Below are 57,261 nucleotides of genomic sequence, written 5' to 3' on the forward strand. Positions count from 1 at the left end.
CGGAAGACAGGGCGGATGCCCTGTTCCATGCACTGTCCGACCGGACCCGACGCGACATCATGCGTCGTATCCTCGCCGGAGAGCATTCGGTCTCGGCACTCGCGGCCAAGTACGAGATGAGTTTCGCCGCAGTGCAAAAGCACGTCGCCGTACTCGAACGGGCGGGGTTGCTGACGAAGCGACGCAACGGTCGTGAGCAGCTCGCCACCGGTGACGTGACCGCGGTCCGTGCGGTGTCGACGATGCTGACCGAGCTCGAACAGGTCTGGCGCGGTCGCATCGCCCGCATCGACGAACTGCTCTCAACCGAATCGCCAAAGGAGAACTGATCATGCCCGTCACCAATGTCGTCCAGGACATCGACTCACGCACACTGACGATCACCGCCGAGTTCGCGGCTCCGGCGTCTCGAGTCTGGCAGGTTTACGCCGACCCCCGCCAACTCGAGCAGATCTGGGGTCCGCCCACGTATCCCGCCACCGTTGTCGAGCACGACTTCGCTCCCGGCGGGCGCGTCACCTACTACATGACCGGACCCGACGGAGAGAAGTTCGCCGGCTACTGGGAGATCAAGGACATCGACGAACCGCGCACCTTCCGGTTCGACGACGGCTTCGCCGATGAGAACTTCGCCCCGATCGACTCCATGCCGGTGTCGTCCAACGTCTACACGTTCGACGAGACCGACGGCCGCACCGTGGTGACCTATGCCAGCACCTTCGCGACCGCGGAAGGCCTGCAGAAGGTGCTGGACATGGGCGTGATCGAAGGAGCTTCCGGGGCGATCAACCAGATCGACGGTCTGCTGGCGGGCTGACTACGCCAACGCCTCGGCGAGCCGACGCCACTGCTCACGTGGGATCGCCCGCTGATCGGCCTGGAGCACCTGCACGCAGACATGGTCGGCACCCGCCGCGCGGTGGTCGTCGATGCGCGCGAGCACCGCGGACTCGTCGCCCCACGCGATGATCGCGTCGAAGAGCCGGTCACTCACCGAGTCCAGGTCGTCCTCGGAGAAGCCGAGTCGACGAAGATTGTTGGCGTAGTTGGGCATCGAGAGATAGCCACGCAGCCATTTCGTGCCGATCGCCCGGGCCTCCTCGCGGTCTCCGGTGAGGATGACGGTCTGTTCCGGTGCGAGCAGCGGCCCATCGCCGAGCGCGGACCGAGCGATCGCGGTGTGCTCAGGTGTCACCAGATACGGATGTGCGCCGCGGCTGCGTTCAGCGGCCAGGGCGAGCATCTTCGGGCCGAGCGCGGCCAGGACCCGGGCATCGGTCGGGACCGGCTGTGCAGCGCCATCAAGGCCGTCGAGAAAGGCCTTCGTGGTCGCCAGCGGCTTGCGGTAGCGGCCCGGTTCGTTTGCGTCGATCAGCGGCGCGTGGCTGATGCCCAGTCCGAGCAGGAACCGCGGTCCGTATTCCTCGGTGAGGCGGGCATGCGCGGCGGCGACGTCGTCCGGCTCGTGCATCCACATGTTGAGAATCCCGGTCGCGATGACCGCTTGACGCGTTGCGCCGAGCAGATTCTCCACGGCATCGAGGACCGGTCCGCCGACGTCGGGAATCCACAACGCGGTGAAACCGAGTTGATCGAGTTCCGACGCGGCCTCCGCGGCCTCGCCGGGATCTCCATAGCGCAGCGGCGAACTCCAGATTCCTACCCCGTTGAGTTTCATGATCCCGACGGTACCGGCCGTGTCGACTGTCCGGGTACAGCACATCGCCGTCAGCTCCGGCGTGGTGATCCCGAACGCACTGATCGTGCAGGACAAACGGGGGACCCATGGTGATTCAGGGTCCTAGTCCTCTGTCGGACCGAGGATCGACGGGGCACCGTGGTGGGTGGCGGTCGTGGACCGTCCAGCGGCTCGGAGGAGGGATCGTCGTGAAGGTTCTCGTGGCGGTGGCCAGCAAGCATGGAGCAACTCGCGAGATCGGCGAACAGCTCGGAGCGGAGCTCTCCACCGGTCTCCGGACACGGGGTGTCGACGCCGCCGTGAGCGTCCTCGACGCCCGGGACGTGCGTGACATCTCGGACTACGACGCGGTGGTTCTGGGTAGCGCGATCTATCTGGGACGGTGGCTCAAGGACGCGACGAAGCTCGTGGATCGGGAGCTGCCCCACCTACGGGATCGCCCCGTGTGGTTGTTCTCCAGCGGCCCGGTCACCCCGGGCGACAATGCCGACAATCTGTCGTGGATCACCACTCCGTGGGCGGTCGAGCATCACATGTTCGGCGGCAAGGTCGATCGATCGGTGCTGTCTTTCCCGGAGCGCCTGGCGGTTTCGGCAGCCCACGCGTCGGACGCCGACTACCGCGACACCGACGAGATCATCGAATGGGCCCAACGCATCTGTGCCCACCTCGCCGCGAGCTGACCGGACCGGCACCGCGCGGACCGACGCGCGCCGCGACATGTCCCGGGATCGACGGTGCCCGGAGCGCTCGCCTGTCAGAATTCTCCGGAGATTCTGCGAGCCGGTGTCGGATCCGGGCAACGGCGTTCGTAGCAGGGGTGAGGGCCGCTCACCGGAGCGCCCCGAAGCACAGGAGATGATGAGCGATGCAGTATCTGGTTTCCGTGATCACCGACTCGATCGACCGTGCCGACCCGGACGAACAGGCGGCCATCGATGTCTTCAACGAGCAACTCCAGAAGGACGGCCATTGGGTCTTCGCCGGGGGCCTCGGCGCACCGAGCACCGCGACGGTGATCGACAACCGCGGGGGACAGGGACTGATGACCGACGGGCCGTTCACGGAATCGAAGGAGTTCTTCATCGGCTTCTGGATCATCGAGGCTCCCGACCTCGACGTCGCGGTGAAGCTGGCGACCGAGGGTTCGAAGGCGTGCAATCGCAAGGTCGAGGTGCGGCCGTTCCTGTGAACGGCACCGATACCCGGGAAGTGATCGCCCGTGCCCACCACGAGGAGTGGGCACGGGTGGTCGCCGCCCTCACCCGGCGTTTCGGCGACCTCGACATCGCCGAAGAAGGGGCGGCCGAAGCGTTCGCCACGGCTGTCGAACGGTGGCCGACCGACGGCATTCCACCCAACCCCGGCGCATGGCTGACCACCACCGCCAACCGCAAGGCCATCGACCGGATCCGCCGCGAGAACAAGCGCGACGACAAGCACAAGGAGGCGGGGGTGTTGTCCGACATCGAGCCACCTGCGCCGCTCGGCGCGATCGACGACGATCGGCTTCGGCTGATCTTCATCTGCTGTCACCCGGCATTGGCGATGGAGACGCGCGTGGCACTGACGCTGCGCATGGTCGGCGGCCTCTCGGTGTCCGAGATCGCCCGGGCCTTTCTCGTGCAGGAGAGCGCCATGAGCCGGCGGATCACTCGCGCGAAGGCCAAGATCAAGGCCGCGCGCATTCCGTATCGGGTGCCATCCGAGGAGGATCTGCCGTTGCGCGTCACCGGCGTGCTGGCCGTTCTCTATCTCGTGTTCAACGAGGGCTACCTCGCGAGCGGCCCCGACACCGATCCCGTCCGCGACGACCTGACCGCCGAGGCGATCCGACTTGCCCGCCTGGTGCGCGCCCTTCTGCCGGTCGACGGTGAGGTCGCCGGCCTGCTGGCCCTGATGCTGTTGATCGAGGCCCGTCGCACCGCACGGGTATCGGCCGTCGGCGAACTGATCGCCCTGGACGAGCAGAATCGTGGAGCGTGGGACGCGGAGATGATCGCCGAAGGCCATGCGCTGGTGCGAGAGCGTCTTGCCACCGGTATGGCTCCCGGTAGATTCCAGATCCTCGCAGCGATCAATGCCCTGCACACCTCGGCACGCGACGTCCGCGACACCGACTGGTCCCAGATCGTCGCACTCTACGACCAACTCGTCCGTGTCGAGCCTTCGCCCGTCGTCGCGCTCAACCGGGCGATCGCAGTCTCGGAACTCGACGGTCCGGAGGTGGCCCTGGCGGCTGTCGACAGACTGCAGGACCAGTTGGTGGAGTACCACCCGTATCACGCGACACGCGCCGAACTACTCCGTCGACTCGGATACGGTCCCGCGGCACGCGCCGCCTACGACGCGGCCATCGAGCGAGCGGGCAACCCTGGCGAGATCGCGTACCTGACTCGGCGACGCGATCAACTCGGCTGACTATCCGCCGCCTGTGGGGTGGAAGTCATACGCGGATTCGGCGTGCTGGCCATCGTCGATTCCGTCGATCTCGTGTTCGCGGTCCGCGCGGAGCCCGATCGTGTACTTGAGTGCCAGGCCGATGACACCGGTGACCACGAGTGCGTATGCCAGAACGGCGACCACGGCCACGATCTGCCGCCACAGTTGATCGACGCCGCCGCCGTAGAACAGTCCGTCGACCCCGGCAGGCGCCGAAGCGGAGGCGACCAACCCGATCATCAGCATGCCGACCACACCGCTGACGAAATGCACGCCGACGACGTCGAGCGAGTCGTCGTAACGCCAGCGGAACTTCAGTTCGATCGCGTAGGAGCTGACCGCTCCCGCCACCGCGCCGACCGCCAGCGCCCCCAGGGGAGTCACCGCGGAGCACGACGGTGTGATCGCGACGAGGCCGGCGATCACACCGGAGGCCGCACCGAATGATGTCGGACGTCCGTGACGGACCTGCTCGACGACGAGCCACGCGACCATCGATGCGGCGCCGGCGCCGAGCGTGTTGACCGCGATGAGTGCGGCCGACCCGCTGGCCTCGAGTGCCGAACCCGCGTTGAATCCAAACCACCCGAACCACAGCAGACCCGCGCCGAGCATGACGAACGGCAGATTGTGCGGCCGCATCGGATCCTTGGGCCACCCCCGACGGCGGCCCAGCAGCAGTGCGAGCACCAGCGCCGAGGCGCCCGAGTTGATCTCCACCGCGGTGCCACCGGCGAAGTCGATCGCCTTGAGATGCGAGACGATCCAGCCACCATGAGCTTCGGTGAGGCCGGGGGCGCTGAACACCCAATGGGCGATCGGGATGTAGACGAGCAGCGACCACACCGCGGCAAAGACCACCCACGAGACGAACCGCATGCGGTCGGCGACGGCGCCCGCGATCAGGGCGACCGTCACCATGGCGAATCCGGCCTGGAATGCGACGAAGAGTATCGCCGGAATCGTGCCGACCAGCGGTATGCCGGTGGGGTTTGCCGGGTCGTGACCATACGTATGGTGCAGCCCGGGAAACGAGCCGAGGCTGCCGATCAGACCGGCACGGTCGTCCCCGAACGCCAACGAGTAGCCGACCACCAGCCAGATGATCCACACGATCGGGATCGCCGACAGACACATCATCATCATGTTGAGAACGCTCTTGGAGCGAACCATGCCGCCATAGAACAGCCCGAGCGCGGGAGTCATGAGCAGGACGAGTGCGAACGCCACGAGCATCCATGCCGTGTTGGCGCTGTCCGGAACACCGTACTTCGGGAACATGGCTGCCTTCCGTCGCGTGCGAGCGTCGGAAGTCTATCGGCTCGATGATGTTGCGCGACACAGGGTTCAATTGCAAAGAAGGGGCATTTCGGACGAATCGGTCAGCCGCTGTGCCGCGCGTGGGCGACGTCCGCGCCCCGATCGAGGAGTATCGGTGGAGGGTGCACCGGAGTAAACTCCGTGAGGGAAGCCCGTCCTCGCCTGTCACCAGAGTGTGACGGTCCGTCGAGGAGTCCGCCATGTCCACCGCCGTTCCCGGGTCCGCCACCTCGTTCGCCGATGTCTCCGATTACGTCTCCGGCCCCTACGCGCCGGTCGCCGACGAGATCACCGCCGTCGACCTTCCTGTCGAGGGAGAGCTGCCGGCCGAGTTGAACGGACGCTACGTGCGTAACGGACCGAACCCCGCCGACGTCGGATCACTCGATCTGCGCGCACACCATTGGTTCGTCGGGGACGGCATGGTGCATGGAGTCCGACTGCGCGACGGCCGTGCGGAGTGGTACCGCAATCGTTTCGTCGGGTCGGCGAAGATGTCCGCCGCGCGTGGTCTACCGGATATTCCCGGCCCCAATTGGAGCGGAAACCAGGTCGGACCCAACACGAGTGTCGCCGGGTTCGCGGGCACGACGTGGGCGGTGGTGGAGGCCGGTGGCTGCCCCGTCGAACTCGACTACGAGTTGGAAACGTTGGGCCGCAACGACTTCTACGGAACCCTGCCCGGAGCGTTCACCGCGCACCCGAAGCGAGACCCGAGCACAGGCGAGTTGCACGCGATGGTCTACGCGTGGGCGCAGTGGATGGATCACGTCCAGTACATCGTCGTCGGTGTCGACGGCAGAGTGCGGCACGCACTCGACATCCCGCTGTCCGGGATGACGATGCTCCACGACATGTCGCTGACCCCCAACTGGGCGATCATCTACGATCAACCCTGCACCGCGGACATCGACGTCGCCATGACCGGACAGTTTCCCTTCCGGTGGAATCCCGACTACGGCAACCGAATCGGTCTGCTGCCGCGTACCGGGGAGGGCGGCACCGGGGCCAGTGCCGCCGACATCATCTGGATCGATGTTCCGCTCGGCTACGTCTTCCACCCATTGAACGCGTTCGAACGCGACGACGGCACCGTGGTGATCGACGTCTGCAACTACCAGAAGATGTTCGCAGCAGACGTTTTCGGACCGTTCCGAGACGGGCTCAGCCGGTTGGAGCGGTGGGACATCGATCCCGGGCGACGGTCCTGCTCCGTCACCGTCGTCGATGAGACACCGAACGAGTTTCCGGTGCACCGCGGATCGGTCGGCCTTCAGGAACATCGGTACGGCTACTGCTCAGCACCGTCACTCGACCGTTCACAGGGCTGGCCTACGCTCAAGCACGACCTGCTGACGGGCGAACGCCGCATCTTCGATCACGGACCGGGCCGGGCCGCCGGGGAGCCCGCCTTCGTGGGGCGGACCGGCGGCGACGGCGCCGAGGACGATGGCTGGCTCGTCACCTTCGTCCACGACATGGTCGACGGCACGGCCGAGTTCGTCGTCATGGACGCACAAGAGTTCGACCGCCGTGGCTACGTCGCGCGAGTCTCACTGCCACAACGCGTTCCGTTCGGATTCCACGGAAACTGGATCAGCGACGAGTCGGTTCCACCGCCGAACTGACGCGCACAGTTCTCCGCCTACCGACCGCTATTCAGGATCCGCGAAGCGTGCGTCTCGACGCTCCATTCCGGCGAACACCGCTTCGAGTTGATTGGCCGACCCCATCAGGCCGACCTGCAACTCACTCTCCAGCATGAGGGCCGTCGCGCTGTCCGCCCCGCTCCACGTCTCGTCGTAGAGTCGCTTGGCCGCTCGGATCGCATGCGGTGACTTGCCGGCGATCTCGTGCGCCAGATCGAGGGCTGCCGCGAGTGGGTCGTCGAGGACGCGGGTGGCCAGGCCCAACGAGTGCGCTTCGGTGCCTGAGATGATGCGCCCGGTGAAGGTGAGTTCCTTGGCCACGTCGGCGGCGACCAGGCGGGGGAGCGTCTGACTGATGCCCATGTCGGGCACCAGCCCCCACTTGACCTCCATGATCGACAGCCGAGCGTCGGGCGTCACGTATCGGATGTCTGCACCCAGAGCGATCTGCAGTCCACCACCGAAGCAGTTACCGGTGATCGCCGCGATGACCGGCGCCGGCACCCGCGCCCAGTCCGTCGCGACACGCTGCGCGTGGTTCGCGAGATGGCCGTCCTCGCGGGTCAACAGAGCTGGTGCACCACCGGAGTCACCGAGCGCCGAGATGTCCAGTCCGGAGCAGAAGCTCTTGCCCGCTCCGTGGAGCACGACGGCGCGGACGCGACGATCGGCGGCCAGTGATTCGGTGGTCGCCAGGATCGCGTCGAACATCGCGGGGTCCAGCGCATTGTGTTTCTCGCCGCGATCCAGTGTCACCGTCGCAACGCCGTCATCACTGACGTCGAGTCGAATTCTGTGTTCGCCCATCGATGTATCTCTCCTTCTGTTGATGCTTCTCGACCTGGCGTCCAGCGAGCATCGCCACGCCCACCCATCCTAGGGAGCTGCCGAGCGAATCCGTCCGGAAACGCATCAGCACCGACCGACGGTCGGCACGGCAACGGTTGATCACAGCCCGGTTGTCTGTGACGATCGCGAGATGAGCACGCCGGAGAACACGCGCGCATCGGCCAACAGCTCGCGATCACGATGGGTACTCCGCCAGATCGCCCGTCTCTGGCTGGGGGTGACCTTGATGTTCGCCGGTGTCAGCCACCTCAGCTTCGCCCGCGAAGAGTTTCGTGCGCAGGTGCCGTCCTGGGTTCCACTCGACGAGGATGTCGTGGTGATCGCCTCCGGAGTGGTCGAGATCGGGTTGGGTGCTGCACTCCTGCTCGCACCGCTGCGGCTGCGACCCGTCGTCGGTGTGGTGGTCGCGGGCTTCTTCGTCGCCGTGTTCCCCGGCAACGTCGGCCAGTGGGTGGAAGGAGTCGATGCGTTCGGACTCGATACCGCCACCGCACGATTCGTCAGACTGTTCTTCCAGCCCGTCCTGATCGCGCTCGCGCTGTGGTCCACAGGAGGGTGGCGCTGGCTGCGCGACCGTGTGCACGGGCGACAGCATGACCCGGAGGCCCCGTCGTTTCGACTACGACACAACGGAAGGCCCTGAAGGTGAACACATCACGGGTCTGGACCCAGCACGAACTCGACCAGATCGGGGCGACGTCCGAACTGCAGATCTCAGCCCCGAAGGCCGGCGGATCCTGGCGGCGCCCAGTGCCGATCTGGGTGGTCTGTGTGGACGGTTGCGTCTACGTCCGCACGTGGTACCGGCGAGACAACGGGTGGTTCGGAGACGCCGTGCGGTCACAGCACGCCCGAGTCAGCGTTCCCGGACTGTCGACGGATGTGGCGGTGACCGACCTCGGTGACTCGGATTCGCGTCTGCGTATCGCCGTCGATGACGCCTACCGCGCGAAGTACGCCGAGCATGGCAGCGGATCGGTGGGCGGCATGGTCACCGATGATGCGGCGGCGTCCACCCTGCAACTGACGCCCTGGGCTGGGTCGTGAGTGCCTCGGCCTAGTGGGCCTCGCCATGTTCGCACATGTGTGCGAACATGGTCAGCGTGAATTCGCGCAGACCGATCGGGTTGACTCCCGACGACCTCGAATCCCTGTCCGCGGGACTCGCTGCCGGCAAGCGGGTCACGGTTTACCTACGTGATCCGATGCCGTCGCTGAACCTTGACGCCGGAGCGTCGGCACGTGTCGTGTCCATCGACGGGTCGACGATCACGGTGAGCCCGAAAGGGGTCGATGATCAACTACCCTTCGAGCCCGACGAACTGCTGAAGTCACGGGCCGCAGCTGTCCCGGCCACCCCGGCACGAAGACGACCGGCCAAGGCGGCACCCACACCGGGAGGGCCGCCCAGGTCATCGAGAGACGTTGCAACAGAATCAACGCCGCCCGTACCAGTCCCGCGCACCGAACCTGCGGAGCCGAAGAACGTGAGGTCCAACCCGGCCCCCGCGAAAGCGGCGCGACGGTCGAAGACTCCGAGTGCGGCGGTCAGCGTGACCGTCACGGCAGTGGGGGAGAGCACATGGACGGTCTCTGTATCGCATGGCACCAAGAGGCAGGGTAAACCGACCGAGGTGACACCTGATCGGGTGGCGCGAGCGATGCGCGAACTCGGCGACGACGCCGCGATCACCGCAGTGGACACGGCGATCGAGTCCGCGCGCGCGGCAGCCCAGAAGAGAATCGACGAATTGAGCCACGAGCTCGAAACCGCGCGCGCCGCGCTGGCGCATCTCGAGGGGCAGGTCACTGACGACTGACGGGGTGTCAGCAATCCGGGTCAGACCGCGAGATCCTGCCCGAGGTGCATCGCCCGCAGCATCGTCAACATCTCCGAGCGGGTGTCGGCGCCGATCCGACGTCGGATGCGGGCCGCGTGATGTTCGACGGTCTTCGCCGAGATGAACAGACGTGCGCCGATGTCACGGTAGGTGATCCCCGACAGCAACAGCCGCGCGACCTCTCGTTCGCGTTCACTGAGTACTGCCACAGCGGCCGTCACCTCCGCCGGCGCGGTCGAGGTGGAGGTGACGTGGACGCGGAGCGATCGCGCCAGCTGGAGCATCGCACCACTTGTCCTGGTATCCCTCGCGCACAGGGCCGCCTGCCCGGCCAGACGTGCGGCGTCCCAGGTGTGTCCGTGTGCGTCGAGTTCCCTTGTCGCGCAAGCCACCCGCTCAGGATTGACGTCCCCGGCGAGAACCTCGATCCACACCCGGCCGGCGCGGGCGAGGACCGCCGCATACGGATTGGACCTCCCGGACTCGGCCAAGGCGTGCGCCGCCGGAACAACTTCCGCGGGCGCGGTTGCATTGATGGCGGCGTGAACGCCGTGCCAGTGCGCGATCACCGACCATTGCGACGAGGTCCCCAGTTTGCCGATCAAGCGTGAGATGTCACCGACCACGGTCGAGATCCGCGCCGACCAGCCCACCTGCGCTGCCGCCACGCGGATCTCGCCGACGAACATCAGTCCGAACACGTCCACACTGTATTCCCCCAGCACATCTATCGCCTCCGGCAGAACCGCGAGGATCTCGGCCTCGTCACCGCGTCGGCGGGCGATCGCCACCCGAAGTGCGCTCAGCGCCAGAGCATCACGGGACGGGACGCCCGCAGGCCCGGTCATCTCGGTGAGCGCGTCTATCTCGGCGGCCGCGCCTTCCACGTCACCTTCGAACAGTGACACCCACGTCAACAGCACCCTGCGCCGCTGCCTATGCGACGCCGGGAGAGCATCGACCGGGGTGCGAGAGAGAACTGTTCGCGCCGCCTTCAGATTCCCGGTGTGCAGGGCGAGAAGTGCAGCGGTAGCCGCCGCGGTATCGGCGCAGACGCGCGTGGCGACGCATTCGCGGTCGATGCCGGCGGCGCGGATCAGTGTGTGCAGCGCGTCGAAGGACGATCCGAACATCGACGATGCCAACCCCTGCGCGATCATCACCTCCACTGCCACCGAGGTCTCCGGCCCGATCGCTGCCCGCCCCGGGTCCGCGAACTCCGCCAGTCCATCGAGACCCCCACCGGCGGCCGCGATCACCGCCCAACGCGCACGGACAGCGATACCGATTGCATCGGTGCATGTGTGGGCAGCTGCCCATGCAGCGAGGCACGCGGCGCGCGGGGTGTCGCCGCGTAGTTGTGCCGTCACCGCCGCAAGATCGGTGGCGCGCAAACGTTGTTCGTCATCGACAAGCGGCCATAGCGCGTCGAGGAGTCCGCCGACGCCGGTGAGTGTGCCCGCCCGGATGAGCTCGGCCACCTCGTCCAGGCGTGCATCGACGGACCGTTCCACCCCGTCGGCACACAGTGTCTCTGACAGGCGAGTCGACACGGTGCCGCTGCGACGAAACAATTCGTCGAGTGAACGCTCGATCTGGGCAATGCGCCGGTACCCCAGAGTGGCGGCGCACTGGCGGTGTACCTCGGCGGTGAGTACGTCACCGCCGTCCAGGAATCCGGAGCATCGCACCATGTCGAGGACCTCGGCGACGCATTCGAAGTCGAGCCCCAATACCTCGGAAAGGTCAGTGGTACCCACGTCGACGCCGAGTGTGATCAGCGCCATCACCATGAGCTCGGTCTCGGTGCACGTACCCAGCCGCTCGCGTATCTCGCGTGCCACGGCCACATCCAGGAGCGCGCCGTCTGGACAGGTCGTCAGCGACCCGACGGCTGCGTCGACGAGGCAGGGCATGCCGGCGCTGAGCTCGTGCACACGCGGTGCGAGTCCGGGATCGGCGTACCGGGCCACCGCATCTCCGACGTCGGCGCAGGACAGCGTGCCGAGTCGAATCGCGGCGACATCCCGGGTGAGTGCTGCGACCGTCGATCGCAGCATGGTGCGACGCCGGCGTGGCCGGGTCGCGGCGATCACGATGTGAGTCCCGCGGTCCACCAGGTCGGTGAGGGCAGCGAGGTCGGCGTCGTCGAGGCGGTCGATGTCGTCGATCAGTAGGACGTCGGAGCCCGAAGCCGCGTCAGGGAACCCGCTTGCAACGGTGAGGTCGTTATCGCGCAGAAGGTTTCGAACATGATGCAGCAGATGGGTCTTGCCGTAACCGGACAACCCGACGATAAGGCGTGCCGTGGGTCGCCGGGGTTCGCAGATCAGCGACGACACGATCGACCGGCCGAGCACCTCGCGTGAGGAGGTGCCTGCGGCCGCGGACGGATCAGCCTGCAGCATCGGTTCCACCGTCTGGTCCCGTGTCCGGGTCAGTGCCTGCGGCCCTGCCGCTGTCGCTGCCCGGAGCAATCGCTTCGCCGCCGTCGATACCCACCTCCGGTGTATCGATCACGGGTGGGATGACCTCCGGCGCGCTGATATCGGGTGTACTGATCTCCGGCGTGCTGATCTCGGGTGTACTGATCTCCGGCGTGCTGATCTCGGGATCCGACGCCTCCGGGGTGGTCTGCTGTGTCGTCTCCTCGAGTTCGGTGACGACCGGTGCGTCGTTCTGGACCTGGGGCTCACCCGCGGGAACCGGCGCGGGAGCCTCTGTCGCCCTGACCGAAGACGGCACATCGACAGGTGTCGGAGTCGTCGGTTGTTCGTCACTCGACATCGCAAGCGCCGTCCCACCGACCGTCACCACCAGGGCGACGGCTGCCCCGACGATGATGCCGACGCGGCGCCGCGACTTCGGTGGCGTGGCGTTCTTGTCACTTTCCGTCGGCGACGCATCGTCGGCGAAGCGCAGCACCGGATGAGGGCCGCTCGGGGAGCCATTCGGCTCGATCTCGAGGTCTCGGGTCCGGAGTCCGGCATCACCGAGCGATCGGGCGGATGACGAATCCTCCGGCGGTCTGGTAACCCGGGTGGAGCCGACCGGCCTCGCGCGGGCTCCCGTGGACGACGTGCGCGCGGGCGCCGGCTCGTCGGAGGCCGTGAACGGGGACGCCACTCGGGCACGTGGGCTCGCCTCTCCGACAGTGGTGAACTCACCGGCGAGGATCGCGGCACCTCGCGCGGCCGTGCTCGCCGGGTCAGCGTCGACGAGTATCGGCAGGTGGAACTCACCTGACAGGTGCTGGGTCGTCAATCCGACCGATGCTCCGCCGCCGATCGCGACGAGTGCGGCGAGTTCGGAGGTGGACCGTCCCGCACGTGCCAGGATGTCTCGGATCGTCGAAGACGGACGTCCGAGAAGGGGCGCCACAAGGTCTTCGAGTTCGGTGCGGGTGACCCTGACATCGCCGCGGTAGATCGGCAGGTCGACGTCGACAACGGCGACTGTCGACCGCGCGAGCTCCTCTTTGGCGGCGGTGCAACGTCGGCGGAGAATCGTCAGCGCCGACGCGAGGTTCGGATCGGCCGCGACCACGGTTGCCGGATCTTCGAGTGCTTCGCCGAGGACGTACCGCATCAACGCGTGATCGAGATCGTTGCCACCGGGTTCCTCGATGCGGACAGGATCACCGACCCTCGTGTGGTCGATGACGTCGACCACGGCCACTGTTGTGCCCGATGCTCCGAAATCGGTGATCGCGAGCAACCCGGCCGCCGGGTAGTCGGCGAGTTCGCGGAGTCGTGCCAACGCGCAGATCATGTCTGTTGCCATGCGCAGGTCCGTGGGAAGTCCGACATCCCGCAGCGCCGAACCAAGGACAGCCACCTGGTGCGATGTCCACGTGGCCGGGTGGCCGACCACCATCGGCGGTGCGGACGGAAACCGGTCCGATGTCGCCGCGGCGATGCTCTTGATCGCGGCGGCAGTCAGCTCTTCGGCCAGACGGCCCACGCCGTCCGGTCCCGCGATCGGCACCGGATCACCCACCCGATCAACGAATCCCGTCATGGTCACCCCACCAGGGGAGACTCGGGAGTTCTCCTCTGCCGTGCCGCACTCCGTCGATCGAGTGGAGTGGCACGCGCCGACGGTGACCATCGCCGAGCGCTGGACGCAGGGTTCGCCCGCTGGGAAGGTTGCCGCGTGCAGGAAGCGGCTGCCGAGCGTGATTCCGAGTGCAGTCGCCATCGGAGCCCCCTTGGGGTGTGAGTCATCGGATAAGAGTGGTCGTCGTCCGTGCGTTTCACCTATGGGCACCATCGAAATACTGACGGAGCCGGGGGGCGCGAGTAGTGCGCTACTCAAATCAGACAGGCCGGGTTGGGGGATCCGTCACGACCTACTCGGGTTCCACGCGGACGGCGCGTGGAACTTCCCCTAATATCGCGCGACATCTCGCCGAATCACCCCCGGTGGCCCCTAGGCGCGTACGGGTCGAACCCCGTACGGATCAGGACATCCGGCGGATAGGATCTGAAACCAGCAGCCGACGAACGCGACTTGCCGGCCACCGGGTCGAGGAGGAGGTACGGATGCCCCGACCTACCCTCCTCGAGTTCGTGACCGCGCTCGCGCACGATCCCGCATTCGCAGCCGCCTACTGGGCCGATCCCGCAGAGACGCTGCGGGATGCGAACCTCCACGATGTATCGGCCGCCGACATCTCCGCGCTGATGCCGATGGCAGGCGGGGCGGATGCAGGTGGACTCTCCACGGTCGGGGACAACGTGTGGCGTGGCAGCGAGGCGCTGCTCGCATTCGATGTCGTGAGTGACGACGCAGTTCCGATCGCTACGGGTCAGTTCTCCGATCCGGCCGGACTCGACTTTGCGCACTCCGCACCCGAACCACTCGATACATGCGAATTCGACTGTGTACAAACACTATCCGATCTTTACTCCGCGATCGAAGTTGATGCGGCAGTGCACGTGGATACGGATCTGACGGCACAGATCGACGCGGTGGACGATGTGCGGCAACACCCTTGCGCGGGCTGGTCGACAGCGGACCCTGGCGACCAGGCCGGCGATCTGTACTGATCCGTCGGAGCCGACTCGACAGAGCTGTCATCGATCGACGGCCGCCGTCCACCGATCGCATCCCCCAATGCGGTCACCCACCCCCGAACGGACACCCCATACGCGCACAGCAACGACGGGGCCGCTCCCCGTTTGGCCAGAGCGCTGATCGCCCTAGCGTTACCGGCATGTCTTCGCACCAGGAGACCGGCCCCGAGGGAGATGCGAGATGCCACAACACGACACGACCGCCGACGATCACAACGCACTCGTCCAGTTCATCCTCGGACTCTTCGGCGATCAGGCCAGAGCGGAGGCATTCAACGAGAACTCGATGAGATGCCTGGCCGACGCGGGGCTGAAAGACGTCACTCCGCAGGATGTGCGGCACGCGGTAGCCGAGGTGGCACAAACGATTCCAGCCCCCGCAGGAAATGCCGCCGGAAGCGCCGGTGGCGGAATTGGCCACTGGGAACCGCAGATTCCGAGTCACGGCAGCGCCGTCGGCATCATTCAGAACATCACGAACAACTACCACCAGCAGTTCAACACCATCATCGGCGACAACAACCATCTCGACGCTCGTCAGACCAACGCCACCGGCGAAGGGTCGGTCGCGGTCGGAGGAGACAACCACGGTGACATCGCGACGACCGAAGGGACCGCAGGTGACAACAACAAGACGCACAACACCGAGGACAAGGAAACCACCAACGTCGACAGGTCAGTGCACGGTGACAACAGCGGTAACAGTTCCGCCGGCGAGGTCGTGGACAATTCCGACAACGACAGCCACGACACGCTGGAAGTGACGACAACCGGCAACGGAGGGCAGTCCGGCACGACCACCGGATCCACACCGGCCGGCGCGGCGGTGACGACACCCCCGGCCACACCGTCCGGACCCGGCCCATTTCATCCGACGCCGATCGGAATCGATCCGATGCCTGCGACTCTCGCGGTCGCAGCGGGCGGGGACCTCGATGCGTTCCAGCAACTGGAGGCGTTCAGCCCCGTGCCCCAGACGTTGGTGAGCGACGCCGCACCAATCGCCGACGCTGCGCGTCCGGTGACGATGACCAGCGAGGATCTGATATCGGAGCACGGCGACGCACCCGGGCCGGGTGGCGGAGCGGAGGGCACCGCCGACGCCACACCCGAGTTCGATCCGGCCGCGCCGATCACACTCGGCGACGCCCTCGCTGATCCGACGATCGATCACGCCGGGATCGGCGGCGGGCCTTTTGTCGACAGTTCCGCACCCGACTCGGTGGCCGACATCTCCTACGTCGGCGACACCGCAGATGACGGAACCACCTACGACGCAGGTGGCACCGGATATGTCCCAGATTCCGGCGTCACCGCGGCAGCGCCGCTGACAGATGCCACCGTCGGTGGCGATTTCACCGACGGTCCCTGACTCCCCGGGGGTGGCCCCGCCACCCCCCACCGTCCCCGAACACGAGAGGGGGTGAACCCCGTTTCTGCGCCACGCTGCGACGCCTAGCGTCGAAGACACCCGAGAAGCACTCTCGAATCCCACTGCGGAGAACTCAGCACCCCCGGGATCTGGAACTCCCGAAAAAACAACGCTCGCAAAACAACCCGATCAGACAAGGACAAGACGATGACGAACCAATGGACCGCAGGCGCCCAGACCACCAATGTCGACAGCTCGACCACCTCCTCGGGTACGGGATCGGTGGCGATCGGCGGGGATTCGACCGGCGACATCGCAACCACCGGGGGAGTCGCCGGAGACGGAAACGTCGTCGGCAACACCTTCGACAACGACACCACCAACGTCGACCAGTCCGTGCACGGCAACAACAGCGGCAACACCCAGAACACTCACATCGAGGACAACAGCACGAACGACAGTCACAACACTCTCAACGTCGGCGAGGCCGGCGACGGCGGTGCCGGCGGAGCCGCTGGTGGACAGGGTTTCTGGGCCGGTGGGGGAGACGGCGGCGACGGCGGAGGTATCTCGCTCGACAACATCAACATGGGCTATGAGCGTGGAGGGATCATCAGTGACAACAGCAACAGCTACACCGAAACCCATGATCGCCACGACATCCATGATTCGTTCAACGATGAGCGCAGCTACGACTCGCACGACGACAACTCCACCAACGACTCGTACAACCGCGATTCACACGATGTATCGAACAGCACCAGCGAATCCGGTCTGCAACTGCCGGATCCGGGCGACCTGATCGGCGGTGTCGCCGGCGGGATCGGTGCCGCGTACGGAGGTGCCGCCAATGCCGTCGGCGGCGCGGTCGGCGACGTCGCAGGCGCGATCGGTGACGCCTTCGACGACATCTTCTGACCACCCGCGACCATCATCTCCTCGCGGCTATTCCTGTCCGGTGCTCCCGGGATCGAGTAGCCGCGAGGACGATGCGACCGCTCGGCAATTCATATTCCACACCCGCAGGTACGAGAGATCACCATGGACGCCAACACCACCAAGGTCTGTCAGATCATCGATCGCCTTTGCCAACTCGCACGCGATGCCGGACGCGAGGACCTGAGTCGCCGGATGTCCGCGACCCGCCTGCGCGTCGTGGATCCCAGCGCACGGGTGGTGGTGGTCGGCCAACTCAAGCAGGGTAAGAGCCAGCTCATCAATGCACTGCTGAATGTACCGGTGTGTCGGATGGGCGACGGGGAGACGACATCGACGATCACCACGATCGGGTACGCCGAGGAACCGCACGCCCGCCTGATCGTCAGCGACTCGGCACAGGACGTGATCGATTCGGACGCACGGCCCGGCCCCGTGCAGACCGAAGGGGAGCGTGCGATTCCCATCCCGATGGACGACATCTCCCGTGATCTCGCGCGTGCCCCGGAGGCGGGCGGCGCACAGGTTCTACGGCTCGAGGTCCACGTGCCCAGCCCGTTGCTGCAACGTGGCATCGTCCTGGTGGACACGCCGGGATCGGGCGGTGTCGGATCACCACATGCCGCAGCGACTCTGGGCCTGCTTGCTGCGTCTGACGCCATCATCGTGGCCTCCGACGTCAGTCAGGAGTACACGGCACCGGAGATGTCATTCATCCGGCAGGTCACCGAACTATGCGATAACGCACTGTGCGTCGCCACCAAGACCGACCTCTACCCGATGTGGCGCGACGTCGTCGCCGCAGACGTGGCGCATCTGCGGCGACAGTCCAATGACGTCGATCCATTGCCCGTCTCGTCGCTCCTGCGCTCGCACGCCATCCGGCTCGACGACCGCGATCTCAACGAGGAGTCCGGGTTCCCGGGCATTCTCGAGTTTCTGGAGACGCGGGTGCTGGCGCAGGCGAGTACCACCATGCGACGGCTGGTGATGAACGAGATCCGCTCGGTCACCGATCATCTGTCGCTGGCGGTTCGGCCGGAGCTGGAGACACTCAAGGACCCGGGCGCGCGCGAGGCCATTGTCGCCGAACTGGAACGCGCTCGCACTGAAGCGAGAGAACTGTCATCGCGCACTGCGCTCTGGCAGCAAGTACTCGGCGACGGCATCGCCGATCTGTCCGCCGAATCCGACCATGACCTCCGGAATCGAACACGTAGATTGCTCAAGGACTACGAATCCAGGATCGATGCGGGTGACCCGGCCAAATTCTGGACACAACTGGGCGAGGATCTCAAGAACGACATCGCCGAAGCCGTCGGTGACAACTTCATCTGGACCCACGACCAATCACTGGCCGTGGCCGAGAGGGTTGCCGACTCCTTCTCCGATACCGGGGATGTCGCCATACCTCGCCTGGACCTGGCGGCGATCGGTCACGAGATCTCGCCTCAGACCGGGCTCACCGACCTCGAGCAACAGCCGACCGGTGTGGTGCACAAGGTGGTCACCGGGATGCGCGGTTCGTACGGCGGCATGATGATGTTCGGAATGATGTCGACGATGGTCGGCATGACGATGCTCAACCCGTTCTCGGTGGCGGCAGGTGTTCTGTTGGGGCGCAAGTCCTACAAAGAGGACGCCGAGATGCGCCTGACCAGGCGCCGGTCCGAGGCCAAGATGGCAGTTCGCACATTTGTCGACGATGTCCTTTTCGAGGTCGGCAGGGAATCACGCTATCGCCTGCGCACGATCCAGCGGGTACTGCGGGATCATTTCCGGGAGATCGCCGAGCAGACAACGCGGTCACTGACCGAATCGATCAAGGCCGCCGAAGACGGTGCGCGCACGCAGGTCGCCGACCGCGACGCCAGAAGTCGGAGGTTGGAAGCAAGTCTCGGCTTCTTGGATGAGGTATCGGCGTGGGCCGCAGGAGGTTGTCGTGAACACGTCGGATGAGGTACGCCGCCTGCTGGAGGAGGCCATCGCCGTATACCGGTCGGACGGACCGCGTGCCGCCGGGCCGGCGGCTGATCTCGAGCAGTGCGCGCAACGTCTGTCCGAGCCGCTGCGAATCGCGTTGGCGGGCCAGCTGAAAGCAGGCAAGTCGACGCTGTTGAACGCTTTGATCGGCGAAGAACTCGCGCCTACCGATGCCACCGAGTGCACCAAGATCGTCACGTGGTTTCATCACGGATCGTCACCGTCCGTGCGGGCGCATCACGTCAACGGCCTGAGCGCCGCGGTCCCGATCGAACGGCACGACGGGTGTCTCAACTTCGACATCGACGCGCTCGAGCCCTCTGCCATCGATCGACTCGAAGTGTGCTGGCCGACAACCGAATTGTCGAGACGTACCATCATCGACACCCCGGGCACCGCATCGCTGAACGCGGATGTCTCCGCTCGGACGATGCGTTTGCTCGCGCCCGCGGACGGCGTATCAGGCGCCGACGCGGTGGTATATCTGATGCGGACTTCCACCGCGTCGGATGTTTCGACGTTGGCCGAGCTGAATCGACAGGTCAGTGGGCGGGGTGGCCCCCTCGGTGTGGTGGGCGTGTTGTCGCGGGCCGATGAGATCGGCTCCGGCCGGTTCGATGCGATGCTGTCGGCCAAGGAGATCGCCGCGCAGTATGCGACCGACCTTGCGTCCTCGGGGCTCTGTCAGGCGGTCGTACCGGTCGCAGGCCTGCTCGCGCTGACCGCGCGAACCTTGCGACAACGAGAGTTCGCGGCACTATCAGCTCTGGCTTCGGCATCGCCAGAAGATCTGCAATTGGCGATGCTGTCTGCGGACCGATTCGTCCGCGAGGAGAGTCCGCTGTCGCTCGATCGCGAGACCCGGACGGCGCTGGTTCGACGCTTCGGATTGTTCGGCATCCGCATCGCCGTCGTCCTCATCCAAGGTGGCGTGCGCGATGCGACGTCCCTTGCCGATCAGCTTCTGGAGCGGAGTGGGCTCACCGAGTTGCAGTCCATCGTCGATGTACAGTTCGGCCAGCGTGCCGAACAGTTGAAGGCCCACACCGCACTGACGGATTTGTCGCGAGTCCTCGGGGCATATCCGACTCCGCACGTCCGGCATCTCCGGAGCGCCGCGCAACGGCTGATGGGGGATGTGCACGGGTTCGAAGAAGTGCGACTGTTGGGTTTGTTGCGTTCGCGCAGGACGACTCTCACAGAGAGTGAGGCGGTCGAAGCGACCCGGCTCATCGGGGGATATGGAACAGCCGCCGACGATCGTCTGGGTCTGGACCCCTTCGAGACCATGACGTCGGGCCCGTCGCGCGCTCTGGGCACAGTCCAACGATGGCGGTCGCGGGCCGATCATCCACTCAACGACGCATTCACAACACGGGTCTGCCGGGCAGCCGCCCGCAGCGCTGAGAGCATCGTGGCAGAGATGGTTACCGCGACACGCCGGGAGCAATCGACATCACCCGCCCGCAGGTTCACGCCAACGCAGTGAGCGCATGGACTACGAGCGCTAGATGCGCAGCGCGCGCAGGGTCACCTCGGCCAACTGTCGCTCTCCGAGAGCGTTGGGGTGCACGGGAACAGTCTGGACATCGGTGATCAGCGGCTCGATCCACCGCACGCCCTGCGGTTTACAGCTGTCGTGGCCGACCGATGCGGTCGCGGCGTCGACGTAGGTGATTCCGGTCAATCGAGCCGCTCGGCGGATGGCATCGTTGAGGGTCGTCTGGATGCCGTGGGTGTACGGGATGTCGCCGGGTGCGATCGGGAATCCCGGGCATGACTGCGCCCTGTCCGGCAAGATCCACGGGTAGGCGACCACGGCGGCGCGGGCCAACGGCGCCCGGGAGCGGACTGCGGTGAAGGCGCGCAGCAGCTTCGGGAATGTCTGCCGACGGATCTCGGCGGCAATGGAGTCTCCGTACATGGCGCGACACGGTGATCCCTGCCCATTTGTGGTAGCCGCTGCGGCAACGCATTTGGCGACAGTGGCGCCGAACACGTCGCCGTCATTGCCGCCGATCATGAAGGTGACCAGACCAGTTCGCAGGTTCAGCGCATCGAGTTGCGGGTGTAGTCCGGGGTATTGCGTCTGGAAGAAATCGGTGGTCTTCGCCCCTCCACAACTCACGTCGGTCAGACGCGCGCCGGTACGGTCGGCGATGAGATGGGCGTAATTGATGCTCGACTGCGCGCAGAGCGGGAGCGTGCCCGGCGCGGTGGGCAGGACACCGGAGCCGGCCGAATAGCTGTCTCCGAGATTGACGTCTCGTGTGCGCGCCCGATCATCGGGCGAAGTCGGACCGCCGGATGCGCGCATGGACGCCTTTGACCACATCGACGACCTGAGAGATGTCGAAATCTGTTGCAGCACTGAGGTAGGCGAGCGCCTGGGCCGGCTGCATCCCGTACCGGGCGCCCAACACCGAGATGGCTGCGCGCACACAGTTCTGGACAGCGACATCGAGATCGACGTCGAGGCCGGTCGGAACGAGATAGTCCTGCGTTTCCGCGATCGGCGCGACCAGCGCACCGAATCGCTCGTTCACCTCGACTGCCGGAATGACGTCGAAGCGGATGGTCGCGCGCAGCGAGGCCTCGAGCGCGGTCAACGCGACCTCGCCATTGCCTTGTGCGAAATGCGGATCGCCCACATAGGCGAGTGCGCCGGGGACCTGCACCGGCACATACAGAGTCGAGCCTTCGGTCATCACGGTGAGGTCGATGTTGCCGCCATGCGGACCGGGTGGCACGGAATGAGCGCGGTCGGGACCGGCCACCGCGACACCCATGATGCCCAGAAACGGCGCGAGCGGAAAGCGCGCGGTGGCTTCGGGATTCCCGACATCCAAGGGCATCACGCCGAATGCCGAGCCGTCAGGGATGGCGTCGACAGACACGAACGCGCTGTAGTTCGCTTCGCCTGCCGGGAATTCTCCGGGCAGAGCGCCCTTGTGATGCCGATTGGACACCACGCCGTAGGGCACCCGCCGCAGCGTCTCGATCACCGTCATCGCCACCAGGTCACCCGGTTGTGCGCCGGCGATCTCGATGGGTCCCGTTGTCACGTGCGGACCGTCGATGCCGAATCTGTGCGGTCGATCTGAGGCACACAGCTCGATCGCCTCGTCCAACACCATCTCCGGGGCCACGCCGTGGCCACCGAAGAATGCTCGCGGGTCGCGCCCTTGGTCGGCCAGGATGCCTTCGTGGCTGAGCGTGTCGATGGTGACCGAGGTTCCCGGCTCCACCGTCATCGCAGGAGTGTCCGCAGCGCACGGTAGGTCACCCCAGAAGACGTCGTCCGGCCGGCACGGAAGGTATTCGTCTCCGGTGATCGGACCCGAACCGGTGGCCAGAATCTGTGTTGCGTCACTGATCTCGACGGTCATCGGTGTCTCCGTTCAACAAGTCGTGCCACATCGTCGAGATGGGCTGTCATCGCGGCCGTGGCCGCATCGTGGTCATGGTTTCGGACAGCACGCAGGATCTCCTGATGCCCGATGAACGAGGTGCGGCGTCCGTCGCGGGTGGCGTGGGATCGGGCCCGTACGGTCTGTACCCACCCGCTGCTGAGCTGACACAACGACACCAAGAGGGGATTGCGGGCCGCCCGGGCGATCTGCATGTGAAACGCGACGTCCTGTGCCAGTGACTCCGCCGGGTTGAGACCCGCGTGGGTCGACGCCAGGATCTCCTCGAGCTGCAGCAGATCCGACGATGTGGCACGGTCCGCAGCCAGCCCCGCAACCTGCGGCTCGACGAGCATGCGCAGTTCTGCCACATGAGATTCCTCGGCGTCGTCGCCCATGGTCTCGAGAAGCTGTGTGGCCTTGGCCGATCGGGGTAGTACCACCGTGCCGCGCCCCGGGGTGCGTGTGACCAGACGTCGTTGTTCCAGGTCACGCAACGCTTCGCGGATCGTCGTCCGCGACACCTCGAGATTCTCCGCCAGGACACGTTCGGGTGGCAGCTTGTCGCCGGGTACGAGGTCGTTGAGCACCATGCCCTCCAGATACGCCGACGCCGTCGCACTGAGCGTGTGTCCTCGTTGCAGCATGCCATCAACTCCCGGCTTGGTCTCTTGGTATGACCAACTTTAACCCCGGCTTTACGACTCGTGCAGCGCAAGGAAACACGGCGCAACGATTGTGGAATGCGTAAGCGAGCCGGGAGGAAGTGTATTCATGGACCTGCTGCTGCAGTCGGCACGGATTGCCGATGACGCACCATTGGTCGACATCGGCGTCGACGACGGGCTCATCGTCGAGATCTCCGATCGCGCCTCGCCGCGGGCGGCAACGACGATCGATTGCGCTGGTCGGGTCGTCATTCCCGGCCTGATCGAGGCTCATCTGCATCTGGACAAAGCGCTGCTCGACAAGGAGCAGCCGAACCGGGACGGCACGCTTGCCGGCGCGATCGAGGTGACCGGCGCACTCAAGCGACAGTTCACGGCGGAGTCGGTGCGGCAGCGCGCTCGGCAGGTGATCGAGCAGTCGATCATCAACGGCACCACGCTCATCCGTGCACATCCCGACGTCGATCCCATCGTCGGCCTGCTGGGTGTCGATGTCCTCGTCGACCTGCGGGAGGAATACCGCGGGCAGGTTGACCTGCAGATCGTTGCCTTTCCGCAAGAGGGGATCCTCAAAGCCCCCGGCACACAGGAACTCCTGGCCGAGGCGTTGCGGCGCGGCGCCGACGTGATCGGCGGATGCACCTACAACGAGGCGAATCTCGCGGATTGCCACCGACATGTCGATGTGGTGTTCGGACTCGCCGAGGAGTTCGGCGTGCCGATCGACATGCACGCCGATTTCGCCGATGATGCGTCCGACCCACGCTTCGCCCTCGCCGAGCAGATCGCCGAGGTGACCGTGCGGCGTGGCATGTCGGGCCGGGTCACCCTGGGGCACATGACGTCTCTCGCTGGTCGCGACGCAGACGATCGCAAGTCCGCACTCGCCGATCTCGCTGCCGCGGGTGTGGCAGTGGTTCCCTTGCCGGCTACCGACATGCATCTCGGGGGACGAGACGATACCCACAACGTCCGTCGCGGAGTGGTGCCGGTGGCGGACATGTGGGCCGCGGGCGTGCGATGCGCATACTCGTCGAACAACATCCGCAATGCCTTCACGCCGTATGGCAACGCCGACATGCTCGACGTCGGCTTGCTGTTGGCGCAGGTCAGCCATGTGTCGGGGGCTCCAGGACTTGCTCGGGTCCTGGACATGGCCACGTACTCGGCGGCCGCGGTGGTCGGCGTGGACGATCGCTATGGCCTGGCACCCGGTTGCCGCGCCGACCTCGTGGTCCTGTCGACCGATTGTGTCGCAGATGTGCTTCTCGATCGTCCGGATCGCTGTTTTGTCATCAAGGGTGGGCGGGTGGTCGCCCACACCACCCGTACATCCCAACTCACGGAGGTTATCCATGCGTGACCGCATTCCGCACGAATTCGTGGCGTCGTTCTTGGCTGGTCTGACCGCCTTCATCGGTGGCACCGCCCTGCATCTTCCGCCCTGGGCCATCTTCATCGGCTGGGCCGGTACCTTCCTGCTCGGCGGACCCTCGTTGACCAATGCGCGGCGGCTGTGGATGACGATGCCGCTGGGCTCGACCTTCGCGCTGGTCATCGTGCTGATCGACCAGCAGATCGGCACCATCGCGGGCACTGGGCAATTCGCGCAGAACCTGGTTCTCGCCGCGATCATCTTCGTGGTCAACTCTGCGCTGATGTTCACCGGGCGACTCAAGGCCTTCGCGCTGATCCCCGGCATGTTCCTCGGCTTTGCCTCGTACTTCGCGACCTTCTTCGGCGGCTTCGGTTTCGATCCGCAGAATCCCTGGGCCGCATGGGTGTCGGTGGTCGCGATGAACTTCCTCGGTCCGGTGTTCGCCTATCTCTCGATGCGCCTGGCATTTCCGCGGCCGACCCAGGGCGTCGAGGCGTCGCGAACCACCGATATCGCGGTCGCGGAGGATTCGGCAGCCGGGGAGCGGGATTCGGGTCCGCGTGCTGAGGATCGAGTACTGGCCGAACCCACCTCGACACGAGGGCACGACCGTTGATCGTCGCCGATCTGGACGATGCGCGGGCTGAAGTCCGCGAGGCGTTCGATCGCTACGATGCGGCTCTGGTCTCCAACGACATCGGTGTCCTCGACGAACTGTTCGCCGACGATCCACGCACCATCCGTTTCGGAGCCGGCGAGGAGTTGTTCGGCTACGACGAGATCCGGGAGTTCCGAAGCCGGCGGTCAGGACAGGGCCTTGCCCGGACACTCGAGCGTGTCGAGATCACCCCGCTGAGTCCCGAGGTGGTGCTGGCCAACGCCGTCTTCCGGCGTGACGAGCGCGTCGTCCGACAAAGCCAGGTCTGGATGCGCCTGGAACCGGGTTGGCGGGTGGTCTCCGCTCACGTGTCGACGCGGTGAGCGCCCGCCGGATGCGCGCCGACCACTTACGAATCATGGACAAGGAAACGGACGACGACATGCAGGATCTGACACGACGGGGATTTCTCGGTGCGGCGGGGGTATCGGTGGCCGGCGCGCTGGGCTTGGCCACCACCGGTTCGACCACCGCGGCACCACGTCCTGGCAACGTCTCACCGGCAATCGATCCGACGGTGTGGCGTGAACACGGCACGCCGCTGGTGGCGCCCACCGGACACGGGCTGTTGGCAGGAAAGACCGTGGCCGTCAAAGATCTCTATTCGATCCGAGGCCATCGGGTCGGCGCGGGTAACACTGTATGGCTGAGTCAATCTCAGCCGTCCGCGGTGACAGCACCATCGGTCGCGGCGCTGCTCGCGGCGGGCGCATCGATCGCAGGCATCAGTCGCACAGACGAATTCGCCTACAGCCTCGCCGGGACGAATGGACACTACGGAACTCCGCCGAACCCGCAGGCACCCGACCGGATACCGGGCGGGTCGTCGTCGGGTTCGGCGAGCGCGGTGTCCCTGCATGAGGCGACGATCGGGCTGGGTACCGACACCGGCGGATCCATCCGGATCCCGTCGTCCTACCAGGGGCTCTACGGCATCCGCACGACCCATGGCGCCATCTCCACCGATGGTCTGCTGCCACTGGCCCCCTCGTTCGACACCGTCGGCTGGATGACCCGCACGCGCGCCGATCTCGTCGCGACGACGGCAGCGCTGGCGCCGGGCCTACCCGCGAGCCTCGACGTGTCACTGGTCTACTCCGACGACATCATCAACGTCGCCGGACCCGACGTGGCACCCGCAGTGCGCGCCGGAATCAAGCGGCTACGAACACGCATCCCGGTGCGCTCTATTGCCTTCGATATCAGCGTCTTACCGCAGTGGGTCAAGGCGTTCCAGACTCGCCAGGGATGGGAGGCGTGGCAGGCGCACGGACGGTGGATCTCACGGCATTGGGATTCGCTCAATCCCGATGTCCGATCCCGGTTCGAGACCGCGTCGAAGGTCACCACTTCCGATCTCGCCGCGGCCGACCGCGTCCTCGCGACTGCGCGGGATCGCATCAACCGAGCACTGGGCGATGCGGTCTTGCTGCTGCCGTCGGCGTCGTCGACCGCACCCACCCGTGCAAGCGCAGCCATCGGCGGTGGAGTCATCGAAGACACCCGCGCACGAACCTTCCAATTGACCTGCCTGGCCGGGATCGTCGGCCGACCCGCGGTGAGCAACCCGCTCCCGAGCGCAGGTCCGCCGGTGGGACTGTGCGCAGTCGGGCCACGCGGATCCGACCTCGCGCTGGCAGCTCTGCCGGTGGTCTGAGCCAGCGTGAGGATGCACCGGCGTGAACGCGGGTAATCTTGACCTCCCGCGAAACTCGAGGAGCATCCGATGAGCACAGTGGTCCTGTACGGCTCGGTGTCGGTCGACGGTTTCATCGCCGACGAGAACGACCAGCCCGGACCGCTGTTCGAGTGGTTGTCCAGCGGCGACGTTCCCCTCGACGACAGCGGCATGGTGAACGTGTCGCAGACGTCCTACGACTACATCCGGCCGTACTGGGATCAGATCGGGGTCACCATCGTCGGCCGCCACGTCTTTGACATCACCGATGGCTGGAACGGGGTGCCGCCGAGCGGTGTCGACCACGTGGTCGTCGTGACGCATCGGCCGGAACCTGACGACTGGAAAATGAAGGCGCCGTTTCATTTCGCCGACGGCGTCGACACGGCCGTGGCGACAGCGCAGGAGCTCGCGGGTGACCGTGTCGTCGAGGTCGCCGCAGGCGACGTCGGCGGCCAGGTGTTTGCCGCCGGCCTCGTCGACGAGGTGCGCATGGACGTGGTGCCCGTCGTTCTCGGGGCCGGCAAGCGGTTCTTCGGATCGGTCAGCGCACCGCATCTGCTCGAGAATCCCGAGGCGGTGGTCCAGGGTGACCGGGTGCTACACCTGCGCTATCGGGTGCGCCGCTGACGCGGTCTAGTCGACATCGTTGGCGGACGTTCGGCAGTCCGGTTCACGGAATGATCAATGGGGCCGAACCGTCGCCGAGACGGAGGACAGTGAAGTGGCGATGATCGAGGGTCGCAACCGTCCTGGTCCGATAGGCGTCGGCCAAGACGATGTTCGACGCGTCGGCCACACCGACGGGCACGTCGGAATACTGTCGAACGATCTCCGCAGCGGTCGCCAACCGCTCACGCGACATGGTGGCGAGTTCCCAAGCGCCCGAAGTCAGTTCATCGAGCACGAGGCGCTCGATGTGCGAGCCATGGCGAGTCAGCACGAGATAGTCGAGTTCGGCCACGATGTACGGTGATACGACCAAGGGCTCATCTGCTGCGTCGATCAACACCGCGACAGCTTCATGCTGCGGTTCAGCAGCGTCGAAATACGCCAGCAGTGCGCTGGTGTCGACGATCACTCGCCGAAGCCGTCAAGTAGCACGTCAACACGATCAGCGATGGGTTCGTTGCCCGAGAACAATGCGCCCCGAGGTCGGGGCGTATTGCCGCTCAGAGCTTTACGCAAAGCCTGCCGGACAATCTCGGCCTCCGGAAGCGATCGCCGGCGCGCTTCGAGTTCGATGGCCCGCTTCAAGTCATCCGGGAGGTAAAGCGTAGTTTTGGCCATGCCATATATGGTACCACCGGTGGCGTCAGCAGACGCTGCGCGCAAATCCATCTGCGAGGACATCCCCATCCGTCCGGGTCGACGCGCAGCCTCTGTTGACGGAACTCGTCCCAACGAGCCTCACGTTCCGCAGAACGTCTGGAAAGTGTTGGTGAATGATTCGGGTGCGGGGGCTGCGAAGGTGTCCCACTCGCCCCGATGCTCGAAGGGGTGGGTCACCGCCGCCAAGAGTTGCTCGAACGCGGATATGTCGCCGTGTGTGGCCGAGCGCAACGCCTCGTCGAGATGGTGGTTGCGAGGAATGTAGAGCGGGTTGATGCGGTCCATCGCGGCCGCGGTCTCATCAGGGTCGCGACCGAGGCCATCGAGCGCGACGCGCCACCGGTGCAGCCAGGGGTCGATGTGCTCACTCGGGATCAGCGTCGCCAACGGTGCGTGGTCACCGCGGAGTTCGTTGGCGAGCGCACGGAACGTGCCGGTCCAATCGGCACGCTGATCGCTCATCAAGGTCAGGAGGTCGTCGATCAGGTCGCTCTCACCAACGGTGCCGATCAGTCCGATCTTCGCACGCATGCCCTCGATCAGGTATCGGTTGTAGCGATCGTCGAAAGAGGCGAGAACTGCGGTCGCGGCGTCGATCGCCTTGTCCGGCTCTGCCGCCATGAGGGTCAGCAGCGTCTCGGCGAAGCGGGCGAGATTCCATTTCAGGACGGCAGGCTGATTGCCGAAGGCGTAGCGGCCGCCGTGATCGATCGAACTGAACACCGCCGAGGGGTCGAAGGCGTCGATGAAGGCGCACGGGCCGTAGTCGATGGTCTCGCCGGAGATCGTGGTGTTGTCGGTGTTCATGACGCCGTGGACGAAGCCGACCAGCATCCACTGCGCGACCAGCGCCGCCTGTCGATCGATCACCGCCTCCAGGAACGCCAGGTACCGATTCCCATCCTCGGGGAGGTCGACGAGCTCGGGATAGTGACGGGCGATCGCATAGTCGGTGAGCGGCCCCAGCAGCTCGGGCCGGCGGGCCGCGAACTCGAAGGTCCCGACGCGCAGATGGCTGGCTGCGACCCGGGTGAGCACCGCGCCTGGTTCGATCCCCGTGCGGTGGACACCGCGTCCGGTGGCGACGACTGCCAGGGAACGCGTCGTCGGAACTCCCAGCGCGTGCATGGCCTCGCTCACCAGGTACTCCCGCAGCATCGGAGCGACCACCGCGAAGCCATCCCCGCCCCGGGAGAACGGCGTCGGTCCGGAACCCTTGAGCTGCAAGTCAACTCGATGTCCGCCAGTGTCAATCAGTTCACCCAGCAGCAGGGCCCGCCCGTCGCCGAGCAGCGGCGCGTAACCACCGAACTGATGTCCGGCGTACGCGGTGGCGACCGGTGTCGCGTCGGCTGGCGCCGCGGCACCAGACAGGATCGCCATGCCGTCGGCGGACCGCAGGGCCGCCACATCGAGACCCAACGCGGCCGCGAGTTCCTCATTGACGACGAGGAGCGTCGGCTCCGGCGCGTCGGCGCCGCGCCAGGGCACGCTCAGTGGCGGCAACCGGTCGGCAAAAGTGCGCTCGAGGCCGGTGATAGCCGAGCTTGTGCGGGTGGGGGAGTCGGACGGTGCTGGCACAAGTTCGAGGGTAACCCTGCGCAGGCGAGGTCTACCCGTCTCGGATCCCATCCGCGGGAACAGTGGCGAATGTTGTGGCCCCGGCTTGCGGAATGATCAGTGGCGCCGAACAGTGACCGAGACGGAGGACGGTGTAGTGGCGATGATCGAGAGTGGCGACCGTCTTGGTCGGATATGTGTCGGCCAAGACGTTGCTCAACGCGTCGGCGACTGCGACATGACGGTGAGTTACCAAGTGTGCGAGGTTAGTTCATCGACCGCAATGCGCTCGAGGTGAGGGCCACGGCGAGTCACCACGAGGTAGTCGAGGTCCGCCACGATATAGGGTGGTACGACCAGCGATTCGGAGGACTGGCCCACAGACAGGAGACATGACGTGGCCGACATGCAGTTGCCGACCGAATGGCCGTCGAAGGCTCGAGTCATCGCACAGGCCACCGAGCTCGGCATCGGTGCGGCGCGCGCACACGACCTCGACGGTTTCGGAGAAGCAGTCAAGTCGCTCGAACTCCACCCTGAAGCGCGAGACGTACACGCTCACATGATCCGGGAACTCGTCGAGACCCAGTATCAGGACGGTGTGAGCGGTGATGACCTTTCCGAGGTACTGACCCGCACGGCCAGGGATGCCGGTGCCTGGAATGCGCCCGTCGATCCGTCGGCCGTGGTGGTGGTACTCACTGGCAGTCTCGCTGTGGTCCAACGTTCTGACGATGACGGCCCGGCAACGGACATCCCGCCGGCACGGCTCAACGGCGCCGCGGTCCTTGTGATCGCCGATCTGGCGGCGGTTGCCGCACTCGATCATCGTCCGTATCTGATGCGCGCCGTCGAAGAGATCCGCCGCGCCCAGACGGTGGAGATGCCCTGACTGGTTCCCGGGTATCGAACGTCGTTCCTGTCCTTGTCCTAGAGCCTGGTCACTCGTACCGTTGCGGCGATCAGCGGCTTGCCTTTCTGGGTGAATGCCGGGACGCAGATATCTTGTCGAAACGGATGGCGAACGTTTAGAAGGCCGCCGAGCTGCGGTCTTGGCAACGAGGTCCTGTCAACGAATCTGCAGGATGCGCCACGTCAACTACTCCGCGACTCAACGGCTCGATCCGAGAGTCTCGGCGGCTGATCCTCGGAATCCCGTTGTCTAACAGGCACAAGACTCGTGGATGAGGTCAGCGGATCGCGGCCGCCGTTGACACCGCGGATGACACGGCGCTCGACGTCGAGCGCACGCGACGTCGACTCGACGATCGAGGTCGGAGATCTCCACCGGCGCCACCCAGTGATGAATTGCGGTCAGCCACGGCCACTATCGGACATACTTGGCACCATGGAACCCAGCGCGCGCAAGGTCGTCGGTCGCGAGGACGAGCTTGCGCACGTACGCCACTGCGCACGGCAGGTCGTCGACGCGCGACCGTGCGTCGTGCTCATCGAGGGCGACGCAGGCGTCGGCAAATCGAGCCTCGTGCGGGCGGCCGGAGCCGATCTCTTAGGATTCACCGTGCTGCGCGCCGACGCAGACGAACTCGCCACCGAGACGTCAATGTGGCTGCTGTCCCAGCTCGGGGCGTTCACCGCCGACAAACCCTTTCCCGCGGGACATGAGCTACTGCAGCTTCTGAGTGAACGCCAGTCCGAGGGCCCGGTGGCCGTGATCATCGAAGACCTGCACTGGTCAGACACGGCTTCGGAGGTGGCACTGTTGACGGCGTTTCGTCGGCTCAGCCCGGGCGACCGCGTGCTCGCACTGATCACCACACGCCCGGCTGGGATCCCTGCGGACTCTGCGTGGCGCCGTCTCGGCGCCGACCCGGATCGTGGCCGACACCTGATCATCGGCGATCTGACCGAGCGAGATGTCGCGGCCATCGCCGAGTCCGACGGTATCGTTCTGGGACCCACGGCCGCAGCCCGATTGCATCGCCACACCGGTGGCCGTGCCCTGCATGTCCGCACGCTGCTCACCGAACTCAGTTCCGCCGAACTCAACAGTGTCGCACCGCTGCCCGCCCCGCGATCGCTCGCGCAGACCGTCACCAATCGCGTACGCGCCCTGCCGAACCAAGCACAGGCATTCGTGGAGGCACTGGCGGTGGCCGGAGGGTCGGCCGGCCTCATCGACCTCGGCACGGCGACCGCGTCAACCGACCCATCGGCGGTGTTGGCCGAGGCGTTGGAAAGTGGTCTGCTCGAACACCTGCCCCGCGACCCGATCCACCGAGTGCGGTTCGTCCATCCCTTGTATCGGGTTGCGGTCTACGACGACATCTCCCCGGCTCGGCGTCGCGAACTACACCTCGCGTTCGCTGGAGCGGCCAGCAGTCCCGCGATCGGCCTGCACCACCGGATCGCCGCGGCGGACCGGGTCGACCCCGAGTTGGCCGCCGAGCTCGACGTCGCCGCCGACGCCACCGGCGACTCGGCGCAGTCCGCCGCCTATAGCGCCGCGGCAGCAAGAATCGGGGAAAGGGAGCAGGCCGCACGGCGTATCCTCGCGGCCGGGCAGCACAACATGAATGGTCGCCACCTCGCCGCGATGCGGGCTCTGGAGGCCCGGCTGCGCTCGTGTCCGGTCTCGGTGCAACGTGACATCGAGTTGTCCTGGCTGGCCTGGCAGTCGGGTCGGATCGATGAGGCCGAGACACTCTTGCGCGATGCTGTCGACCTGGACGAGCTGCCCCAGCAACTCGCCCGGGCACATCTGGCCCTCAGCGTTCTGTCGAACGTGCAGGCGAAGGGGACCGAGGGCATCCGGCACGCCCGGGCTGCACTCGACCTCGCCGCCCCGGGCTCCCCGGAGGCAGAGTTCGCCGCGTTCGTGGAGGTGGGTGCGGTCGGTCCAAGCCGACGGTGGGATCGCCGGACTCCAGCTGCTCCTGGCCCGCTACCCAGATCCGTGGGACGTCGAGCACACCGACATGAACCGCATCTGGGGGAGGGGAATGCAGAATCACTACGCCGGCCGCGTGACCGAATCGCTGCGGTGGTTGCGACTGTCCGAGGGTGCACTCCAGCGTGATGAGCTGTCGCCACTACTCGGCGACCGCAGGGCGCAGACCAACGTGATCGTCGCCCGATGTGAATACGTGCTCGGACATTGGGACAAAGCGCTCGTCAGCGCCCACTCCGCACTCGATCTCGCCGCCGACGAATCCCAACTGTGGATCACCGCACAGGCTCACGCGATCAGCGCGATGGTGCACGCGGGCCGCGGAAACTTCGACGTCGCCGACAGGCACATCAAACGCGGCAACCAGATCGCGGCGGTGGTGCCAACCGTGGACGCCGTCGGGATGACCACGTGCGCACGTGCTGCTCTCGCCGAGGTGAAGGGAGATTCCGAAGCCGTCATCGCGGAACTCGCAGTGCTGACTCGGGGCGGCGGCGACCACCTTCCGGGGTCGCATTCGTTGTTCTTCTGGCCCACGCTGGTCGCAGCGCGACTCGACCGCGGCGACCGGGCCGGCGCAGAGTCCGAGCTTGCGGCGTTGATCGATTCTGCGCGTCGACGGTGCCTGGACTTTCGGATGCAGATCCATTGGCTCAACGCCCGGATCGCCGGGCTCGATGGTGACTCCACCCGAGCCGACGTCGAGTACGCGGCGGCCGTTGAGTCGGAGACGACTGACCAACTGGTGCTCGATCGTGCCGCGATGCGACGCGACTACGGGATGTTTCTGCGGGCCAACCGGCGCCGCCGCGCAGCGACAGAACAATTCGCGATCGCGCGGCGAGTGCTCTCCGACGCCGGAGCTTTCCCGTACCTGCGCGCGGTGGATTCCACGATCACCGGCGGCGCCGGAATTCCCGAGTCAGCTGATCCTGACAGTGCGTTGTCGATCTTGACCGATCGCGAGCGCGACGTCGTCGTTCTCGCCGCGGACGGTCAGACCAACAAGGAGATCGCGGCCGGTCTCTACGTCAGCGTCAAGGCCGTCGAATATCACCTCGGTAATGCCTACGCGAAGCTGGGAGTCCACTCACGCCGTGACCTCAAAGGTGTTGTCCACCGGAAGTGACGCCGATCTGGCTGAGCAACCTCCGCCGATCCGGCTTGCCCTGCGCGGTCACCGGCATGGTCAGCACTCGCTGCAGGTGCACATCCGCCAATCGCGGACCGCCGACTGCAACCAGATGGGATCGGAGATCCTGCTCGTTGATACCGGAACCGGGTGCGAGAACGACCCACACGGCGAAGTCAGCGGTCTCAGAGTCGAGCGGCGCAGCCACCGCATACCGTACGGCCGGGTGCCCCGACATCGCGTTCTCGATGTCGAGGGGCCACAGCGGAACACCGTCGATCACGCGTCGATCGGCTTCTCGGCCACGTACGCGGAGATATCCCTCCTCGTCGATCTCGCCGAAATCGCTACTGCGAAACCATCCGTCCGAGTGGAACCGGTCTCTTTCCGCACGAGCACCCCAGTACGCGGTCGCCGCACCTGGTGAACGAACTTCGATGCGCCCCAGCCGACCGTGATCCATCGCGCGACCGGCATCATCGACGATCCGCACCTCGACGCCGGGGAGTGCTCGCCCCGCACTACCGAGCAGATCGGGACGATCGAGGCTGTAATCTGCGCCGGCCAGCGCACACGCTGGACCGAATTCGCTGGCGCCGTACACGTGGGCCAACACCCCGGGGCGGAGGGCGGTGAGCAGCCGGTGGCGTAGTTCAGGTGGCGCGTCAGCACCGACATGAGTGACTGCTTGCAACGACGATAAGTCGTGATCGGGTCGGGTGGGACAGTCGACGAGTTCGACGAGAAGCGGCTCCACCAGCGCGATGTGAGTGATGCGATCTCGCTCGATCGACTCCAGAACTTCGTGCGGGTCGAATCGGTCGTGCAGGAATACCACGCCGCCGGCCAACAACGTCTGGTCTACCGCCGTCTGCGCGATATATGCCAGGGGTGTGCAGACGAGTTGTCGTCGGGTGGGACTGCTCGGGCCGCCGATCAGGTGCCGATAGGCCGCGAAATCGCGGATGCTCGACTTGGACGTGCCGGTAGTGCCGCCGGTCGCCACCAGGATGCACGGGTCGTCGGCACGCACCGAAACCTCGGCCGCCGGGTCCTCCGCGGCACACAGGTCGGGCATCGGATCGGTGGCGTCCCAGATCCGGTCAGCCGCGACCGCCGTGATGTCGGCCGCTGCACCGGCCTCGAACACGACGACAGTCGCCGGGTCGAGGCCGGACAGGAAGGCATTGAGCCGATCGGGGGAGTCCGCGCCGGGGCACACCACTGTGACCGCACCGGTGAGCGAAGCGGCGAATCGCACGGCCAGCGCGGTCACGGTGTTCGGTGCGATCAGGGCGACGAGCTCACCGCGCTTGACTCCGCGGGCGGCCAGCGTGTGGCGGAAACTGCGGATCTCCCTGGCGAATTCGTCGGCGGTACACCTGCGCGTGGCATCGGCACACACCATCAGGTCGCCGGCCTCGTCGAGGCGATCGAGGATCAGCTGAGCATGGGTTCTGAACTCGGTAGACGGCATGGTGTTTCTCCTAGTCCTCGAGCGCAGCCGTGCGCGAGGGGATGCTGGTCCGGTCGCCGACGGTGTCGTCATCATGACCGGTCGTGGTGCGCTGTCTCAACAGAATCGCGACCACGATGGCGGCGAGGACGGAAGCACCGGCACCGGCCAGGATCGCGTGGTGTAACCCGGTGACGAACGCGGTGTCGGCCGTGTCGGCGATCCGTCCGCCGAGGTGAGAGGCGAGGGCAAACGAGTCACGCGCCATGGCGTCCACAGCCGCCGGCACCTGTGCGGGAAGCTCCAGACTCGACCGATAGGTGGAAGTGAGGACACTACCGATCACCGCGATGCCGAAGGCTCCACCTACCTCGCGAGAAAGGTCATTCAGGGCTGACGCGACGCCCTGCTGGGCGGGTGGGAGGGCACCGGTGATAGCACTCGTCGCCGGGGTCATCGCCCATCCCATACCCGCACCCAGAGGCAATAGGCCTCCGAGAAGGAGCCAGTAACTGCTGTGCGCATCGAGCTGGGCGAGAACAACCATCCCAGCCGCGATGAGCAGGAGTCCGGTCACGCACACGGCCCTGGTGCCGATGCGCTCGACCACGACGGGCGCCAAGCGAGCGAAGGGCATCAGGGTGGCGGCCATCGGCAGCATGCTCAGCCCCGCGACAAGTGCGGAGTCACCGCGGACCAGCTGCAGATACTGCAGCACCACGAAGATGAACCCGAAGAACGCGAAAAACTGGACGAATATCGAGAGACTCCCAGCCGCGAGCGCGCGCTTGGTGAACACCCTGGGGTCGAGCAGCGGTGACCGATGCCGCAGTTCCCACACTACGAATCCGGCTAGAATGGCCAGCCCGCAGGCGATTCCGGCCAAGGTTCGGCCAGCTGCCCAGCCGACCTCCGGCGCCTCGATGATCGAGTACACGAGGACGACGAGCCCGGCGACAGACAGGAGAGCCCCACCGACATCCAGACGGGCCACCTTCTTTCCCACCGATTCGGGTACAAATCGGAGGACGGCGACCAACGCGATGACGGCCAGTACGACGTTCAACGCGAAGGCCGATCGCCACGACCAGAACTCGAGCAGTACACCGGTACAGAGCACGCCGAGTATGGCGCTCGCACCCGCGACGCCAGCCCAGATGCTGACAGCCTTCGTCCGCTGGGCGGGCGGGAAGGTCGCTGTGATCGTCGACAGGGTCGCCGGCATCACGAAAGCGGCGCCGAGACCAAGCACGCATCGCAGCGCGATCAGCTCGGTCGGAGATCCCGCGGTCATGGCGACCGCCGAACCCAGTCCGAAGATCACCAGCCCCGCGATCAGGGCCCGCCGCCGCCCGAATCGATCGCCCAACGCTCCCGCGGGCAGGAGCAGTGACGCGAACACCAAGGAGTATGCGTCGATGACCCACTCGAGTTGAGTTTGGGTGGCGTGGGTACTGCGGGCGATGTCGGGTAGCGCCACGTTCAGCGACGACATCGCCGCCACCACTGTCGCAAGCGCCAAACAGACGACAAGGGTGATGAGTCCGTGGCGGGCTGTCGGCTCGCTGGCCGGTGCATGTTGGCGGGTGGTCATCGGGTCTCCTGAGGTCGAGGATCAGCAATGATTCTGATCCTGAACGCAGACACCCTCAGAAACCCTTGGGATGGACCCTAAACGCTCCGGAACCGCTGGTCAGCGGAGGTCCGCCCACCGATTCCGTAGCTGACGGTTGACATCCGCCCCCAGACCACGGCTGCCGATCAGTAAGCCCCCGCTGAGCGACTGTCCGACGACGGTGACCGTGCCGGCGTCGAGTTCGTCGAGCACGTCGCGGAGGAATACGCACGTTCTAGGCGGCTCTCGCCAGATACAGGACGTGCCTCAGGCAGCGTCCAGCGTGGCGATCGATTCGCCGACTCGACGAAGACTCTTGTGCTGCAGCGCGGTTCCTATTCTCGCCAGCAGCTCGACACAGGGCCAGAGCGCTTCTTGTACATCGACACCTCGGACTGTGGTGACGTCGAAACAGGTCACCTCGGTGAGCGTAGACGTCCGCCATCCGTCGCCGCGCAGCCACTGCAGATCACGACTACGTGTCAGCGGAGCCAGCATCAATCTGCGAGGCACGCCCTCCGCGAGAGCACTGGACGCACTACCGTGCCCCGCCGTCTTCGTCCACCACAGCACGCCGTCGACGTCGACCTCAGGCATTGTCTGCCCGCCCGGAAGGCTCTCGCGAGCGCGCACAGGGGATTTACTGAAGACGAACAGTCCGGACGCGCCTATCCCCGTGAGGCTTCGCGCGTCGCCTGTCGGGACTTCGATCGATGCGAGCGCATCGTTGACCGCCTCCGGGACCCACACCGGAGTCAGGTTGTGCAGCACCTCAACCGCCGTCGCCGAGTGCATCACGTTGCCGCAGAGCATGCGGTAGAGAGAGGTATTGTCGAGTTTCTGTGCGGCCACCGCGTCAAAATCGGCATCACCTGGACCGTGGCCGGCGGCGGCGAGTGCATCCAACTCGGTGTCGTATTCGGCGTCGCGCGCACTGACCATGTCCACGTATGCGACCCACTCGACCGACAGATCGCGATATGCCTGGGTCAGCTCGCGATGTATTCGGGGCAGGCCCCCGGACAACCACGGACGTGCGCGATCAACCTCGCGCCGGCCTTGTGTGCGACCTCGTCGGCCCGATCTCGATGACTGCTTTTGCCTCGACATGTCGCCAACGATAGGGGAATCGGGCATCGGGACCGTCGTAGAAATCCACAGGTCAGTCGGCTATCCACAGCGGCAGTGTTCGCAAGCGAATCCATGCCACCGTCTGGTAGTGAATGAGAAATTTCGCCACTGAGCCGATCGACGCCGCCAGGCCGTGGCGACGTGCAAGTCAGGCCGGCTCCAGCGCCCGCTTGGCCTTCTCCAATGCGGCCAGCGTCCGCAACACGGACTCGCGTTTCGCGGTCAGATCCGACACCTTGGCCTTGCCGCTGAGACCGGAGTCGAGTTTCGCGACAGCGAGGCGTTCCTCGAGCTCGGTGAGCTGCGACAGCAATCCTTCGGCTCGGCTCGCGAGTTCGGCATGGTCGGGCCGGGAAACGTCTGGGCGTCGAGCGGTGTCCGGCTTGGCGGATCGTACTGTTCCAGCCGCGCCCCGCGCATCCACCCTTGTGGCGGTAGTAGCGGGTCGGGCTCCGGCGGCACTCCGCCCCGCCGGAGACGTGCGACGCGGCGGAGTGTGGGTACGGGTACTGGTCAGCTCCGCACTCGCCTCACGAGCCGCGACCCGATGCTCGCGCTCCTCCTCATCGTCGGACTCCAAGGACCCGCCCAACGGCCGCAGACCATAGAAACGCACGAACTCGCGGGCCTCGGCGATGGTCTGCTCCGCGGCGCGGCAGCGCCCGCACCGCGGTTCATTACGGAGGTCGACAACCTCCTCGTCGGACGAGCACCACACACATCTCCGCAGCGTGGTGTCGGTCACGGAAGCACGGGCAGCGAGGTTAGGCACGGGTGAACAGCCTACGACACAAAGCTTTTCACACCGAAAGCGGGGGTTGATCGCACACCAGCGATCTGATGGCAGACCCGCGGCGGGATCGGATATACCAAGAAGGGTATATCCGCGCGCGAGGGATGCCGCGGAGTCAATTCGACGTTGTCGGCGCGCCGGGATGATGCAATGTCATCTTGCCGCAATGCGGTCCGTGTTGCCTGAGATCGTGCAGATCACGCGAGCGGGTCTACATTCGTCACTGTGACGTAAATACGGACCGAGGTTATCCGGCCGTTTGTATGCCAGAGTGCCCCCGGAGCGGCGGTGAACATCGCGGATGCGTAAGTCGGAAAGAAGATTCGGCAGATTGGTCGATGCGGTCCCGCGTGGGCACAACCGATCGGCGCGTTCGCTGGGGCGCGGAGGTGGGTTGTCAAACGCCGACAGAATCGCGCTCGGATTCGCCAACTCGATGACATTTCGCCAGTCTGGGCGATCATCGACAGCGGCGACCATCGACAATCAACACTCGTCCCGTATGCGCGCCGATAAGATACATTATGTCAAGTAAAGCTCTGGGTATCGCGCTGCCCCGCCACACTATTCAGCAGCGTGCCGTTGTCTGATGACAAGGTAGACGAGACTTTGACACCCAAGTTGAGACTCGATGACACAGATCTGAGACTCCGAACTCAATGAGCCGGCGTGTGCACTATCCGCGAGCGGCTACTGCCAGTTTGGCCGACTCAACCAAGTGCTGCGCTGCGGGGATCATCCGCTTTAGCTCCGCGGAGATTAGGTCCTGATGCGTGTACGTAGCCTTGTTCTTCAGGTTCAACAGCGTGTTCAGGTGTCGCTCGGATCCGCTGTCCGCACGCTTCAGGAGGGCTGCAGCCTCGGCGTGGTTGCCGGTATTGGAGTGCACACCAAGGCGAACACAGCAGATAACGTCTGAGGCTGCGATGCCAGCGTCGACGTACAAGTTCCCAGCGGCGTTGGGCATCTCCTCCCCGAGATTGTCAGCGGCATCCAAGAACTCGTTCGCCTTCGACATCCGCCCTGCGATGACCGCGGAGTCACAGTCGCGCTGCAACGCCATCGAACCTCCCCGACGCGGGGCGCAGCTGCGCGTTGAACCAGGACCGCGTACCCGCAACGGTGAGGCCTTGCTTCGCCACGTCACGAAGCAGAGGTTCACCCGCGGCCGCCGCGGCGCGGAATTCGTCCGCAGCGTACTCGACTATGCGGCCGTCGTTGCCGGTCCACGCTGTGATGAGCCGGGCAACCTCTGTCACCCGATGCCCCCACACGTCGTCACCCTCGCGGCCCCAGTCCCCGGCGCGCACCAGGATCAGGTCAATGTCGCTGTCTCGCCGCATATGCCCCGTCGCCGCCGACCCGAAAACCGCAGCGTACCGCAGCGTCTTACCCCACTCTCGGAGGTGCTCTTCGAGACGGTTCAGAAACGCGGAGTTCAGACGTGCCAACGCCATGATCGGCTCAGCGGCGAGGTGTTCAGTGTTGAGTCGATAGGTATTCGTCCTACCCACCTGGTCGTGCAACACCACGCCCTGAGTGGCGAGTCGGTTGAGGACCTTGCGGATGCCCTCAGCCGACGCCGTGGTGAGAATGCGATGGACCTGGCTGATCGTGAACGTAGCGTCTGCGGACGCCAACACCGCGAGTACGTCTCCGTCCAGGGTCGGCGTTACCGTGGCAAATGGCTTGTTCAATTGCACGCCCGACACCTCCTGAGATTGCAACTAAAGTTAGAGTAACACAACTATAGTTGACTTTGGCCGCATGGAGCCTTATGGAGTTGCCCAAGAGTCACGCGGCAGATTCCTGTGAACCGGAGTCGTACGGCACAGCGAAGCGGCATATCTGACCGGTCAGCACCCGCTCGTTCATTCGCCACGCCGCACCACTTCCGACGCCTAGCCTTGCTCCCGCGCGAAGCTACCAGTTAGCCAGACTCCCGAAGTTGCGCTGCCGCTTAGGTATCACATCATCGCGCGAGCCCCAGGAACGCCATCAGCGAGCGTTCAACTTCCACCAGCTGTTCGGACGTCAGCCGGCCAACACGCGTCAGCACGTTCGACCGTCTGACCGCGGTCAGCTTGTCAACCATCACGTCACTGTCCCGCTCGAGACCCGAGGTCGCGTCCCCGTCGCCTCGGATGCGTATCCGCATCAACGGCGCATCGACAAGCTGGCTCGTCATCGGCGCAACCACCACCGACAGAGTTGAATCGAAAAGGTCATCCTGGACGATGACCGCAGGCCGCGGCTTGGACGCATACGCACCACCCGCCACTGTCCAGATCTCACCGCGAATCACGTCTCGTCATCCCATGGCACCGCAACGGCCTCGACGAAATCCTGCTCGTCCCCATCGCCATCGGCCTGCGCGACGAGAAGCGACTGCATGTGGGCTTGCGCGGCAAACTCGGGCGTGCGCACGTCAGGGACCCAAACCTGCAACGGGCGCAAACCGCGCTCACGCATCCGGCGTCGGTACTCACCCACCCTGTCCCTCACAGCCATGAGCCCATGTTACATGTAACGCTACGGAAGGCCAGACTATGCGTTGGCTGCGAATGTGCAGCAAATCGAATATGCAGGGTTACTCGTAAACCGTACATACTGCACTCGTTGGGAACCCAAACCTGCAGCGGTCGTCGCAAATAGCCACCTCGCGCGACCCTTCGTCGCGGGTGAAATGCCCTGCCGCAGTCGGCATATAGGAAACGACACCATTGACGAGCAACTACCCCAGTCCTAGTCTCAACGAATGTCCAGGAGCTGGAAGCCCAATCGACGAGCGGTGCTGGCAGCGACAGGAACCGCGGTCGCCACAGCGGTGCTCGGTTCGACGACTCGCAGTCAGGCCGCACCGCTGGACCCGACGTGCACCACTCGCTACAAGGGCTATCGCGCCCAAGACTTCGCGCGTCCGTATGCCTCCTTCATGGCCGAGCACACCACGGTCGCGCCGCCGGCAGTCCTTGCCGCCTACGCCGGCGACCCGGTGCATCCGAAATCGATCCCCACCTTCGATGACGTGACATCCGACCTCGCCACATCCGGCTACTCGGCGGTCGAAACCGGATACGGACAACTCCCGAACGGAGTCGTTTTCGCCGCGGTCAGAACCGACATGCCGCGGGTCACCGCGGCGATGTGGGATTGGTGGTTCGGGTGGCACTCGACCGAGGCGGCTCGCTACAAGCTCTGGCATCCCGACGCCCACCTTCACGCATCGCTGCGTGTCGATCTGACCGGTGCCCCGATTCCCAACCGGCAGAAGTACATCGGAAACACGACTTACGTCGACGAGTACGTGGGCCCGAAGCTGCAACAGCTGGCCATCGAGTTCCGCGACCCCGTCGCGCACGGGTTCGACGTGCCGGCCGATCAGACGGTCATCTTCGGACGTGTGGGAAGCAGCATCGCACCGGTCGATCTCGGATGGCTTGCGCATCAGGTCCGGCCGGCCCCCGGCGGATGCGAGATGCGCAGTCGCTTCTATCTCAATCTGCGGGGACTGCACGTCCCGAACGTCACCGAAGCTGCGTGCGCGATCGCCCGCGGCCCATCCGTTGACCCGGGTGACCTCAACCTGGGCGTCGATCTCGCGCGCGATCTCATGCTGCACTGCGGGCAGGAGATGAATCACCTCGCAAGGTTTCTGCCGGAGCTCCACGAAGAATTCAGTTCCTGACAGACGTTGTCACTGAACTCAGGGCAGCATGGGCCCGGACAGCTGCAGGGAGTGGACAATCTATGACTGAGCGATTCGCCGAGAAGCGCGCCGCGCGAAAGTATTCACGCGACAACGATGTTTCGTACCGCGTCGCCCTGGCTGTCGTGCGCACGGAATCTGGTCGTCTCAGCAAGGGTGTGCCATTTGCTCGACGCCTCTTGATCGAAGCAGTCGAGGGGTGCGGAATCCTGCATTGGGCGAGAGTCGATGCCTGGGACGGCGACCGTTGCCTCACCATTACGGATCTCGGAGGTGAAACGTACCGGCTCACTGTCGACAGTCTGGCGCCCGTCTTGCTAGCGCACCTCAGGGCCGGCGCGATCAACCAGCCACTCGACGTCGACAGCTATCTCGCGGACGAGATCGTGCAAACCACCTTGTTCGGCTGCGTCATCTATCGGAGCGAAGTTCGCAAGCGGCCGGAGATCGCGGTGTGATCCCCCAAGGCCGGCCCACATAGCGCGAGACCGAGAAAATGCCGTCTACTTCAGACCCGATGGCACGACCTTGCCGTTGACCGTCACGGTGACCGCTCCGGTCACGGTGTTCTCCGTGACCTTGCCGTGCTCAAACGTCACCTGCTGCACATCACCCTGGCGGGTCACATCGCTGGTCGGAACTCCCAGAGGTCCGGGTGAGCCGTTCTTCCCGGTGAGCGACGGAGTCCCGTCCGGGGCTCGCTCGGTGTTCCACGCGTCCCGAATCTTGCCCGAGGTGACGATGTACGCAGGCGTACCCGGGTCGTCGTTCTTCGCGATGATCACGCCACGCTGGAACTGTTGGAACACGACGCCACTCTCGCGGGTTCCGGCGTTGCGGTCGCCGGTCAGCGGCTTGCCGAGGGCTCCCTTCTGAGCGGTGGTCGCCGACCCGTACTTGACGGCGATCGGGCCGCTCAGGGTCACCTCGACGCCACGTTCCCCCATGATCGTCGTTTCGGTGGGCTTGGCCGCGGTCGTTGTCTCCGGGAGCGTGTCGGTGGTCGTCACTTCGCTGGGCTCCACTGTCGACTCCGACACGGAAGTCGCGACCGGCGCGGACTGCGGCGCAGCTTCGTCCTTCGTATCGTCGCCGCCGCAACCAGCGGCGATCAGCGTGACCACGGACAGTCCGGCGACCAACATGGCACGACGGTAAGCGAGTTGCCTCAATGCATTCCCCTCAGGTCCTGAGTACACAGCCGGTTCAGCACGTGCGAAATCCGGACATCCGGTTCGACCCTATCGGTACCCCGGCGCCGCGTCGCACCGGCGCAGGCCACCAACTCCCAAAAGCGAGTCTCACCACCGAATCCAGCGTCACCCGACAACAGGCGACCCTGCTGATGCAGTCGATTCGGGCACTCCTGCGTAGTCGGGTAACTCGATGCCGTTGATGGCTCGGCCGACGAGTTCCATGAACCAGTCGCCGCCGAAGTCCGGGGCGGGTTCACTGTCTGGTCCGGGAACGTCGCGGGTACGAGCGTTCAAGCGGCCGATCTCCTGGTTGGCCTCGACGAACGAACGCATCCGCGCCTCGAAGCGAGCGAAGCCTTCAGCATGGTGCCATCCGGCCGCGGCCAGTTCGCCGGCCAACACATAGGCCCCGACCAACGCCAGCCCGGTCCCCTGCCCGGACATCGGCGACGAACTGAACGCCGCATCCCCGAGCAGCACCACCCGTCCATTCGACCACCGATCCATCACCACCTGGGCGACCTGGTCGAGGTAGAAGTCCGGTGTGTCGTCCAGGTGCGCGAGGATGTCCGTGGCCAACCAACCGAGGCCGGCCATCCGCTCACGGAGCAGCACCTTCTGGGCCGCTATGTCCCGGTAGTCGACGTCGAAGTCAGCCGAGCCGAAGTAGAACATGGCCATCGCCCGGGTGGCGTCGTGGGTGGGTCTCAAAAGCGCGGAGCGCCCCGAGGTCTGATCCTGGTACTCGAGCAGCCAGCGATCCAGCCCGAACTCGTTGGGCACACTGTAGAAGGCCAGCACATGCCCGAGATGGTGGAGAAATCGCTCGTGAGGCCCGAAAACCATTGCGCGCAGGGCAGAGTGCAGCCCGTCGGCCCCCACCACCAGCTCGAAGCGCCGCCGGTCGCCACCCCCGAAGACCACGTCGACCCCGTTCGCGTCCTGCGTGAGCTCAGCGATTCGGTCGCCGAAGATGTACTCGACGCCGTCGCGAGTGTCGTCGTAGAGCACCCGCGACAGGTCACCACGCAGGATCTCGATGTCCGCGATGAACCCATCGCCACCGTCGTCGTCGACCCGGAACGTCTCCAGCACTTGCCCGTCCGCGTCCACGGTTCGCGCGCCCGCGGTGTCGGTGCATGCCTCGCGCACGGCCGCATCCAACCCCATGCGCTCGATGACGACTTTCGCCACCCCGCGCGCGTCGACCGCCTGCCCACCCGGACGCAGTTCCGGCGCCCGCTCCACGACGGTCACCTCGGCCCCCCAACGTCGGAGCCAATGGGCGAGCGCCGGCCCAGCGACGCTCGCGCCCGCCACCAACACCCTGATGGGACGCGTGTTGTGCTCACCGGTCGGGATCGGGCCCTGCTCCGTGGCGTCTTCTCCGCTCATCACAGCCTCCATCTGTTCGCTGGGAGTTGCCAGCGCAGGCCACCGCTCTCGGTGTATCCGGTCGTACCGACCGTGGATTCGTCCGGAACTCATCGGTACTACCGGAATCGCGGCCGGCTCTCGCCCACAGATTGGCGGTCAGGAAGGTGCGCCGGGGCAGATCGCTCCGCGGTACCTCTTGGTCATTCGCTGTCAGTCGCGGGACCGTCCTTGGTGGCTCCGCCTTCACCGGACCAGTCGCCGGACGTCTCGCCTTCGGCCGGATCTGACTGCACGTCAGAGTCCGCGCCCTCCGGTCCGGTGCCGGCGTCTTCGGTATGTGGATCGGGCTTCTTGTCAGTCATATAGGTGCCTTACCCCGACCCGTCCGCGTTCAATCCTCGCAGTGAGATGCTGCACCGGTGGGTACACAACACGAACTTGTTGCGGCGATAGACGCGTCGGCAGCCTCGTCAGGCCTGTCTCTGGATCCCGCCCAGCAACGGCTGCGCGATCGATTGGCTCACCTCGGTGCCGGCCTCGCCGGAACGTCGCTGCGGCGGCGGTCAACGCCGCGCGGGCTGTACATCCACGGTCCGGCCGGGCGCGGTAAGTCGTGGCTCGCGGACGCCTTCTATGCGGCAGTACCGACCACGAAGACCCGCGTCCACTTCCACAGATTCTTCGACGAACTGCACCGCAACATTCACCTCCACCGCAACGAGCGAGAAGCAGTGGATCAGGCGATCAACGAGGTGACGGGGGCCAGCTGCTTGCTGCTTTTCGATGAGCTCCACGTACATGACTCCGGTGACGCACGGCTGCTCACACGGCTGCTGATGCACGCGTTTCGACGCCGGATGACCGTGCTCGCAACATCCAATTACGCGCCCGATGACCTGTTACCCAATCCGATCTGGCACCACACGTTCGAGCCCGGCATCGACCTGATCAAGACCAACATGGACATCTTCCACGTGCACGGCGTGACCGACTACCGCACAACGTGTGCTGATCACTCCGTCGGTTTCGCGGCCGGTCGCTGGACGACGAGAACCACCACCACGATCCCGCAACACGGTCAGGCTGCCGTCGCGACAGTTCGCGGACGCGACTTCCCCATGCTCGCAATCCGCCCCGGCGAACTGTGGGCGTCGTTCGCTCAGCTCTGCGACTCCCCGACGTCTACGATCGAGTATCTGGAATGGTCGCGCACCTTCGCGAAATGGACAATCACCGATATTCCGCTGCTTCGCGATGTCAATCTCGAAGCCCAGCAACGCTTTATCACCCTTATAGATGTCCTCGTCGATGCGGGCATCAGGGTCACCTTCGTCTCCACGCACGATCTGACCACCTTCCTTACCGGTGCCGCACACCGCCCCGACGCGTTTCGTATGACGAGCCGGTTGCATCTACTGCGTTCGAGTGACCCAACGGCGCCATGGCCGAAATCGGACGATACCTGTACTCCCCCAACATGTTCACCGATCGGCGGCCAGCACCGCCGCTAGACCTTCCCGCAGGTCCCTGACAAAGAATTCGGGGACCTCCAGCGAAGGGAAGTGTCCCCCGCTCTCCGGCGACCTCCATCGGACGATCCGTCGATACCGCTCCTGCGCCCACGGACGCGGACACTTCTCGATATCGCGCGGATACATGGTGATCGCCGACGGAACATCAACTCTGAGTGCGGGATCGAGCGAGTTGTGACTCTCGTGGTAGATCCGGGCCGCCGATGCGCCGGTCCGCGTCAGCCAATACAGAGTGACGTCGTCGAGAATGCGATCTCGGGAAATCGTCTCGAACGGGCTGTCCTCGGTATCGCTCCACTCAGCGAACTTGTCGAGGATCCAGGCAAGAAGCCCGACAGGTGAATCAACAAGCGAGTAGCCGATGGTCTGCGGTCGGGTCGCCTGCTGCTTCGCGTACGCCGCGCGGTGCCGCCAGAAATCCCGGGTCTCCTCGGTCCATTCACGCTCGGCCGGCGTCAACCCGTCCGTTGTCAACCCGGGCGGTGCCTCGGCGAACAGCGTGTGAATACCGATCACGCTGGCCGGAAACCTGCCACCGAGGACCGTGGTGATGTTGCCGCCCCAGTCGCCACCGTGGGCGACGAACCGGCGGTAGCCCAGCCTTCCCATCAGTTCCACCCAGGCGGCGGCGATCCTCTCTGTCCCCCACCCGGTGGTTGCCGGCTTGTCGCTGTAACCAAAGCCGGGCAGTGACGGGACCACGACGTGGAATGCCGGCGCAGCTGGGTCTTGAGGATCTGCCAGTTCGTCGACGACGTCGATGAACTCTGCGATGCTTCCCGGCCAGCCGTGCGTCAGGATCAGCGGCGCCGCATCAGCGCGCGCAGATCGGCGGTGCAGGAAGTGGATTCCCAGATCATCAATGGTTGTGCGGTACTGACCCAGTCGGTTGAGCCGGTCTTCGAACGAGCGCCAGTCGTACTCCGTGCGCCAGTAGTTCACGACATCAACCAGGTCGGCGAGCGGGACGCCCTGGCCCCATCGACGCGACCCCGACGCAGCGCACTCGACGGTCTCGGCTTCCGGCAGTCGGGCCGCAGCCAACCGTGTGCGCAGATCATCGAGGTCGGCGTCAGTTGCGCGGGCGTCAAACTCGTGGACGCCGCTCGGACAGGTCATGAGATCTGAACCTCCACATCGATGCGGAACCGACGGAATCCGGAACCGCCTAAGACGGTTCTAACAGTTCGTCCATGTGCGCGCAACCAGCTAAGGTGGTTCCATGAGCGCCGAGTTCCCTGACTTTCGGCTCGGTACCGTGTTGGCGACCAGCTTCACGGCGACACTCACCGAGCGTCGTGGCAGTCCTGTGGAGCGCATTCCCACGCCGCAGCGACTCGTCGACTGGCTCGCGGTGAGCGATCTGACCGTGGAGTCATGCACCCCGGCCCAACTCGATCTCGCGCGAGAACTCAGAGAGTCGATTCACGCTGCCGCGACAGCGACCGCCAACCACGACGCTCCTCCCGTATCTGCTGTCCGGGTGCTCAATGACCGCAGCATCGCTGGCCGAGCCGCGGCCATCCTGACGTCCGACGGCGATCGTCAGTGGCAACTCGGCTCGGCGAGCGTTGAAGATGCGTTGAGCGTGATCGCCGCAGACGCGATCAGCATCGTCTCGGGCGAACGAGACGGGAAGCTGGCACTGTGCGCATCGCCGACCTGCCGAGCAGCGTTCTTCGATACCAGTCAGAGTCGCACCCGAAAATGGTGCGACATGAACACGTGCGGGAATCGCCAGAAGAAGGCGCGTTTCACGGCCAAGCAGCGCTCAGCCGGGTGATCGCGCGGTCGATACTCCGACCGAGTTGACGATCACGTCCGCTGCGTGCCGAGACCGTAGAGTCCGAGGTACCGGCTTTCGCCGAGAACCCGACAGTCAGGAGTCACGCAGTGAGACATCGGCTGTTGCGTGCGGCGAACGCCTTCTGGTTCCTACCCATGGCACTCGGGATCGGTGCACTTGTCCTGGCTCAGGCCCTGATCACCCTTGACCGGGCCATCGACGATACTCACCTGGGAATCTGGGGCACGGTGCTCTATCAGGTGGGGGCAAGTGGTAGCCGGGACATTCTCGGGGCCATCGGTGGTTCGATGCTGGCGGTGGCGGCGACATCGTTCTCGATCACGGTGTCGGTGTTGGCAACAGCGAGTTCTACTTACGGCCCCCGACTCGTGCGCAACTTCATGAACGACCGTGGTAACCAATTCGTCCTCGGCATCTTCGGCGCGACGTTTCTGTACTCGCTGATGGTTCTGCGGTCGATCCAGGACCAGACCGTGACCGAGGGACAGTTCGTACCCGATATCGCGGTCAACGTGGCAGTGCTACTCGCCGTGGTCGATGTCGCGGTGCTGGTGTACTTCATCAATCACATCGCCGGATCCATCCAGGTGTCGACCCTGTCCGCACGGGTGCGTTCCGAACTCGTCGACGTCGTCGACAGCCTCTATCCCGAGGCGCAACCAGATGACGCCCGACCCATCGCCGCACCCGAACGCGAGTCGGCGCGTGTCCTCAGCGAGAGTTCGGGGTTCGTGCTCGATATCGACGAAGATGCCCTCGTCGAAGCGGCCTCGCGAGCCGACTGTCTGATCTCGGTGACCGTGCGTCCCGGGTACCACATCGTCGCCGGAGAACCCCTTGTGCTGGTCAGACCGCCGGAGAGTGCTGCCGACGTCGCGGATACCGTGCGCACGGCGGTCGCCTTAGGTGACACCCGAACACCGCTGCATGACGTCCAATTCGCTGTGCAGCAACTCATCGAGATGGCGGTGCGGGCGCTGTCGCCGGGCACCAACGATCCCTACACGGCCCACAACGCGTTCAGTGAGCTTGCGACGGGGATGGTCCTGATGGCACAGCGACCGACACCGCGGCTGGGCCGAGTGGACGCCGACGACACGGTCAGAGTGATCATCACACGGGTTCCGGTGTCCGAGTTGATCGACGACATCTTCGAAGCCGTACGGGTCTATGCGCTCGCTGCACCGGTGGCGATGAGCGCGGCGATCGTGCTGGCTCGGCGCATCGGCGTGGCCGCCGTGGAACCCGAGGTCCGAGAGGCCGTCCTGCGCCACCTGGCGCTCATCGAGGCCGCCGAGCGTCGGTCGGACGGCGACGAGATCACCATCGGTACCTGCTGCGGCGAAATCGCCGAAGCGCGGAAGGCCATCGTCGGCGGCGGGTGACGCAGCGGCATCCGATCTGGGCTAGCCGGGTGCCGATGTCAGCACGCCGACGAGGTCGAACGTCGGGTCGTCCGGACCGATGTCATAGGTGCACTGCTCACCCCGTGGATCGGGCACAAAGGCCCAGAACAGCGCGGCGGCGGTTCCCGCCTTCCGTTGCCCGTCGACTTTGCGACGAAAGTCCGCAGCTCGCTGCTCGAGACTGGTGCACGATCCGGCATTCTGACCGATCTCGTTGACCACCAATGGCTTTCCGACAGCGCGCGCCTGTCGTATCCGCTCTGCCAAGCCATTCCACTGATCTCCGGGCAAGGGCACACCATCGGAGCCGTAGTCGTGGTAATCGAGCACGTCGAGACCGCGGGATGCGCCGACGAACTGGTACTCGGGGCCGGCGGTGCCACACTGCCCGCCACCCGCAAGGCCTGACCACACGAGTCCGTCGCCGCCGAGACGGTGTGCCCGCCCTCCCGCGCTGTCGAAGAACGATCGCAGCACCATCGCAGAATCGGGCGGACACAGCCGCGTCTGCCACGCGCACGATTCGTCCGTGCAGATGCTGGGTTCGGGTTCGCCGACCAACTCCCAGCCCGCCAGGGCCGGACTGTTCTTCCACCGGCGGATCGCGGTTCGCATCCATTGTTCGAAAGTCATTCCGCCTGCAGCGATCTCCGTGCGCCAGCCGCTGACATACCAATCCCGCTGTTTGAGCTGACCGCTCTCGCACGCGCCATCGCCGGCCGCGAGGACCGGCAGGACCAGCTGGTCGTGCCGTGCCGCCGCAGCGAACACCTTGTCCATGGGCCCGAAAGCCAACGATCCGGTGTTCTTGTCGATAGCGAGTTGGGCGAACAAGTCGAAGCGCGTCAACGACTTCGGCGGCAAAGAACCGAAATAGTCGTCCAGGTCGACCATCGCGCCACACCCCGTGTTGACCGCCCAGTCCGTGGCCAGTTGGTAGGCGTCGAATCCGGAAGGCCACCAGTCGGCACCGTCGAGTTCGAGGGCCACGCCGGCCGCTCCCACGCGGGCCACCGGTGCCCCGCTCACGTCGGGTAGCGGTGACCAACACACCACCACCACCATGAGCAACCCGATACCCCAGGCCCTGCGACAAGATCGCGACGTCATGGCGTGTCACTGACCTCGAGGTCGTGGTGCGTCGAAGCTCCGCGCCCGGTGCGAATACTCTCCTCGAGCGGGGCCGCTGCGGAGACGATGGACTGAAGAGCCGCGATGTGACCGGCGAACGCGCTGCGGCCGACTTCGGTCAGCCGGGCGCGCACCGTCCTCCGGCGACCGTTGGATCGCCGCTCGGTCACCAGATATCCCGCATCCTCCAGCGTCGAGATCTGTTTGGACAGTGCGGAATCGGACAATGCGAGACGGTCCTTCAAGAAGGCGAACTCGGCCCAGTCGGCAGCGGCGAGCGTGGCGACCAGCGTCAATCTGGTGCTCGGGTGGATCAGTTCGTCAAACCCCTCGACTGTCACACGCCGACCCATCGGCACAGCGTCCGGAAGATCTCGGGGCCACCGAGTCCGACGACACAGGCCACGATGACCGCCGCCCAGATCGCCGGATGGTCGGCACCGTCGGCGTCGATGGCAAACGCCAGGCCGATGGTGACTGCCACCATGCCCAGCAACATCCCGATGACCACGAATGGTATCCGCCGACCCGCCACTTCTCGGCTCACCCGCACCCCGGGCGTCCGACGGCGACCGTCCAGCAACCGGGCAGCCACATAGGAATGACCGGCGCCGAAGGCCAGGGTCGCCAGCGATGTCAACCACACGAATCCGAGTTCACCGATCGCACCCAGAACCAGCCAGCCGGCCGCCATCCCCCACCAATAGGCGCGGGGCAGACCCAGCTCGTCGGCGACTCTGCGCCGGGCGTCCTCGGCAGCCCGCAATGCCTCGTGCGCCTGATCGGGACCGATGCCTGTCATCTAGCCACCTCACTTTCCCATCTGGAAAGTAATATTCCACTTTCCCGACAGGAAAGTCAATGGCAGGGTCCCGATGGCCTCAGCCGCGCACCGCAACCGGCGGAACCAATCGTGGAACCACGCGCACATACACGACCATCCCGATGACTTCGACCAGCGTCTGGGTGACCACGACCGCCGCGGCCAATTCCAGCCCGGGCGGTAGCGCCAGCGCCAGGGGCAACACCACCAGCGAGTTGCGGGTGGCGCCCGAGAAGATCACTGCACACCGAGCGCCGGCATCGAGTCCGAACGCTCGTCCGATGAGCAGACCGACCCCTGCCATCACCACCAGGAACACCACGAAGAACGGGACCACCCGACCGACCGAACCGAGGCTGTCGTCGATCTTCGGCATCTGCGATGCGACGACGATGGCCAACACGGTCATCATCAGAGGCACCATCGTGGTGGCTGCTGCGGCCGAGAACGCCTGCCCTGCGGTGTGGTTCGCCGACCACCACTGGACGGTCCAGGCGAGCGCGAGAGGGATGACGATGAGGAACAGGAAGGCTTCGAGGAACGGACCGAACTCGACGACGCCCGTCAGGTCCGAACCGAGGAAGGCCCACAGCAGCAAGGGCAGCGCAGACATCTGCAGGAGCAACAGGACCGGGGTGGCCGCCAACAGCCGTCGACTGTCGCCTCCGGCCAGCCCACTGAACACGATCACGTAGTCCACGCACGGACACAGCAACACGAGCAGCACGCCGATCCGCACCGCCTGGTCGGCGGGCAGGAACGCGAACATCGCGGCCACCACCATCGGTACGACCACGAAATTGATCACAACGACGGCCGCCATGAACCGCCGATCGCGTAGCGCCGAGAGCAACGTGTGCACCGGGACCTGCAGGAACGTCACGAACAACAGCGCCCCGAGAACGGGATTGATCGCGTGCTCCAACATCGGCGCGATGCCGGGCACCGCGAATCCGGCGATGACACCTGCCGCGATCGCGACCACGTACAGCGCCACCTGATGGCGATCCATTCGTTCCACCACGTTCAGACCGTCACCTCGACCCTCGACGGCCGCCCGGTCGGGTCAGCCACTCTGTCGGACCAGACTACGGACACGCGGAATCGTCCGAACCGCCCCTCGAATCGACTCACGACGCCGGTGTCGTGGATGCCGCGGTATATCGCACCTCCAACTCTCCGAGGTACGCGGCTGCGGCGACGAGCGGCACCGCAGCCTGCGCGTTGGCGGGGTCCTCGGCAGCATCGGCGCGCAACGCTGCCACGACATCGACCGCGATCGGTTCCAGGTCTGCGACGCCGTCGCCCATGAGTTCGGCGGACACGAGCGCGGTGTGCCGCTCGAGGACGGCACAGACCCGGGGCGATCGGGACGATGCCGGGATCGGTAACAGATCCGCAATCGAATCCGCAACGACACGAATCCGGTTGGCCTGACTTATCTTACGGACTACTGGCGTTCGGGCGTCAGTGGAACCACCGCTCTCCGAAAGATACTGACGCGCTGCGTCGTTGGAAGTGCGGTACGCGATGACGCTGTCGTCGGCCCTTCGGGCGACCTCCGCGGCCGACTCCGCGTCCACTCCCCTGGTCATCTGCTCCGTTGCCGCACCCAGGTAGCGAACATAGGCGGCGGTGGCGCTGTCGATCGCCGCCCGAGCCGTGCTCGCCAGCCCACGAGGCCACAAGATCACCGACGCGACGACGGCGACCGCGCAGCCGAGGGCGATGTCCTCGACGCGGACCAGACCGATCTTCCAGCCGCTCGGGTGCAGCACGTTGAACAGGGTCACCACCATGACGGTGAAGGACGCCTGGCCGGCCGCGAACGACGCGACCTGCGGGACGTATGCGGCACCGAATGCCGCAACGGGCAAGACGATCCACAGGGCAACCTCGTTGGTGCCGAGGGCCGAGACCACCAGCGCACCGATCGCGAACCCGACGATCGTTCCAAGCACAGCCTTCAGCACTGTCGAGCCGGTGGCCAGCGCGCTGGTCCGCAGCACCGACATCGCGCCCAACACCACCCAGAATCCGTGCTGCACCGGCACCACCTGGATCATCGCCACCGCCCCCGCCAACCCGACGCCGGTACGGAGCGCGTTACGTGCGATTACCGACGTCAGGAACACCCTCGGCGACAAAGACTTCCGCGTTGCCTCGGGTTCAGAGAGGACGCGGTCGGCGGCACCGGTCGGCGTCAGTTGCCTGCCGAAGATCTTCATCAGCGCCGGGCGCGCGTCGGCGGCAGACGACCACGCGATGGTGCGCCCGATGAGGGCGACGGTCGAGCAGGTCGTGTGCACGTGCAGCATCCGTATGCTCTCGGCCTCCGCGTCAGCCTCGCTGGGATCGGCCACCAGAGTGTCCACATTGATGTGTGTGCGCTCGCCGAGCAGTGCGCGCAACGTGTCCGCCGCATGCTCCAGCGCAGCTCGGTCGGCGGACCTTTCGGTGGGACGCGTGGTATCCAGCACGACGGCAGAGGAGCGCAAGACATCCGTCACCGGCCCGCGGAGTTCGGTGGGGAGCCGGACGCCGAAGTGTCGGACCTGAGCGACCAGCCATTCGAGGTCGTCGACGACCCGGATCAGCGCGCGACTGCCGGCGGTCATCCCCGACGGACGGAAGTCACTGCCCAGATAGACCTCCCGGAGCCGGTTCATCGCGATGGTGACCGTGGTCGGGTCGGGTGCATCCCGGTCGCCGTCCCGATGTCCGATGAGATCCGCGAGGGTCGCGCAGACAGCTCGGGCCCGCCGCCGCAACTCACCGTAGTGGCGCGGCGGCAGGAGGTACAGCGCCGCAGGGACGCTCACCGCCAGAGCGATGGTCCAGCCCAGCAAGCGATCCGGCACGGGTCCCGGTGGAGATGCGACGGGAAGGACGAACAACAGGAGTGCAGCACGCTGTGCCGCGGCGAAACTCGAACTCAGGATGGTCACGTAGGACACCACGACCCCGACCACCAACATCGACCCCGTCGCCAGCCACCCCGGATGCGCGAGCACAGATCCCGCGGCGACGAACGCGTACCCGACCACCCCGAGCACCGCGAAACTCGTTGCGCGCCGGGCGCGATTGCCCGGAAAGTCCACCATCACCAGGAGTGCGAACGAACCGAAGATCGCGTACAGCGGCGTCGCCGTCCCCCCGAACAACAGCCCCACCGCAGCGGCGATCGGCACCACGACGGCGGGCCGCACAGCGCGCCGGAATGCGTCGAGCCCCGGATCGCGCGCGGCGACCTCCGCACGCAGCCTGGACAGCGGCGAACGGTCGTCCACTGCCGCGGCGGGCGCGCTGTCCATGCGGGAATCGTCCTACGCAGAGTCCTCCCCGGTCAACGACCGGATGTCGGCGATGTCGTACTCGGCAACCGATGCCGCCTGCACCGCTGCCCCCTGGTCGTCGCTGGGACCGCTGCCACGGAATGCCTCGACCGCTGCCTGTGATTCCCAGCGCTCGTAGACATTGATCCGACGGATGTCGAGCAGATCCGCGCTGATCGCGAAGTCGAGGCAACCGGCGGCCTGACGTGCCTGCTCGACAACTGCCACGCAACCTGACAGGTACGACTCACGCTGATCGGGGTCGACGAAGATGTGTCCCGCGACGATGACCATGACTGGCTCCGTGTCTGTTCGTGTTGTGCCCACGCCGGGCTGACTGTTCGGGTAGACCTCGCGGCCACCTCGAACTCATCGACTCCAGCACGCGTGCGTTGCGCGTTGGCCGGCATGCCGGTAGACCGGACGATCATGACACCCGAGTGGACACATCATGTCATCGCCGGTGCGACAGGCGCAGTCGCCGTGAACGTGGTCCCGCACCTGGCTCACGCTGTGGCGGGAAAACCGTTCCCCACCCCCTTCGCCGATCCGCCGGGTGTGGGCGACTCGCCGCCGGGACTCAACGTCGTCTGGGCATCGATGAATGCAACAGCAGCGGCCGCTCTGCTCCGCGTGGAACGCAACCGACTGGACCGCCCTGTGTTCTGGGGTGCGTTCGGCCTGGGCGCATCCGCGGCAGCCCTCGGGCTGAGATCCTATTTCGGTCGCGTGCGCGGAACATCCACGTAGGCGCCCAGGGATTTCCGTTCCATGCCCGGCATCGGAATCGGTTCCCTATCCTGACCCCCATGACCGAGAAGTTGCGGACAGTGGTCTGGGGTACGGGCAACGTCGGACAGGCGGCCATCCGATCGGTTCTCGCCCATCCTGAGCTGAGCCTGCACGGGGTGGTCGTCCACTCCCCGGACAAGCTGGGCAAGGACGCCGGTCGACTGGCGGGCTTGGACGCGGATGTCGGCGTCACCGCGACCCATCGCTTCGACGACCTGGGCGCGGACGCGGATGCCGTGGTCTACGCGGCGTCCGGCGACATCCGTCCCGACGACGCGCTCGCCGACATCGTCCGGGCCATCGAAGCGGGCACCGTGGTCGTCACGCCGGCCCTCTATGCGCTCTACGATCCGAGGTCGGCACCACCGGAGGTGCGGAACCCGGTCCTCGACGCCATCACGCGCGGCAACGGATCACTGTTCGTCTCCGGCATCGATCCCGGCTGGGGCAATGACATCCTCCCCGTCCTGGCCAGCGGTCTCGGCTCACGGATCGACGGCATCCGCTGCCAGGAGATCTTCGACTACACCACCTATGACCAGCCCGACTCCGTCCGCTACCTCGTCGGAATGGGACAACCGATGGACTACGACCCGCCCATGCTGGCAGCGGGCATCCCGTCGATGGTCTGGGGTGGCCAGATCCGGTTGATCGCGCGCGGACTCGGCGTCGAGATCGACGAGGTCCGCGAATCGGTGGAGCGCAGGGCCCTCGACGTCGACGTCAGTACGCCGGCGATGGGCGTCTTCGAGGCGGGGACACAGGGAGCGGTCAGATTCGAGGTGCAAGGGATCATCGGAGACTCGACACCGATCGTGATCGAGCACGTCACCCGAATCCACCGAGACTGCGCGCCCGATTGGCCGTCGCCCCCGGACGGCGGTGACGGCGCCCACCGTGTCGTGATCGAGGGAAGCCCACGGATCGAGATCACCGTCGAGGCGACCGACGACGCCGGCAACCGGGCTGCCGGCGGCAACGCGACCGCGGTCGGTCGCCTGGTCAATGCCATCCCCTGGCTCGTCGCCGCCGAGCCCGGCCTCTACGACGCGCTCGAGGTGCCACTGAGTCCGGCGCTCGGCAGGTTGGGCGCCTAGGGCCGGACTCGTCGACTGCCGGTCAGGTCAGGTCGGCCAGATTCTGGATCGAGGTTCGCACGTCGGATTCGATCACCCGTGCCACCAGTCGGCCGACGGGACCGTTGAGCAGACCACCCGAGAGGTCGGCGCTGAGGTTGAAGTGCGAGCCGGGCTCGGCGGGCG

At 65.6% G+C, this 57,261-nt stretch carries 59 protein-coding genes (2 of these 59 only partly in view); 29 read left to right on the forward strand and 30 right to left on the reverse strand.

The features are described from left to right. Positions 1–329, forward strand: the 3' portion of a protein-coding gene (locus tag D7316_RS05480) for an ArsR/SmtB family transcription factor (protein WP_124707381.1). The gene continues 13 nt to the left of window position 1, outside the view; 329 of the gene's 342 nt are visible here — the last part of the coding sequence; the start codon falls outside the window, past its left edge; the stop codon is at positions 327–329. Positions 330–331: 2 nt separating this feature from the next. After that, positions 332–817, forward strand: coding sequence for an SRPBCC family protein (locus D7316_RS05485; RefSeq protein WP_124707382.1), 486 nt, complete (start codon positions 332–334; stop codon positions 815–817). Here D7316_RS05485 and D7316_RS05490 read toward each other — a convergent pair whose 3' ends face one another. Then, positions 818–1,678 (reverse strand): LLM class F420-dependent oxidoreductase, encoded by an 861-nt coding sequence (locus D7316_RS05490; protein WP_124707383.1) that lies wholly within the window; start codon positions 1,676–1,678, stop codon positions 818–820. It abuts the gene before it with no gap. A 209-nt stretch (positions 1,679–1,887) separates the two neighbouring features. Between D7316_RS05490 and D7316_RS05495 the strand changes: the two genes are divergently transcribed. The 3 genes from D7316_RS05495 to D7316_RS05505 all read left to right on the forward strand — a co-directional run bounded on the left by D7316_RS05495 (position 1,888) and on the right by D7316_RS05505 (position 4,120). Next, positions 1,888–2,382, forward strand: coding sequence for a flavodoxin domain-containing protein (locus tag D7316_RS05495; protein WP_124707384.1), 495 nt, complete (start codon positions 1,888–1,890; stop codon positions 2,380–2,382). Between the two features lie 185 nt (positions 2,383–2,567). After that, entirely contained in the window at positions 2,568–2,891 is a 324-nt protein-coding gene (locus D7316_RS05500) for a YciI family protein (RefSeq protein ID WP_124707385.1), read from the forward strand. Continuing rightward, entirely contained in the window at positions 2,888–4,120 is a 1,233-nt protein-coding gene (locus D7316_RS05505; protein WP_124707386.1) for an RNA polymerase sigma factor, read from the forward strand. The genes D7316_RS05500 and D7316_RS05505 overlap by 4 nt, the downstream gene beginning before the upstream one ends. Here the strand turns inward: D7316_RS05505 and D7316_RS05510 are convergent, their stop codons facing one another. Further along, the gene (locus D7316_RS05510) at positions 4,121–5,422 is read right to left on the reverse strand and encodes an ammonium transporter (protein WP_124707387.1); all 1,302 of its coding nucleotides are present in this window, start codon (positions 5,420–5,422) and stop codon (positions 4,121–4,123) included. Between the two features lie 239 nt (positions 5,423–5,661). Between D7316_RS05510 and D7316_RS05515 the strand changes: the two genes are divergently transcribed. Next, on the forward strand, positions 5,662–7,089 hold the full coding sequence (locus D7316_RS05515) for a carotenoid oxygenase family protein (RefSeq protein ID WP_124707388.1): 1,428 nt from the start codon (positions 5,662–5,664) through the stop codon (positions 7,087–7,089). A gap of 27 nt (positions 7,090–7,116) precedes the next feature. On the opposite strand, the gene D7316_RS05520 is transcribed toward D7316_RS05515, so the two are convergent. Continuing rightward, positions 7,117–7,917 (reverse strand): crotonase/enoyl-CoA hydratase family protein, encoded by an 801-nt coding sequence (locus D7316_RS05520; protein ID WP_124707389.1) that lies wholly within the window; start codon positions 7,915–7,917, stop codon positions 7,117–7,119. A 172-nt stretch (positions 7,918–8,089) separates the two neighbouring features. Here D7316_RS05520 and D7316_RS05525 point away from each other — a divergent pair, with 172 nt between their 5' ends. From D7316_RS05525 to D7316_RS05535, 3 genes are read left to right on the forward strand one after another with little or no spacing between them, the layout of a single operon-like run. Beyond that, entirely contained in the window at positions 8,090–8,602 is a 513-nt protein-coding gene (locus D7316_RS05525) for a DoxX family protein (protein ID WP_124707390.1), read from the forward strand. Between the two features lie 2 nt (positions 8,603–8,604). Beyond that, positions 8,605–9,006, forward strand: a complete 402-nt coding sequence (locus D7316_RS05530) for a DUF2255 family protein (protein WP_232016785.1) — start codon at positions 8,605–8,607, stop codon at positions 9,004–9,006. Between the two features lie 47 nt (positions 9,007–9,053). Next, positions 9,054–9,779, forward strand: a complete 726-nt coding sequence (locus D7316_RS05535; RefSeq protein WP_197718189.1) for a DUF6319 family protein — start codon at positions 9,054–9,056, stop codon at positions 9,777–9,779. Between the two features lie 20 nt (positions 9,780–9,799). Here the strand turns inward: D7316_RS05535 and D7316_RS05540 are convergent, their stop codons facing one another. Both D7316_RS05540 and D7316_RS05545 read right to left on the reverse strand, forming a co-directional pair. After that, on the reverse strand, positions 9,800–12,208 hold the full coding sequence (locus D7316_RS05540; RefSeq protein ID WP_124707392.1) for a helix-turn-helix transcriptional regulator: 2,409 nt from the start codon (positions 12,206–12,208) through the stop codon (positions 9,800–9,802). Continuing rightward, the gene (locus D7316_RS05545) at positions 12,195–14,000 is read right to left on the reverse strand and encodes an Hsp70 family protein (RefSeq protein ID WP_164473730.1); all 1,806 of its coding nucleotides are present in this window, start codon (positions 13,998–14,000) and stop codon (positions 12,195–12,197) included. Before D7316_RS05545 ends, D7316_RS05540 begins: the two co-directional genes overlap by 14 nt. Before the next feature lie 344 nt (positions 14,001–14,344). Here D7316_RS05545 and D7316_RS05550 point away from each other — a divergent pair, with 344 nt between their 5' ends. From D7316_RS05550 to D7316_RS05570, 5 genes are all read left to right on the forward strand, one after another. Then, the gene (locus D7316_RS05550) at positions 14,345–14,851 is read left to right on the forward strand and encodes an IniB N-terminal domain-containing protein (RefSeq protein WP_269462487.1); all 507 of its coding nucleotides are present in this window, start codon (positions 14,345–14,347) and stop codon (positions 14,849–14,851) included. Between the two features lie 208 nt (positions 14,852–15,059). Beyond that, entirely contained in the window at positions 15,060–16,250 is a 1,191-nt protein-coding gene (locus D7316_RS05555; RefSeq protein WP_124707395.1) for an IniB N-terminal domain-containing protein, read from the forward strand. Between the two features lie 207 nt (positions 16,251–16,457). After that, positions 16,458–17,168, forward strand: a complete 711-nt coding sequence (locus D7316_RS05560) for a hypothetical protein (RefSeq protein ID WP_124707396.1) — start codon at positions 16,458–16,460, stop codon at positions 17,166–17,168. Between the two features lie 123 nt (positions 17,169–17,291). Then, entirely contained in the window at positions 17,292–19,145 is a 1,854-nt protein-coding gene (locus D7316_RS05565; RefSeq protein WP_124707397.1) for a dynamin family protein, read from the forward strand. Further along, positions 19,129–20,658: a dynamin family protein gene (locus D7316_RS05570; RefSeq protein WP_232016786.1), complete on the forward strand. Its 1,530-nt coding sequence runs from the start codon at positions 19,129–19,131 to the stop codon at positions 20,656–20,658. Before D7316_RS05565 ends, D7316_RS05570 begins: the two co-directional genes overlap by 17 nt. An 18-nt stretch (positions 20,659–20,676) precedes the next feature. On the opposite strand, the gene D7316_RS05575 is transcribed toward D7316_RS05570, so the two are convergent. The 3 genes from D7316_RS05575 to D7316_RS05585 are packed head-to-tail and all read right to left on the reverse strand — an operon-like array spanning position 20,677 to position 23,226. Further along, on the reverse strand, positions 20,677–21,486 hold the full coding sequence (locus D7316_RS05575; RefSeq protein WP_232016787.1) for an SGNH/GDSL hydrolase family protein: 810 nt from the start codon (positions 21,484–21,486) through the stop codon (positions 20,677–20,679). Then, positions 21,452–22,558: an acetamidase/formamidase family protein gene (locus D7316_RS05580; RefSeq protein WP_197718190.1), complete on the reverse strand. Its 1,107-nt coding sequence runs from the start codon at positions 22,556–22,558 to the stop codon at positions 21,452–21,454. Before D7316_RS05580 ends, D7316_RS05575 begins: the two co-directional genes overlap by 35 nt. After that, positions 22,555–23,226: a FadR/GntR family transcriptional regulator gene (locus D7316_RS05585; RefSeq protein WP_124707400.1), complete on the reverse strand. Its 672-nt coding sequence runs from the start codon at positions 23,224–23,226 to the stop codon at positions 22,555–22,557. The genes D7316_RS05580 and D7316_RS05585 overlap by 4 nt, the downstream gene beginning before the upstream one ends. 127 nt (positions 23,227–23,353) lie before the next feature. On the opposite strand from D7316_RS05585, the gene D7316_RS05590 reads away from it, so the two are divergent. The 5 genes from D7316_RS05590 (at position 23,354) to D7316_RS05610 (ending at position 27,591) form a co-directional block, all read left to right on the forward strand. Further along, positions 23,354–24,610 (forward strand): amidohydrolase family protein, encoded by a 1,257-nt coding sequence (locus D7316_RS05590; RefSeq protein WP_124707401.1) that lies wholly within the window; start codon positions 23,354–23,356, stop codon positions 24,608–24,610. Further along, a complete protein-coding gene (locus D7316_RS05595; protein ID WP_124707402.1) occupies positions 24,603–25,241 on the forward strand; it encodes a DUF1097 domain-containing protein in 639 nt (212 codons plus the stop codon). The genes D7316_RS05590 and D7316_RS05595 overlap by 8 nt, the downstream gene beginning before the upstream one ends. Next, entirely contained in the window at positions 25,238–25,606 is a 369-nt protein-coding gene (hpxZ, locus tag D7316_RS05600; RefSeq protein ID WP_197718191.1) for an oxalurate catabolism protein HpxZ, read from the forward strand. The genes D7316_RS05595 and hpxZ overlap by 4 nt, the downstream gene beginning before the upstream one ends. A gap of 35 nt (positions 25,607–25,641) precedes the next feature. Next, positions 25,642–26,940, forward strand: coding sequence for an amidase family protein (locus D7316_RS05605; RefSeq protein WP_232016788.1), 1,299 nt, complete (start codon positions 25,642–25,644; stop codon positions 26,938–26,940). Positions 26,941–27,009: 69 nt separating this feature from the next. After that, the gene (locus D7316_RS05610) at positions 27,010–27,591 is read left to right on the forward strand and encodes a dihydrofolate reductase family protein (RefSeq protein ID WP_124707403.1); all 582 of its coding nucleotides are present in this window, start codon (positions 27,010–27,012) and stop codon (positions 27,589–27,591) included. 43 nt (positions 27,592–27,634) lie between these two features. Here the strand turns inward: D7316_RS05610 and D7316_RS05615 are convergent, their stop codons facing one another. The 3 genes from D7316_RS05615 to D7316_RS05625 form a co-directional block, all read right to left on the reverse strand. Continuing rightward, a complete protein-coding gene (locus D7316_RS05615) occupies positions 27,635–28,042 on the reverse strand; it encodes a PIN domain-containing protein (RefSeq protein WP_124707404.1) in 408 nt (135 codons plus the stop codon). Then, on the reverse strand, positions 28,039–28,251 hold the full coding sequence (locus tag D7316_RS05620; protein ID WP_164473731.1) for a ribbon-helix-helix domain-containing protein: 213 nt from the start codon (positions 28,249–28,251) through the stop codon (positions 28,039–28,041). Before D7316_RS05620 ends, D7316_RS05615 begins: the two co-directional genes overlap by 4 nt. 120 nt (positions 28,252–28,371) lie before the next feature. After that, positions 28,372–29,874, reverse strand: coding sequence for a protein adenylyltransferase SelO (locus D7316_RS05625; RefSeq protein WP_456298017.1), 1,503 nt, complete (start codon positions 29,872–29,874; stop codon positions 28,372–28,374). Positions 29,875–30,259: 385 nt separating this feature from the next. Between D7316_RS05625 and D7316_RS05630 the strand changes: the two genes are divergently transcribed. From D7316_RS05630 to D7316_RS05640, 3 genes are all read left to right on the forward strand, one after another. Beyond that, entirely contained in the window at positions 30,260–30,745 is a 486-nt protein-coding gene (locus D7316_RS05630; protein ID WP_124711142.1) for a hypothetical protein, read from the forward strand. Positions 30,746–31,201: 456 nt separating this feature from the next. Beyond that, the gene (locus D7316_RS05635; RefSeq protein ID WP_164473732.1) at positions 31,202–32,893 is read left to right on the forward strand and encodes an AAA family ATPase; all 1,692 of its coding nucleotides are present in this window, start codon (positions 31,202–31,204) and stop codon (positions 32,891–32,893) included. After that, on the forward strand, positions 32,841–33,893 hold the full coding sequence (locus D7316_RS05640) for a helix-turn-helix transcriptional regulator (RefSeq protein WP_164473733.1): 1,053 nt from the start codon (positions 32,841–32,843) through the stop codon (positions 33,891–33,893). Before D7316_RS05635 ends, D7316_RS05640 begins: the two co-directional genes overlap by 53 nt. Here the strand turns inward: D7316_RS05640 and D7316_RS05645 are convergent. The 8 genes from D7316_RS05645 to D7316_RS05680 all read right to left on the reverse strand — a co-directional run bounded on the left by D7316_RS05645 (position 33,868) and on the right by D7316_RS05680 (position 41,402). Then, on the reverse strand, positions 33,868–35,373 hold the full coding sequence (locus D7316_RS05645) for a class I adenylate-forming enzyme family protein (protein WP_164473734.1): 1,506 nt from the start codon (positions 35,371–35,373) through the stop codon (positions 33,868–33,870). The two genes, D7316_RS05640 and D7316_RS05645, sit on opposite strands and share 26 nt — an antisense overlap. A 10-nt stretch (positions 35,374–35,383) precedes the next feature. Further along, positions 35,384–36,946 carry an MFS transporter gene (locus D7316_RS05650; protein ID WP_124707408.1) on the reverse strand — a complete coding sequence of 521 codons (1,563 nt, stop codon included), beginning with the start codon at positions 36,944–36,946 and terminating at the stop codon, positions 35,384–35,386. Between the two features lie 288 nt (positions 36,947–37,234). Beyond that, positions 37,235–37,873 (reverse strand): hypothetical protein, encoded by a 639-nt coding sequence (locus D7316_RS05655; protein WP_124707409.1) that lies wholly within the window; start codon positions 37,871–37,873, stop codon positions 37,235–37,237. A 373-nt stretch (positions 37,874–38,246) separates the two neighbouring features. Beyond that, positions 38,247–38,843: a hypothetical protein gene (locus D7316_RS05660; RefSeq protein WP_124707410.1), complete on the reverse strand. Its 597-nt coding sequence runs from the start codon at positions 38,841–38,843 to the stop codon at positions 38,247–38,249. Positions 38,844–39,567: 724 nt separating this feature from the next. Then, the gene (locus D7316_RS05665) at positions 39,568–39,954 is read right to left on the reverse strand and encodes a hypothetical protein (protein WP_124707411.1); all 387 of its coding nucleotides are present in this window, start codon (positions 39,952–39,954) and stop codon (positions 39,568–39,570) included. After that, positions 39,932–40,594, reverse strand: a complete 663-nt coding sequence (locus D7316_RS05670) for a nucleotidyltransferase domain-containing protein (protein ID WP_124707412.1) — start codon at positions 40,592–40,594, stop codon at positions 39,932–39,934. The genes D7316_RS05665 and D7316_RS05670 overlap by 23 nt, the downstream gene beginning before the upstream one ends. 269 nt (positions 40,595–40,863) lie before the next feature. After that, positions 40,864–41,196: a type II toxin-antitoxin system PemK/MazF family toxin gene (locus D7316_RS05675; protein WP_124707413.1), complete on the reverse strand. Its 333-nt coding sequence runs from the start codon at positions 41,194–41,196 to the stop codon at positions 40,864–40,866. After that, positions 41,193–41,402, reverse strand: a complete 210-nt coding sequence (locus D7316_RS05680) for an antitoxin MazE-like protein (protein ID WP_124707414.1) — start codon at positions 41,400–41,402, stop codon at positions 41,193–41,195. The genes D7316_RS05675 and D7316_RS05680 overlap by 4 nt, the downstream gene beginning before the upstream one ends. Before the next feature lie 247 nt (positions 41,403–41,649). On the opposite strand from D7316_RS05680, the gene D7316_RS05685 reads away from it, so the two are divergent. Both D7316_RS05685 and D7316_RS05690 read left to right on the forward strand, forming a co-directional pair. Beyond that, the gene (locus tag D7316_RS05685; protein WP_164473735.1) at positions 41,650–42,579 is read left to right on the forward strand and encodes a DAPG hydrolase family protein; all 930 of its coding nucleotides are present in this window, start codon (positions 41,650–41,652) and stop codon (positions 42,577–42,579) included. Positions 42,580–42,641: 62 nt separating this feature from the next. After that, positions 42,642–43,058: a hypothetical protein gene (locus tag D7316_RS05690; RefSeq protein ID WP_124707415.1), complete on the forward strand. Its 417-nt coding sequence runs from the start codon at positions 42,642–42,644 to the stop codon at positions 43,056–43,058. 45 nt (positions 43,059–43,103) lie between these two features. On the opposite strand, the gene D7316_RS05695 is transcribed toward D7316_RS05690, so the two are convergent. The 3 genes from D7316_RS05695 to D7316_RS27085 form a co-directional block, all read right to left on the reverse strand. After that, entirely contained in the window at positions 43,104–43,772 is a 669-nt protein-coding gene (locus tag D7316_RS05695; protein WP_124707416.1) for an LGFP repeat-containing protein, read from the reverse strand. Between the two features lie 147 nt (positions 43,773–43,919). Next, positions 43,920–45,191: an FAD-dependent monooxygenase gene (locus tag D7316_RS05700; RefSeq protein ID WP_124707417.1), complete on the reverse strand. Its 1,272-nt coding sequence runs from the start codon at positions 45,189–45,191 to the stop codon at positions 43,920–43,922. A 182-nt stretch (positions 45,192–45,373) separates the two neighbouring features. Continuing rightward, positions 45,374–45,535 (reverse strand): hypothetical protein, encoded by a 162-nt coding sequence (locus D7316_RS27085; protein WP_164473736.1) that lies wholly within the window; start codon positions 45,533–45,535, stop codon positions 45,374–45,376. A 57-nt stretch (positions 45,536–45,592) separates the two neighbouring features. Here D7316_RS27085 and zapE point away from each other — a divergent pair, with 57 nt between their 5' ends. After that, positions 45,593–46,684, forward strand: coding sequence for a cell division protein ZapE (zapE, locus tag D7316_RS05705; protein WP_124707418.1), 1,092 nt, complete (start codon positions 45,593–45,595; stop codon positions 46,682–46,684). Here zapE and D7316_RS05710 read toward each other — a convergent pair. After that, the gene (locus D7316_RS05710; RefSeq protein WP_124707419.1) at positions 46,655–47,824 is read right to left on the reverse strand and encodes an epoxide hydrolase family protein; all 1,170 of its coding nucleotides are present in this window, start codon (positions 47,822–47,824) and stop codon (positions 46,655–46,657) included. The genes zapE and D7316_RS05710 overlap by 30 nt on opposite strands. Positions 47,825–47,927: 103 nt before the next feature. On the opposite strand from D7316_RS05710, the gene D7316_RS05715 reads away from it, so the two are divergent. After that, positions 47,928–48,488 carry a CGNR zinc finger domain-containing protein gene (locus D7316_RS05715; RefSeq protein WP_124707420.1) on the forward strand — a complete coding sequence of 187 codons (561 nt, stop codon included), beginning with the start codon at positions 47,928–47,930 and terminating at the stop codon, positions 48,486–48,488. Positions 48,489–48,598: 110 nt separating this feature from the next. Continuing rightward, entirely contained in the window at positions 48,599–49,897 is a 1,299-nt protein-coding gene (locus D7316_RS05720) for a DUF2254 domain-containing protein (RefSeq protein WP_124707421.1), read from the forward strand. A 21-nt stretch (positions 49,898–49,918) separates the two neighbouring features. Here D7316_RS05720 and D7316_RS05725 read toward each other — a convergent pair whose 3' ends face one another. From D7316_RS05725 to D7316_RS05750, 6 genes are all read right to left on the reverse strand, one after another. Next, complete coding sequence (locus D7316_RS05725) at positions 49,919–51,028, reverse strand: beta-mannosidase (RefSeq protein ID WP_232016789.1); 1,110 nt, start codon at positions 51,026–51,028, stop codon at positions 49,919–49,921. Further along, on the reverse strand, positions 51,025–51,390 hold the full coding sequence (locus tag D7316_RS05730) for a transcriptional regulator (RefSeq protein ID WP_124711146.1): 366 nt from the start codon (positions 51,388–51,390) through the stop codon (positions 51,025–51,027). The genes D7316_RS05725 and D7316_RS05730 overlap by 4 nt, the downstream gene beginning before the upstream one ends. Continuing rightward, positions 51,387–51,851: a hypothetical protein gene (locus D7316_RS05735; RefSeq protein ID WP_124707422.1), complete on the reverse strand. Its 465-nt coding sequence runs from the start codon at positions 51,849–51,851 to the stop codon at positions 51,387–51,389. Before D7316_RS05735 ends, D7316_RS05730 begins: the two co-directional genes overlap by 4 nt. A gap of 79 nt (positions 51,852–51,930) precedes the next feature. After that, on the reverse strand, positions 51,931–52,884 hold the full coding sequence (locus D7316_RS05740; RefSeq protein ID WP_124707423.1) for an arsenic resistance protein: 954 nt from the start codon (positions 52,882–52,884) through the stop codon (positions 51,931–51,933). Between the two features lie 118 nt (positions 52,885–53,002). Continuing rightward, positions 53,003–55,186 carry an FUSC family protein gene (locus tag D7316_RS05745; protein ID WP_124707424.1) on the reverse strand — a complete coding sequence of 728 codons (2,184 nt, stop codon included), beginning with the start codon at positions 55,184–55,186 and terminating at the stop codon, positions 53,003–53,005. Between the two features lie 12 nt (positions 55,187–55,198). Beyond that, complete coding sequence (locus tag D7316_RS05750) at positions 55,199–55,501, reverse strand: putative quinol monooxygenase (RefSeq protein WP_124707425.1); 303 nt, start codon at positions 55,499–55,501, stop codon at positions 55,199–55,201. Between the two features lie 135 nt (positions 55,502–55,636). Between D7316_RS05750 and D7316_RS05755 the strand changes: the two genes are divergently transcribed. Continuing rightward, on the forward strand, positions 55,637–55,957 hold the full coding sequence (locus D7316_RS05755; protein ID WP_124707426.1) for a hypothetical protein: 321 nt from the start codon (positions 55,637–55,639) through the stop codon (positions 55,955–55,957). A gap of 59 nt (positions 55,958–56,016) precedes the next feature. Further along, the gene (locus tag D7316_RS05760; RefSeq protein ID WP_124707427.1) at positions 56,017–57,096 is read left to right on the forward strand and encodes an NAD(P)H-dependent amine dehydrogenase family protein; all 1,080 of its coding nucleotides are present in this window, start codon (positions 56,017–56,019) and stop codon (positions 57,094–57,096) included. Between the two features lie 22 nt (positions 57,097–57,118). Here D7316_RS05760 and D7316_RS05765 read toward each other — a convergent pair whose 3' ends face one another. Next, on the reverse strand, positions 57,119–57,261 hold the end of the coding sequence (locus D7316_RS05765) for a type II toxin-antitoxin system Rv0910 family toxin (RefSeq protein ID WP_124707428.1). It continues 286 nt past the right edge of the window; the window shows 143 of its 429 coding nt (coding positions 287–429); its start codon lies off the right edge, out of view; its stop codon occupies positions 57,119–57,121.

The sequence above is a fragment of the Gordonia insulae genome (assembly GCF_003855095.1).
Taxonomy (GTDB): Bacteria; Actinomycetota; Actinomycetes; order Mycobacteriales; family Mycobacteriaceae; genus Gordonia; species Gordonia insulae.

Coding starts and splice junctions, on each gene's coding strand:
- D7316_RS05485 (WP_124707382.1), top strand. CDS start 332: ATGCCCGTCACCAATGTCGTCCAGGACATCGACTCACGCACACTGACG.
- D7316_RS05490 (WP_124707383.1), bottom strand. CDS start 1,678: ATGAAACTCAACGGGGTAGGAATCTGGAGTTCGCCGCTGCGCTATGGA.
- D7316_RS05500 (WP_124707385.1), top strand. CDS start 2,568: ATGCAGTATCTGGTTTCCGTGATCACCGACTCGATCGACCGTGCCGAC.
- D7316_RS05510 (WP_124707387.1), bottom strand. CDS start 5,422: ATGTTCCCGAAGTACGGTGTTCCGGACAGCGCCAACACGGCATGGATG.
- D7316_RS05515 (WP_124707388.1), top strand. CDS start 5,662: ATGTCCACCGCCGTTCCCGGGTCCGCCACCTCGTTCGCCGATGTCTCC.
- D7316_RS05520 (WP_124707389.1), bottom strand. CDS start 7,917: ATGGGCGAACACAGAATTCGACTCGACGTCAGTGATGACGGCGTTGCG.
- D7316_RS05525 (WP_124707390.1), top strand. CDS start 8,090: ATGAGCACGCCGGAGAACACGCGCGCATCGGCCAACAGCTCGCGATCA.
- D7316_RS05535 (WP_197718189.1), top strand. CDS start 9,054: ATGGTCAGCGTGAATTCGCGCAGACCGATCGGGTTGACTCCCGACGAC.
- D7316_RS05540 (WP_124707392.1), bottom strand. CDS start 12,208: ATGCTGCAGGCTGATCCGTCCGCGGCCGCAGGCACCTCCTCACGCGAG.
- D7316_RS05545 (WP_164473730.1), bottom strand. CDS start 14,000: ATGGCGACTGCACTCGGAATCACGCTCGGCAGCCGCTTCCTGCACGCG.
- D7316_RS05550 (WP_269462487.1), top strand. CDS start 14,345: ATGCCCCGACCTACCCTCCTCGAGTTCGTGACCGCGCTCGCGCACGAT.
- D7316_RS05555 (WP_124707395.1), top strand. CDS start 15,060: ATGCCACAACACGACACGACCGCCGACGATCACAACGCACTCGTCCAG.
- D7316_RS05560 (WP_124707396.1), top strand. CDS start 16,458: ATGACGAACCAATGGACCGCAGGCGCCCAGACCACCAATGTCGACAGC.
- D7316_RS05565 (WP_124707397.1), top strand. CDS start 17,292: ATGGACGCCAACACCACCAAGGTCTGTCAGATCATCGATCGCCTTTGC.
- D7316_RS05575 (WP_232016787.1), bottom strand. CDS start 21,486: ATGCGCGCATCCGGCGGTCCGACTTCGCCCGATGATCGGGCGCGCACA.
- D7316_RS05580 (WP_197718190.1), bottom strand. CDS start 22,558: ATGACCGTCGAGATCAGTGACGCAACACAGATTCTGGCCACCGGTTCG.
- D7316_RS05585 (WP_124707400.1), bottom strand. CDS start 23,226: ATGCTGCAACGAGGACACACGCTCAGTGCGACGGCGTCGGCGTATCTG.
- D7316_RS05590 (WP_124707401.1), top strand. CDS start 23,354: ATGGACCTGCTGCTGCAGTCGGCACGGATTGCCGATGACGCACCATTG.
- D7316_RS05595 (WP_124707402.1), top strand. CDS start 24,603: ATGCGTGACCGCATTCCGCACGAATTCGTGGCGTCGTTCTTGGCTGGT.
- D7316_RS05605 (WP_232016788.1), top strand. CDS start 25,642: ATGGACAAGGAAACGGACGACGACATGCAGGATCTGACACGACGGGGA.
- D7316_RS05610 (WP_124707403.1), top strand. CDS start 27,010: ATGAGCACAGTGGTCCTGTACGGCTCGGTGTCGGTCGACGGTTTCATC.
- D7316_RS05620 (WP_164473731.1), bottom strand. CDS start 28,251: ATGGCCAAAACTACGCTTTACCTCCCGGATGACTTGAAGCGGGCCATC.
- D7316_RS05630 (WP_124711142.1), top strand. CDS start 30,260: ATGCAGTTGCCGACCGAATGGCCGTCGAAGGCTCGAGTCATCGCACAG.
- D7316_RS05635 (WP_164473732.1), top strand. CDS start 31,202: ATGGAACCCAGCGCGCGCAAGGTCGTCGGTCGCGAGGACGAGCTTGCG.
- D7316_RS05645 (WP_164473734.1), bottom strand. CDS start 35,373: ATGCCGTCTACCGAGTTCAGAACCCATGCTCAGCTGATCCTCGATCGC.
- D7316_RS05650 (WP_124707408.1), bottom strand. CDS start 36,946: ATGACCACCCGCCAACATGCACCGGCCAGCGAGCCGACAGCCCGCCAC.
- D7316_RS05665 (WP_124707411.1), bottom strand. CDS start 39,954: ATGGCGTTGCAGCGCGACTGTGACTCCGCGGTCATCGCAGGGCGGATG.
- D7316_RS05680 (WP_124707414.1), bottom strand. CDS start 41,402: ATGGCTGTGAGGGACAGGGTGGGTGAGTACCGACGCCGGATGCGTGAG.
- D7316_RS05685 (WP_164473735.1), top strand. CDS start 41,650: ATGTCCAGGAGCTGGAAGCCCAATCGACGAGCGGTGCTGGCAGCGACA.
- D7316_RS05690 (WP_124707415.1), top strand. CDS start 42,642: ATGACTGAGCGATTCGCCGAGAAGCGCGCCGCGCGAAAGTATTCACGC.
- D7316_RS05700 (WP_124707417.1), bottom strand. CDS start 45,191: ATGAGCGGAGAAGACGCCACGGAGCAGGGCCCGATCCCGACCGGTGAG.
- D7316_RS27085 (WP_164473736.1), bottom strand. CDS start 45,535: ATGACTGACAAGAAGCCCGATCCACATACCGAAGACGCCGGCACCGGA.
- D7316_RS05710 (WP_124707419.1), bottom strand. CDS start 47,824: ATGACCTGTCCGAGCGGCGTCCACGAGTTTGACGCCCGCGCAACTGAC.
- D7316_RS05715 (WP_124707420.1), top strand. CDS start 47,928: ATGAGCGCCGAGTTCCCTGACTTTCGGCTCGGTACCGTGTTGGCGACC.
- D7316_RS05725 (WP_232016789.1), bottom strand. CDS start 51,028: ATGACGTCGCGATCTTGTCGCAGGGCCTGGGGTATCGGGTTGCTCATG.
- D7316_RS05735 (WP_124707422.1), bottom strand. CDS start 51,851: ATGACAGGCATCGGTCCCGATCAGGCGCACGAGGCATTGCGGGCTGCC.
- D7316_RS05740 (WP_124707423.1), bottom strand. CDS start 52,884: ATGGATCGCCATCAGGTGGCGCTGTACGTGGTCGCGATCGCGGCAGGT.
- D7316_RS05745 (WP_124707424.1), bottom strand. CDS start 55,186: ATGGACAGCGCGCCCGCCGCGGCAGTGGACGACCGTTCGCCGCTGTCC.
- D7316_RS05750 (WP_124707425.1), bottom strand. CDS start 55,501: ATGGTCATCGTCGCGGGACACATCTTCGTCGACCCCGATCAGCGTGAG.
- D7316_RS05755 (WP_124707426.1), top strand. CDS start 55,637: ATGACACCCGAGTGGACACATCATGTCATCGCCGGTGCGACAGGCGCA.
- D7316_RS05760 (WP_124707427.1), top strand. CDS start 56,017: ATGACCGAGAAGTTGCGGACAGTGGTCTGGGGTACGGGCAACGTCGGA.